The following is a 40,558-nucleotide window of genomic DNA, read 5'->3' as shown; positions in this document are numbered from 1 at the left end:
CACCGACGAGTGGCAAGCGTATGCCACATTGAAGCTACGCGGCGAACACGTGCTGATCCGCAAGGAGAAGGGCAAGCCGGTGGGGCGGGATCACATCAACGGCATCGAAGGGTTCTGGAGCTATGCCAAGAACTGGCTATATCCCTACCGTGGAGTACCCCAGACTTACTTCCATCTGTACTTGGCCGAAGTCTGCTACCGTTTCAACCACCGGGGTGAAGACCTCAAACCCCTGCTTTTAAGGCTTCTTCGGCAGATTTCCATCCAAGAATTGCGACGAATTTTGGTCCGGAAAGCTTAGGAATTACCCTTTAAAAAATGAACGAGGGTCAGAGCGCACTCAGTCTGGAAAGTCGACTCTGACCCCGTTCTCCACCTGCGTTCCATTTCGCGATTTCTTTCGCAAGCAACCACTCCGGCAGCTGCCTTCTTCTTCGAGAAGGAATGCAAGCCCCATGCAATGAGCAAACCTTTCTGTTTTGGTTTGCGATCCGGGGAACCCTGAATGAAAGAACCTGTCTACCGTCGCTCGCCGCAAAACGTTTCGACGGAACACGAAGGTTCGCTCGGGGTCATTGGATTGCATGAGGCAGTGTTGTGGAACGTAGTGGGCAGGTCCGACATCGACAGGAAGTGGATAGTGCCCGCGGTCTGGCCTTGCTCGACAGCGAAACGCGGGAAGCTTTGGGTCGCAGGCGCTGGCGGCAGCCGCCGCTGACGCGACCGGCGCTGGCGCTCACGCTGGCTTTTGTATGTGTACTGCACGCCTTGTTTGCGCTGGCGCTGTGGCACGAAATGCGGCCCAGGCCGCAGCATCGGGAAGAGGCGCATGGCGATGGCGATCGGGCGTTGGTTGTGCGTTTGATCGATCACCCCAGCAAGCCACGCGCCGCGCAGCCGACGGAGCCACCCGCGCCGCCCAAGACCTTGGCGCCGCCGCAAGTGGCGCCCGCGCCCATTAGCCCGGTGACGCACGAGAAGCCTCGTCGTGACGCCATGGCCGTGCAGGATCATGAAGCGACACCTGCGCCGTCGGTCCCTGTGGCCACGCCGTCCGCCACCAGTCTGTTCGCGAAAGATGGTTCGGTGCGCCTGGCGCCGACGACGGAGGCCACCCCGGCTACAGCAAGCGCCAAGGCCGAGCCGGACAAGCCGGCGGACGATCGTCAGATCATGCAGCACGACAGCAACCACATGCAGTACAAGGCCACGCGCTTTGAAAAATATTTCCCGCCACCGAACGAGACGGCTGGCGGCGCGCTGGGCCGCCATATAGGCGATGTGATCAAGCAGATGGCCAAAAGTGTCTGCGATCCCGACAAGAAAAGCACAGTAGCCAACCCGCTGTGCGCCGCGCCTCCGCCACCCGCTTCGCCCATGGATCGCGACGGGCGACTCAACCTGCCGCCGGCGCCCCTGGCCGATGATCCGAATGCGACCAAGGGGCCGCCACTTTCGAGCTGCATCGCCGAGTACAAGGCGGAAAAGCCGTTGTCTTCAGGCTGCCCGGCGAACACGCCGGACCTGGCCTTCAAGGCAGAGATGCGCGAATGCATCGATCTGTTCCGTGCGGGCAAGCGCCTCAAGACATGGTGCCCGCTCGATACGCCCAAGCGCGCGGCGGCGGAATCGTCGACGCCAGCGGCTTCACCGAGTGAGGCTTCACCCTAAGCGCTGCGATCAACACGAGGGCCAGCGTGCACCTTTCGAGAAGGTCGACGCTGACCCCGCTGTCTTTGCGGGCGAAGCCGGCTTGCGCTGACGTGAGAGTCCCGCGCTTGCGCGGCTTCTGATCGGCCGCGCGCTGGTCCGTTGTCAGAATCATGTCCAGCTTCTAGATTGGACACATGACGCTCAAACGCATGGACAACGTAGGCATCGTCGTCGAAGACCTCGACGCGATGATCGCTTTCTTTTGCGAGCTCGGCCTTGATCTCGAAGGGCGGGCCACGATCGAAGGCGAATGGGCCGGACGTGTCACGGGGCTGGGCGATCAGCGAGTCGAGATTGCGATGATGCGCACGCCGGACGGTCACAGCCGGCTCGAACTCTCCCGGTTTCTCACGCCGCCTGTCGTCGCGGATCACCGGAACGCGCCAGTAAACGCGCTGGGCTACCTGCGCGTCATGTTCGCCGTGGACGACATCGACGAGACCCTCGATCGGCTCCGCAAGCACGGCGCGCAACTTGTCGGCGAAGTGGTTCAGTACAGAGACGCGTATCGGCTCTGCTACATCCGCGGGCCCGAAGGGCTTTTGATTGGACTGGCCCAGGAACTCTGCTGACGGGCGTCACCTCAACGGGCTGCGCTTGTGTTGCTGGCGTGCTAGCTGCAGTACTCGGAGCGTTCAGCCTTCCCGGGATAGTCTCAGTTCGTTCTTGGCCAGGGTGCATGCCTTCCATGCCGTGATGTCGTGCCGCGTACCGCGCCGCGCAAGCCTGCTTCGGCCCCTCGGACTCCCCTTGCTGACATAGGTGCGGCGCCCACGGTAAGTGGCACTGCCTCGACAGCGATTCGCTTCGTCAAGACAAGGGCGCGGCGCGTTGCGATTGTGCGCCAGCGCGCGATGGCGAAGATTCGAGCGTGATATGCCAGCCGGCAAGACCTGCCCAGGCGGCATTGCAATGCGTTGTGTATGGAAGCAAAACCAGCGCGAAATGGCGTGTGACGATGCAAGCCAGCGGACAGCCTGGAAGGCGGCGGCGGGGATATGCTCCGAGTCGATGCAGTTGATGTGATGCGCTTTCACCGGACGATACGGCGCAGTCCCATTTAGGTGAGCTTGAAAGCGCGGAGCCAACATGCAAATGCAAGCAAGCCGCACCGAGGCGGATGCCTTGAGTGCACTCGACATGACGCCGGAGGAGCTGAAAGTCTACGAGAGCCTTCTCGAACGTCCAGGCTCGACGCCGGCGGAAGTCGTCGTCGCCAGCGGTATCCCGGTCGTGCAAGTGCGTCGTTTGCTTAGTGCACTGGAGAATCAAGGGCTAGTCACTCGATCGCCGGAACGCATTGCCAGGTACCACGCGGTGGCGCCGGAAGTGGCGTTTGGCGCGCTCGTCGCGCTTCGTCAAAGTGGCTTAAAAGCGGCACTCACTATGGCGGAGCGCTTGGCCAAAATACGGCCAACGAGCTGTGGTGACCGCGGTGATGAGCTGACGGTCGAGTTGATTACTGGTCGTGCTGCGTTGTTGCGCACCATCTGCCAGTTTTACGACATGGCGAAGCACGAAATCATGGAGTTTGACCGTCCGCCCTACCTCAATTCCTATGAGTCACACAGCGCAACGCACCTTTCCATGCAAGATCGCCATGTGCACTGCCGCACGATATGCGACACCTCAAAACTGGATTGGCCGGGCGGCGCTCAGCATATTCAGGACTGCCTTGCAGCCGGCGAAGAACAGAGGCTGTACGAGGGCGTGCCGATCAAGGCGGCGATTATCGACCGCCGAATGGCCTTGGTGCCATTGCACCTGAAAGCCCCCATCGATTCGGGATTGCTGCTGCGCCCCTCTTTATTGCTCGACACCCTGTGCGCGTACTTCGACATCGTGTGGGAACTCTCCGTACCTGTGGGCGCGGATGGTGATCTCGGCGCAACCGCCGGCAGATCGGACTCCGCCAATCTGGAGCAGCTTGCGGCGCTCCTCGCCAGCGGGTTGAAGGACCATGTGATCGCGAGCCGCCTTCAAATTTCGGAGCGCACCTTCGAGCGGCGCGTTGCCTTGCTGCAAAAGCGCCTCAAGGCAACAACGCGCTTCCAGGCGGGATGGAACGCCGCCTTGCGCATGAAAAAAAATTCGACGAAGCGCTAGTCTTCGTCGAAAAGGGGCTGTCTCGACCCTGAAGCGAAGTGTCCCCCTGCCGGCAATACCGTCAGGGGGAGCACTCAATCGTTCAATTACTTGAGAGAGTCGATCTTCTTCCAGGCTGCCAACAGGTTCGCGACATTGACCGAACCCAGGCCGTTCGCGAAGCTCCAGCCAGCTTGCGCGGGATACGTCGGTACGTAAGACGTCGTGCTGAGCGATGTGAGTCCGAGATTGGCGTTCGCGATCCCAAGAATGATCGGCTGGTTGTTTGCGTAGATGTAGCAGTTGGGCGTAGGCGGTTCGTTTCGAGGACTGCCAAGCACTGACAAGAGCTGCACGCAGTTCGTTGAGCTGCCGCCCACGGTGATGTTGTGAAACACGCAGCTTTCCGAGCCCTTCGTGCCGTTGTTGGAGTTGCACTTCTTGAGCGACGCGGGCTCCGCGCCAGTCGGCCCACCGTATTCATTGCTCGCCAGTTGATAGAGCGTGGGCGCTGCGTTGCCTTGGTTCATCGATCCACCGGCCTTCGCGATGCCTTCATCCAATAGCGCCTGGATGCCGGCAAACATGGGCGCAGAAAGCGAGGTACCCCCGGTCAGCGCGACCGGCGACGTGAAGCCGGGCGTGCACGGGGCGCTTCCAGCGCAGATGACAACCCAGGTGGAACCGCTGAACGATCCGCCAAACAGCGAGATATCAGGTATGTCGCGGGACTGATCCTTCGCTGCCCCGTGCACGATGCGCTGCCAGGCTGGTTTGCCGTTGATGACGGAAGGAGCGCCGCTGCTACCTTCGGACGACGCGGCTTGCCCACCACCAAAGGTCGCCAACTTGCTGCAAAGCGCCACCACAGGCAGGTGGAACACTTTCTCTGCCGCAAGCGTGTTGCCGCACGACTGGTTCCACGTGAGTTCCGGTACATACGACTTGGCCGTGCCATACACCGCATTGGGAGTGCTGTTGAAGTACGTGCTGGTTGTTCCGTCCAGCACGTCCGCGGTGTCGGTTCCGCCGACGGCGGTAACATCGGGTGATGTCGCAAGCGAGTTCGCATCGATGCCCCCGTCCACGGGGCCAAGCAGACCGATGATTAAACCGTTGTAGTCGGCATTGGAGCCGGAGTCGCCCGAGGAAATGAAGACCGATATGCCTTCGGCGTTGGCTTGCGCCCACATCGCATCGAGGGCGGTCTTCGAGGCGGTGTCGATAACGAGTTCGCCTAAGCCGTAACTCGCGCTGATGACGTTCGGCCGACCAGCGGCGCTCGGGTTGTTGATCAGGTTGTTTGCTGCCAGATAGACGCCGCCGAAGGCATTGGTTACGAGGTTATCCGAACAGGTCGCCACCCAGACATTGGCGCCAGGGGCCATCGCCGTGGCGTACTCGGCATCGAGTATGGTCTCGCCACTTTCGGTGTCTGCCGTCTCCCCGCCTGGATCGACGCAGTTGGTGGGGCCGGACGCGGGTTGCGGCTGGAATTGCGTGTAGGTGCCGCCATAGGAACCCAACCCGAACTGGCTCACGAAATTAGTCCAGTCGGACGGCAGCATGCCCAAATCTTCCACCACGGCGATCGTCATGCCCGCGCCAGTCAGCCCGGCGGTGTAGAGCGGAGAAGTGTTGTAAATCGTCTGCATATCGTAAGGAACCAGTCCGCGCACGCCTGGCCCGGCGGAAATGGCTTCGCGAATCGCCTGCTCGGCCTGCGCCTTCGTGTCCGACGCCGCAGGTTTGGGCAATTGGAATCGATGGGACGAAGGATCGTAGGTCGCCAATTGCGGCTTTTTGAGCAACGGCTTCGCATGGAAATCGTTGAGTCCCGCCACGCCCGTCACCACGCTGGTGAGCGCATCAGGCACGGAGATATCACTGCTGTTCGCCACGTGATTCTCGACCGTGCCGCTATTGGGCAGGCCGAGCTGGTAGCGGTTCATCTGCGTATGAAAGGCGCGCCGCACCGCGCCCGCCGTGCCGCTGAAGTCGATTTGCGTCTTGTTTGGGTACACCGAGTTGACCGTAAAACCCCGTGAAGTCAGCCACGACGCAACGGCAGCGATGTCGGCGTCCTTCACGCCGAAGTTTTCGCCGTACTCCTGGGGAGTAATCCACTGGTGGTATTTGCCCGACGATGGATCGTGCTGTGCGTCGATCAGCGATCGAAGCGCCGCTGCACGCGCAGCGCTTGGCTTGAGAATGAGCTGCATGTGCGGCATGGGTACGGAATCGTCCACCGCGCCCACCAGCTTCGCGTTCGCTAGCCGCTCCAGGTGGGTTTTGGCCAACGCGCTAACGGCATTGGCGTTGACGACCTTGGTGACGCGTGGTGCTTCTGCTGTATTGATCCCAACGAGGGCCGCACTGGACCCCGAAGCCAAAACTAGCGAAGGCAACACCGCGCAAGTCGCCGCCACTGCTGCGACGCTTAATGCGTAATGGATCTTCATCTGCTTTCTCCCCAGACAATCAAGGTTGAATCAACTCGGTCATTCCCCCTGATGTGCCGAACGACGGCGCGCATGTCGCGAGCCCGCCATATCGACGGCGGGAAAGTGATATCACGAAGGAGTGGCGGGGGATCGCCATGGCAGATATCTGCCAAATCTTGTCGGAAAGGCGACGTGTCGGATTCCGACAAGGGCTTTGGCGCGTGCGTGGTTGATACGACGTCGAAGCGAGATGACGTTGCCGAGAAGCGCCGAGAGCATGGTCCAGGCGAATTGAGCTTCGGCGTGACTGAGGTCTTGGCCGGATCCAGCTGCGTATGCGCCGTGGTTCCCACCATGGCGCGCGCTCGGCGCACTACCAGCTAGATCACGCGGAATTCTTGGCTATGCCGGCGCCCACGCGTGAGTCGAGGCTCGCGCGGCTTATGCTGCTACGCAAGAGTTCCCCAAGCCAGCCTATGGGGAAGGTGACTTGGCTGCTGTCGAATTCACCGAGGCGGCCGTCGTTGATGTGGGAGCGGCGATGGTTGAGCGTTTTGGCGCAAGGCCCCTCGCATGACCGCGAAGCGGACTGTTCCCTCATCCGAGAGCGACATGAGAGGCGGCAGATCCTGAGCGTGGCGCCTTGTCCAACTGCCGAAGGCGGAACCCGGCTCGCACGTCTTTTCTGCGCATTTGCATTTCCAATTCACGCCGCCACCCCGCGCGGTGGTTCATGTTGATCGATCAGGGCAACCCTTGCGAGAGAGGGGTGAATCGCATGACATCGGAAAAAACACACGTCCAGGTGACCGTTTCCAGGAATGGTCCGTATCTGGTGGTTGGCGATATCCCGCTCGCGAAACAGACCATTGTCGCTGATGGCGAGGGCGGCTCAGAGAACTGGAAGGAAGGGCCGCCGATCGATCACGCGCCGAGCTATGCGCTATGCCGGTGCGGCAAGTCACAGACGAAGCCATTCTGCGATGGCTCGCATAAGAAGAACGGCTTTGATGGCGCCGAGACGGCAAGTCGGCAGCCATACCTCGAGCAGGCTCAGGCGCTGAATGGCCCAGTTCACGCCCTGACGGACGTGGAGAACCTCTGCGCGTTTGCCCGGTTCTGCGATCCGAACGGGCAGGTCTGGAACCAGGTGGCCGAGACCGACGACCCACAGGTGCGGGCCGCGTTCATCCGCCAGGTCAACCGTTGCCCGTCCGGGCGACTGGTGGCCTGGGACAGGGCGACGGGGGAGCCGATCGAACACGAGTTGCCGGTTTCCATCGGCCTCATCGAAGACCCGGTGGAAGCATGCAGTGGCCCGCTGTGGTTGCGCGGAGGCATTCCCGTCATTTCCGCCGATGGCTTCAAGTACGAAGTGCGCAACCGGGTCACGCTCTGCCGATGCGGCCAGTCAAAGAACAAACCATTCTGCGATGGCGCCCATGCCGCGGTGCATTTCAGGGACGATTGAGCGGCTTCGGGACAGAGAGCGGGGCGCACTCGGCACGCGGATCGCCTGGCAGCAAGTGATGGGAATCTGGAATGACCGAAGACAGTGCAACTGAAGCGCTGAAGAAGCTGCTCGACGACGGGTGGGCTTATCACGACCAGGAAAGCGAGCGTCTTGCGCGTGAGCTCGAGGCGGCAAGCGCGAGCGTAGACTCCGGATCGGTCGTACCCTTCCTGCACCTCTCCGTCCATACGATCGGAGAGCATCTGGGCGATTGGGCGCGCGCCGTCAGGTTGGGCAAGCGTGTTCTCGATGGTCGAATCCCCACCGTAGAAACGGCCAAGGCATGGGGAAGGCTGCAGGTTGCCGCCGTTCTCGCCGGGGATCCTGTCGAGGCGGCGGAATTGGAGCTTGCGTACCTCCACGCTGCTGGCAGCGATTTCGGGGCGGCCTTGCTGGACATGCGTTTCATGTTGATCGGCGCACTGGTCAACACGCAGCGCGTCATCGAGGCGGCGCGTCTTTACCGTGGCGCTGTTGCGCTCATCGAGCAGGTTCCGTCGTGGGATGCCCTGGATCGGACGGCGGCTGCGATCAGCAACAACCTCGGGTGGGAACTCTACGAGACGAACTCGCGCTCGCCTGAAGCGGACGACCTGATGCGGCTGTGCGCGGACATCAGTCTCAAGTTCTGGCTCAGGTGCGGCAACTGGATTCATGAGGAGCGCGCGCTCTATTTTCGCGCGTTGGTCTCCCATGCCCTTGGCGATCCGACGTCAGCGTTGGCGGATGCAGACAAGGCCATCGCGGTGATCAACTCGCAAGGTCAGCGCCCACTCGACGCCGCGCTGCTCCACCTCGCGCGGGCATCGGCGCTGGCCGCGTTGGGAGATGGGAGCGGCAAGTCCCGAGCCATCGCCGATGCGGATGCGGATGCATCAAAACTGACTGCACCGGATCTGCTGGCTCAGTTTGCTGCTGAGAGGGCCAGGATCGTTGGGGCAGCTTGAAGCCCGTCGGCTCGGCCGGCGTGCCTCACATCCTGTCCATGGCGCGCCGTGGCACTTTTTGGAGGTCACCGTCGACCGGCATGGCCTGCCGCCTTTGGACTTGGCCATGCGGACGCTGGTAACCCGGTTGGCGATGGTCTGGCCGCAACCAACGAACCGGGCCTCCTGTGTATCCCAACGTATCCAGGCGCCCCTGGATACATGGCCATGCAATCCAGCGCCCGAATTTACACATGGAGGACACGTGGGGATGGTCTTCTATGCCCGCTTACCCAGCAGCCGGGAGTGGACCCATGTCGGACCAGATCGATCAGCGCAGGCGCAATTTCCTTGGTACGGCGGCCCTCGGCCTGGCGGCCAGTCAGATCGGATGGCTGTCCTTGGCCCACGCCCAGTCTGGCGGCGCCACGGATGCCGCGAAGGCGGCCGCGAAGCTGGGCAGGACGTCTTTTGCATCCATCAAGCACGTCAAGGCGGGCGTGTTGGACGTGGCCTATGCGGAGGACGGCCCGGCGCATGGCAAGCCGGTGCTGTTGCTGCACGGCTGGCCGTACGACATCTACAGCTTTGTCGACGTGGCGCCGATCCTGGCGGCCGCAGGATACCGGGTGATCATTCCTTATCTGCGTGGCTACGGCGACACGCATTTCCTCTCGGCGGATACGATGCGCAATGGCCAGCAGGCGGCGCTGGCGGTCGACGCCATTGCTCTGATGGACGCGCTGCACATCAAGCAGGCCGTGCTGGCTGGTTTCGACTGGGGCGCTCGGACCGCCAACATCATGGCGGCGCTGTGGCCGGAGCGGTGCAAGGCGCTGGTGTCGGTGAGTGGCTATCTGATCGGCAGCCAGGAACTCAACCGCGCGCCGCTGCCGCCCAAGGCGGAGCAGCAATGGTGGTACCTGTTCTACTTCGCCACTGAGCGTGGCGCTGCCGGCTACGCGAAGAACACGCATGACTTCGCCCGGCTCATCTGGGAAAGCGCTTCACCCAAGTGGGCGTTCGACGATGCCACCTTCAATCGTTCAGCGGCGGCGCTGGACAACCCCGATCAGGTGGCGGTGGCCATCCACAATTACCGTTGGCGCCTGGGGATGGCAGAGGGCGAGGCCAAGTACGACGAGCTGGAGAAGAAGCTCGCCACACTCCCGAGCATCGGCATCCCGACGATCACCATGGAAGGCGACGCCAACGGGGCCCCGCATCCGCAGCCCGCTGCCTATGCGAAGAAGTTCACCGGCAAGTACGAGCATCGCCTGATCACCGGCGGCATCGGCCACAACCTGCCGCAGGAGGCGCCGCAGGCGTTTGCTCAGGCGGTGATGGATGTGGATCGGTTCTGAGGGGTTGGCCAGTTTCGCGAGAGAGCGCGCAGGCGTTTCGGGCATTGTGAATGCAGTGAACTCCGGAAGGGGGCCTGGCTCGGAGGTGCTTCGCCGCGGTCGCGGGGTGGTGAAAGTCGCTGGACCCCAGCTTGACCAGCCCTTCGGCTGTTGAAGAGCACCTCGCTGGGGTGACGGCCACCGCGCAGGGTGCGGCAGAAGATGCTCGGGGACCCTTGTCCCCAGCCTGCGCGCGCTTTGCAATGTGCGCGTCTGGAGCGATGATTGCGTACTCATTCCGGGTAGTACGCCATGGCACACTCCGACGACGATTTCGACACCGAGCATGACCTGCACGACGATGACGACAGCGGGTTGGATGCCTCGGTCTGGCAGCTGCTGCTGTTGATCAATCCGGGTGACGACGAGGCGGCGTTTCAGCAGTTCGCGGCATATCGCGATGCGATTGGTGACACGCCGGAGGATGAGGTCGACGTAGCGCAGGTGATCGGTCAGGTGGCCGACTGGCGGTCGACCTTCCGCATCGAAGCCGACGACACGCGTGCGCTGGTGCAGGCAATTGATGAGCTCGCTTCGCGCTGGAGCCTGTCGATCGATTGGGACGGCGATCCGGATGACGACGACTTCCATACGGACGTCGATGCGGGTGATCTGCTCGCGACGGCCTACGATAACCTTGCACCTCACGGTTACACGCTGTGGGTGCGAGACACGGATGACGACAGTATCGCCGGCTGGATGACGCTGTCCCGCGACACTGAGGTCATGCGTGAGCTGGCGACAGAGCTTCATGTGCATCTGCGCCTCGGCAGCGAGCTGGGCTGAGTAGACGCGCGAGTCGACTAGCTATTTTTGAGATGGAGCGGGCGTGCCTGCGCCATGCCCGGCATCAGGTGCTATCCATGGCAGAGACCATGCATTTTCCCTACGAGTCCTTCCTCGATCTGCTGATGCAGTCTGTGGACAGGGAGCCCGCCGGCGCTGGCATCGTGGCCTCGCCACTGCTTGCCGGCGTGCTCTTCACGTCGGGCGAGCCGCGTGGTTGGACACCAGCCGCTGCTTCTCTTGTTCCACTACTGAAAGCCCGCCGGGCCACGTTGCAGGCCGCATTCGATACGACCCTGGCCGCCGACGAATTGCGCCGTTACCAGAAATTCGCCAAGCCGGGAAAGCCATCGGCCCATATCGTGCAGTTGCGGCAGAAGCAGGCCTCCGCGCGCCAGGCCACCAGCATCGCGCGGCAGTCGTTGATCAAGGCCGCAACCGCTTTCGTGCGCGATGCGGGCATCGATGCGCCCGAGCGTACGCCGATCGATGAGTTCATCATCGCGTGGATCGACGCTCACGTGCCTCGGGACGATCCCTAGGCATCGGTTCGATGCCAGCCCTGGAAAATATGTTCTTTAACATATTTTGCCGCTGTGTAAGCTCGGGCGGTGGTAGCGTCCATCGCACCGCAGGATGGGTTCAGGACAGGCCATCCTGCCTCCAACGAACATCCCCATTCTGGAGTGCATCATGAAGAGCTTCCTGGCGGTCTACATGGGTAGTGAGGCGTCTCGCAAGGCGTCCGGTTGGGATGCCTTGAGCGAGGCTGATAGGAAGGCCCGCGAAACATCAGGCATTGCCGCCTGGGGAAAGTGGGTGGCCGATCATCGCGATGCGATCGTCGAGATGGGTGCGCCGCTCGGCAAGACGCTGGCCGTGTCCAAGGGCGGCACGGAAGGCATCCGCAACCATCTGACAGGGTTTACCGTGGTGCGAGCCGCATCGCACGAGGCGGCCGCCAAGCTGTTCGAGGGGCACCCGCACTTCACCATCTTTCCGGGTGACTCGATCGAAATCATGGAGTGCCTGCCCATACCGGGCCAGTAGGCGAACCGGGCATGGGTGACCGGCGGTGGTGAGGCGAGCCTGACCACCACCGCCAGGCGGACGCCTCAATGCACCTTCAGCAGCGAAAGCGCCTGGTGTCTTGCCGAGGCCCGCAACGACCGACGCAGTGCGGGATCGTTGGTGGTGCGCGCGAGCACCATGCCGCCGACGCATAGCGAGACCATGGTCTGGGCGCGCCGATCGGCGTCGCGCACCCCGGTAAGCGCCGAGCGGTAGACGTGGCTCATGCCGCGTATCAGGTCGGTATAAGCCTGCTGCGGCGCCAGTCCGGCGCGCGCCACGTCCGATGGCAGCGCGTAGAGCGGGCAATGCATGTCGATGTTCTCCAGCACCTCGTCGCTCAGATAGAGGTCGATCAGCATGCGCGCCAGCCGCAGCGGGTCGTCGATGTCCTGGGCGGCGCTGGCAAAGGGGTTACAGGTGGTGAAGCTGGAGACGGCGGCGGCGTAGAGCTGATCCTTGCTCTCGAAGTGGTGATAGAACGCGCCGCGGGTCAGGCCGGCGTCGGCCATGATCTGATCGATGGTGACCTGTTCGAAACCGTGGCGATTGAACAGGCGGCGCGCGGCTTCGACGATGCGCGCACGCGTCTGGATCTTGTGTTCGGGACGGTACGACATGGCTGAATACCTCCGTCAGGCTGATATAGCACGGCCGGAAAATATGATCTTTAACATAATTCGAGTCGGCGTATGCTCGGTCTCCGGTCATGGAACACACACCGGAGGTAGGACATGAAGATCTACTGGATAAAGACGCAGGCGCCACGCCGCGTGCTGGCGCTGGTGAAATACCTTGGCATTGACGCCGACTGCATCGAGGTCGATGTCAAAAGGGGCGATCTCAGGACGCCCGAATACGCCGCGCTCAACCCCAACTGCAAGGCGCCGACCATGGTGGACGGCGATGTGGTGATCTGGGAGTCGTCGGCGATCAATGCCTATCTCTGCATCAAGCACGGTTCCGACATGTGGCCCGCGCACAACCCCGCCGAGCAGGTCGAGGTGATTCGTTGGCTGTCATGGAATGACAACCACTGGGCGCGTGCGGTGGGTCCGTTCTATTTCGAGCATGTGATCAAACCGATGTTCCAGCTCGGCGATCCCAATCGCGAGGCCTTGGCGGCCACGGCGCCCGAGCTGAAGAAGCTGGCGGCGGTGCTCGACGGACAACTGAAGGGGCGCGATTTCGTGGCTTGCGGCAGGCTCACCATTGCGGACTTCCAACTCGCCGCCATGGCCTGCGACTGGCGTCGTTCCGAGATGCCTCTGGAGGATTTCCCCAACGTGGTTCGCTGGCTGGATGGCCTGATGCGCATCCCGGCGTGGGCCGATCCATGGCCAGTGACCAAGCAGGAACAGCGCGCGACAGCGCTGGCCGGCTGATGGCGAGCTTGGGTTGCGGTTGGGAATGCCGGCCAACGGCCGGATGACAGGGGCGGGGCCGTGTCATTTGCGGTCTCGCCACACCACCTTCGTACTTGGGCATCGCGGAACGAAAGCGCGCCCGGCATCGGGCGCCATCCACGCGTTTCACATCCTTCCTCGTGATGGTCTCTTCACAGTTGGACGGCCAAATCGTCAAGACCGTCATTCTTCACATCTCCTTGATCGCTCACTCCGCGTACTGATGCGGCGACGTGTGGCTGGCGGCGGGCGTACACTACAGGCGTGTCCATGCTTGAGTTCGAGCATGTCGGTCACCGGGACGGCCCGGTGTCACGCGCGGTTGTCTGTCGTGAGTCCCGATGTGAAGTGATTGAAGCGTCTGCGAAGCCTCGCGGCGCGTCACAACGCCATGGAGATGATCATGCAAAAGCACTCCGTCGTTCCCCTGACCTGCCTGGCCGCGCTCGTGGTGGTAACGGCATCGGCAAGCGTCCTGGCGCAATCGCAGCACGATTGGTCGGCCGCGCCGCACTGGACCTACGCAGGAGCGACGGGGCCTGATCACTGGGGGGCTATGGACCCGCGCTTCACCGCGTGCGGGAAGGGCAAGGATCAGTCGCCCATCGATCTGGAATCGCGCGACGCCAAGTCCGGCAAGAACGGCGCCTTCCATATCGCCTATGAGAAAACCGATGTCGCGCTGGTGAACAACGGTCACACCATCCAGGCCAATGTGAAAGACCCGAACGATACGGTGACGCTCGATGGGGATACCTATCACCTGGCGCAGTTCCACTTTCATACACCGAGTGAGCACACCACCGATGGGCAGCGCTACAAGCTCGAGGCTCATTTCGTCAACGAGGATTCGAACAAGCGCGCGTTGGTAGTCGGCGTGCTGGTGCGTGAAGGCAAGCCCAATCCTGGCCTCGCTCCCGTATTCAGCCAGCTCCCCGCGTCGGAGGAGAGCGCTTCGAATCAACCGATATCGGTGGACTTGGCGTCCGTGTTGCCCAAGGATCACAGGGCTTTCGTCTACACCGGATCGCTGACCACGCCGCCGTGCACGGAAGGCGTTCACTGGGTCGTGCTGGAGCAGCCGATCGAAATGTCGCGCGAACAGATCGATTCGTTCGCCAGGATCTTCCACGCCAACAATCGACCGTTGCAAAAGGCCAACGGGCGGGAAATCGATGACGAGTCGGAGTAGGGCGGCGAGCGCCTGGGGAAGTCCGCGGGCGCGTGGTTCCGCCAGGACCCTCCGACGATGCGGATGAAAAAGGGGCGCTATGCGCCCCTTTCTTTTGGGTTCGACGAGTCGATGGCGCAGAGGCCCACCCGGCGCGGCTTACATGTTCTCGACCGGCAGCACGCGACGACGTGAGCGTTCCCGCAGCGAGCAGTCGCGCAAGGTGTCTGCCATTGCTTCAAGGCCTGGAATGCCATAGATCTGGACCTCGGGCATGTCCTGGTCGGAGGAGTGCATGCACAGCAGGCACTGGCCGAGCAGGCGCATGCCGAGCGGCTTTTGCAGGTCAAAGTGGTCAACCCGGAACAGCTCGAGGTTGTCCTGCGTCTTGGAAAGCAGGCCGCTCTCCATGCGGATGCGCTGGGTCGTGATGGTGTAGGTGACCGAGATACTGCGCATCCAGTACACGATCGCGGCGATGCCAAGGGTGAGCACTGTCCAGATGTACTGGCTGAACTGGTAGTACTTCACCGGATGACCCTGGAACAGCACCTTTTCCACCGTGGCTTCGCGGGCCTCCGCATACGCCTCCAGGTCCGTGCCGCAGAACCGACACTTCCTGGCGATGGCCATGATGGACTCGCCGCATACCGGACACGGCTTGCGCTCTTCTGCGATTTCGCTCATTGACCCCTCTCCAGGCATGGGACGGACGCCGTCCGGCAACGCGCCAAGTCTGCCCGATTTCCCCCGCCGCGGAACATCGACCAGGCGGCAGGGATGCGCTCCCACGGACAAGTCGCGGAGGCGTGCATGCTCAGCGAGTCCGTTCCCGATATCGACGGCGTGTGCATTCGTCATGGCTAACGAAAACCGACACTTGCGGGGCTGCGCCGGCGTGGCTACTCTGCGCGTCCCGTCAACCCAGCCCAAAGGAGGAAAAGAACAATGATTGTTGTGACTGCAGCCTCCGCCGGGTCGACGCGCGTCTGATCATCCTGCCAGCCTTCGCTGGCGCGCTTCACTTCTCTGCCTCGCACCCTGGCGTTTCACTCGGCCCCGCTCGGTGGCCGTCGTCTTTTCGATTGCAGGGTGTATCCATGTCTTACAGGACGTATTCGCTTCATCAGCTTGGCTGGCAGCCGGATTTTGCACAGGACCTGACATTGGCCGACTTCGAAGCGGGTTATCCCGCGCGCGTGGTCGCCACACGGGCTGATGATCTCGTGTTGCTTTGCTCGCGCGGTGCGCTCGTGTTTGAGTCGCCGGATTGCGTTGACGTGGCCGTCGGCGACTGGGTGATGGTCGAACACAAGGCGAATCGCGTGGTCGCCCGTTTGACTCGCCGGTCACTGTTGGCCTATGCGTCGGCGGGCGATGGTCATCAGCGTCTGGCAAGGGCGGCCAACCTTGATGCGCTCTTCATCGTGGCGGGCCCCGGCGATGGCGGCGAATTCGCGCCGCTCCGGAGGTACGTGACGCTGGCGCTGGAGGCAGGCGTCATGCCGGTGGTGTTGCGCACCGCGGGAGCGTCCACTGGCGAGTTGGCCAGCGAGCTTGCTGGCCTGCCGTTGACGCAGGTGGTGGACGCGGGAGATGTCGCGTCGGTCGCCCGGCTGTCACCGTGGATGGCGACGGGCCGGACCGTGGGTGTGATGGGCTGTCCCAATCCGGACCACGCCGCCCTGACGCCGGACTTGCTGGGCAGCGCTCTTGGGCTTGCACCGGCATGGCCGGGAGGCGATGTCGCGTCGACCCTTTCGGGCGGCCTGGCGCCGACGTCTGGTGGCGCCTGGGTCGTCGGCCTGCCGTCATTGCGTGCGCGCGGCCTGGCGGTGGTGGAGTCCGTGACGGCCTGAGGCGCCGCAGCGGTCGAGCGCCCCCAAGCCTTGGGCAGGACGGCGCCCTGGGCGCGATCCAGCTCAGCCCTTTGGAGGCAGCCCATGCGCTATCGTGAACGCGGTTTTCCCGCCGGGCCTACCCGCCGTTCACATGAGCACCACCCTGACCATTCGCGACATCCGCGCTGACGAGTTTCACGCCCTTGGCCAATTGATGGTCGACGTCTATTCGCGGCTGGAGGGCTTTCCCACGCCGCAGGAACAGCCTCGCTATTACGAGATGCTGGCGCACATCGGTGACTTCACGGAAAAGAAGGACGCCCGCGTGCTGGTGGCGCTGGACGGTGAGGGCGGATTGCTCGGTGGCGTGGTGTATTTCGGCGACATGTCGCAATACGGCTCCGGCGGTAGCGCGACGTCGGTCACCGATGCCTCGGGCATCCGCTTGCTGGGCGTCGCTCCGGCGGCGCGGGGCAAGGGCGTGGGCAGGTTGTTGACCGAAGCTTGCATCGACATCGCGCGGCAACAGCGGCACGCGCGCGTCGTCTTGCACACGACGGAGGCGATGCGCGTGGCCTGGGGCATGTATGAGCGACTGGGATTTCAGCGCTCGCTCGATCTGGATTTCATGCAGGGAGCGTTGCCGGTGTTCGGCTTCAGCCTCGCCTTGCGCGAGGCATGACTGGCCAGCCATGTCCTTCCATCCCACGGAGCCATCGACCATGACCCAGCGCGTCGCCACCTGCAGCTGCCGGCAACTGATGCTCCGTGCGACCGAGGAACCGCTGCGCGTTTCCATCTGCCACTGCCACGCCTGCCAGCGTCGCACCGGCAGCGCATTCGGCGTGCAGGCGCGCTTTCGCGAGGAGAGCGTGGTGATCCGAGGCGCCGCCACCGCGTACGTGCGCTCGGGCGACTCCGGCGGTCGCGCCACCTTCCACTTCTGCCCCGTATGCGGCACGACCGTGTACTACCAGCTGGAAGAAGCCAAGGGCCTGGTTGGCGTGCCAGTCGGCGCCTTCACCCGTCAGGACCTGCCGCCCCCGTCGATCTCGGTGTTCGAGGAATGCATGCAGGCGTGGGTGAGGTTGCCGGACGACATCGAACACGTGTACTGAGGTGCGATACACGCGCGACAGGGCGGGCTGGTTCACCCTGGAAGGGGCGCATCGGCCGCGCGGGTAGTGCGTCCGAGCTTGCCACCGACACCTCCCCGCCGCTCAGGGCGCACCCCTGGCGTCCACCCCGCGCCGTATGGCGCCGGAACTGACGGTGCCCTGAGTCGCCCGGCCGCGGTTCCGGGCAACCTTGCGCCAGCCATTCAACCCATGGGACGCTTGCGCGTTTAGAGGTCGACGCGTCACCGATGACGGCGGCTGAACGAGAGAACACATGCAGGCAAGAGAATGGGAGCGCTGGGCCAAGGTGCGTGAGCAAGGCAAGCTCCGCTTTGTCGTGCGCAGCGGCGTGGTTTTCTATGGCGTGCCGATGTTCATCATCATGACTTACCTGATCCCGCATCCGCGTTTGTCCACAGGACAATCAGCCTTGTTGTGGTTGTTCGCCGGCGCGCTCTACGGCATGGCCACGTGGGTGGTTCAGGAACGTCGTTTCCGCAAAGTTGCCCGCAGCGTCTCCTGAACGACCTTTCACGAAACGGCGCATCGTTCTTCATCTGCTCTTTCGGTCCGCTGGCGCAGTGTTGCCTGAGACCGCAATCGGCTCGATGTCCCGTTGCGGCAGGTCGGTGCGTGTAGGCGTCATAGATGGCTGTGGCATGCATGACGACCGGGAGGCTGTAGCAGATGCCCGCCTGACGTAGGGGGCGGGGCTTCCCGGCATGCAGGCACTCTTGCCATGCATGGCTTCGCGCGCACGCAAAGCCCATGTAAGGAGGCCACGCCATGGCACGCAAAACCACCTACGTCGTTCGTGCGCTCGCCGGTGCAATGGTTGTCGCGCTGTGCGGCTGCTCTGACTTCGTAAAGAAGACCGACTTTGACTCCGCCATTTCCGAGCTGCGAAGCAACGATCAGAAGCAGCAGCAGGAGATCGACGCGATCAGGCAGGAGATGCAGCAGAAGTTCGCGCAGTATGACGCCCAGATCACCGCGATGCAGGGTCGCATCAGCGTCAACACGATCGCCCACTTCGATACCGACAAGTCCAACATCCGCGAGGACGACAAGAAGAAGCTCGACGACTTCGCCAACATCATCAAGGCGCACCACACCGATGCCGTCATCACCACGGAAGGCTTTGCCGACCCGTCGGGCAGCGCGGCGCACAACAAACGCCTATCGCAGCGGCGCGCCGATGCGGTACGTGACTACCTGGTGCAGACCGGTGGGCTCCCCGCGGGCCAGGTGCGTGCGGTCGGCTACGGCGAGGTGAAGAACCGGCAAGTCGTGAAGGGCGCGCACGGTGACGAGGGGCAACCCAATCGTCGCGTGACAATAGTGACCGACTTCCTCGGCGCCGGCTCCATGAGTTCCAGCAGCGCGACCGGTACCACCAGCGGCTGATTCCCGAACGCTGCGTGCGGAAGGGACACCACGACAAAGGCCGCCAGATGGCGGCCTTTGCGTGTACGTGCTGCAGGAAGTGTGGTTACTTGCTGGCCTTGTAGGTCAGCTCGGCGTTGTAGCTGTCGATATGCGAGCTCGATTCCTGCATGGCGTCGTTGAACGACTTGCGCATGGCCTGGGCATCGGCCTTGCCGTAGACCCCTTCCACCATTGTCCACAGCGGCGTGTCCGGTTCCTTGCCAACTTCTGCCCACGACTTCGACGGCAGGACAATGACGAAGTCGGCAGCGCCCTCACCGGCATGGCGCACCTCGCCGATGGAATAGCTGTTCGGCCACTTGGCCTTGTCCGCAGCGGCGGCGATCTTCTTGGTGACGTCGACAAAGGCCTGGTGCGCGTCGTGGCCGGGCTTGAGCTTGAAGTAGATCACTTCGATGTACGGCGAGTTGAGGCTCGCGTCCTGGGGCATGTGGCTCAGGTCGGGGCGCGCCTCCATGAAGGCGCTCGTCTCACTCCTGAGATGCGGATTGACGCCCGTGCGGATCGCCTGGTCGCAGGCCTTGCCGGCGGCCTGCATCGCATCGAAGGCCTGCCACGGCATGGGATCGGAGGTGTAGGAGTACGCGTAGGTATCGCCCGTCTCGTGCGTCCACGCGGTCCATGAGTATTTGTAGCCGTGCTTTGCCAGGCACTGGTTGAAGCTCTTGATACCGGCCTCGTAGGCCGCCTGGTCCGCGGGCGCAACGACGTCGGTGTAGTCGCGGATAACGACGGTCGTCCTGGCGTCGGCGGCCATCGCGCCGGCGGCGCATGAAAGCGACGCCGCCAGTGCAAGCCACAGCATGGTGTTCTTCATGACATTCTCCCTGGGGACGCTGCCCCGCTTGGTGTTGTAGTGACCAGTTCATCTGCACCGTCGCCGACGTCCTGCGTCGGTCGGTACAGCAAAACAACCACGTGGAATCACTGCAAGGCGGGTGCGGCCGGACAGGGCCGCCCGTCGGGGAGGGGAAAGCGTCAGGTGGAACGATTGGATGGCGTGTGCGCCGGCAACCTGGCTGGCGGGCCGGGTCGCCGCAGCGATGCATTGATGCGTGCCGCCGGCAGCGCGCGGGAGCGAGGGGCAGGCTTGCCCCTGGAGAGCCGCGGTGGTGCAGGCGACGATTCGTGAGGCATGGAGACGTCCACAACGATGGATGACCAGTGGAATCAGATAACCGGTGTGGTCCATCCATGGGTGGCGCATCGAGAGTCATCTGCCTCGGCATAGCCGGGCGGCGGCGCCAATCTCGCCGTGTCGGCAGCAAACGGGAATACGCCAAACAGCATAGGCCAGCCCCTGCCATGACCAGCCGGGAGTGGCCGGCGGAGTTGCCCGCCGGCGCGGCTGCGCCTGAAACGCAAAAGCCGCCCCAGGGGGCGGCTTTTGCTTCGACTGAAGGGCCGGAACTCAGCGCTTCATCGAATTGAAGAACTCGTCGTTGGACTTGGTGTTCTTCATCTTGTCGAGCATGAACTCCATCGCGGCCAGCTCGTCCATCGGATGCAGCAGCTTGCGCAGGATCCAGATCTTGGAGAGCAGGTCCGGCTCGATCAGCAGATCCTCGCGGCGGGTGCCGGAGCGGTTGATGTCGATGGCCGGGTAGACGCGCTTCTCGGAGATGCGGCGGCTCAGGTGCACTTCCATGTTGCCGGTGCCCTTGAACTCTTCGTAGATCACCTCGTCCATCTTGCTGCCGGTGTCGGTCAGTGCGGTGGCGATGATGGTCAGGCTGCCGCCTTCTTCCACGTTACGGGCCGCGCCGAAGAAGCGCTTCGGGCGCTGCAGGGCGTTGGCGTCGACACCACCGGTCAGCACCTTGCCCGAGCTCGGCACCACGGTGTTGTAGGCGCGGGCGAGGCGGGTGATGGAGTCGAGCAGGATCACCACGTCCTTCTTGTGCTCGACCAGGCGCTTGGCGCGCTCGATCACCATCTCGGCGACCTGCACGTGGCGCACGGCGGGCTCATCGAAGGTCGAGGAGATCACTTCCGCACGCACGGTGCGGGCGATTTCCGTCACTTCTTCCGGGCGCTCATCGATCAGAAGCATGATCAGATGGACGTCCGGATGGTTGTACTGGATGGCCTGCGCGACGTTCTGCAGCATCATCGTCTTGCCGGACTTCGGCTGGGAGACGATGAGGCCACGCTGGCCGCGACCCACCGGCGCCACCAGGTCCAGGATGCGACCGGTGATGTCTTCGGTGGAGCCGTTGCCGCGCTCGAGCTTGAACGCCTTGCGCGGGAACAGCGGCGTCAGGTTCTCGAACAGCATCTTGTTCTTCGACGCCTCCGGCGGATCGCCGTTGATGTCGTCGACCTTCAGCATCGCGAAGTAACGCTCGCCTTCCTTCGGATGGCGCACGCGTCCGGTGATGTAGTCGCCGGTACGCAGGTTGAAGCGGCGGATCTGGCTGGGCGACACGTAGATGTCGTCCGGACCGGCCAGATAGGACTCGTCGGCCGAGCGCAGGAAGCCGAAGCCGTCCTGCAGGATTTCCAGCACGCCCTCGGCCCAGATGCCGCCGCCGGAGCGGGCGTGGGCCTTGAGGATGGAGAAGATCACGTCCTGCTTGCGGGCGCGAGCGACGCCTTCCTGGATGCCCAGCGACTCGGCGAATTCCAGCAGCTGGATCGCGTTCTTGCGCTTGAGCTCGGTCAGGTTGATCAGGCGGTCGTTGCTGCCGGCATCGGCGTAATCATCGTCCACCGGCAGACCGTTGTTGTTGCGCGGGTGCTGCTGGCCACCACCACCGCCACCACCACCTTGGCCACCCGGGCCACGCTGCTGGTTGCGCTCGTGGCGACGGCGACGACCGCGGCCCTCGCGGTCATTGCGATTGAAATTCGGGTTGTTGCCATTGCCGCCACCCTGCTGCTGGCCGCCCTCGCGGGCCTCCTGCGGCTGGCGCTGGCCACCGTCGCCCTGCGGGGCGGATTCGGCGGCGGGAGCAGGCGCAGGCGCGGCTTCGGCAGGCGGCGCCGCGCGTTCTACGCGCTCGACGCGTTCGACGCGTTCGATCGGCGGAAGCGGCGGCATGTCGAGCTGGGCCTGCTTCTCCGCCTTGGCTTCGGCGGCTGCAGCCGCGGCGGCGGCGGATTTACGGGGGGCGCGAGTACGAGTTTCGACCACAGGTTTGGTGTCGGCGCTCTTGGCGTCGGTGGATTCTTTGCTTTCGATATCAGACACGGGCAAACCTCTGCGGGGCGCCGTTGATGACAGGAGGGAAGGGTTGCGCTGCGCGGACGGCGCGGGGGACAGGACAGTCCCGGCGGACGCTTGAAATCTAGCACCGGGTCTGCGGCGCCGTAAAGCGCCGCAGCCCGCAAAATTCAGAAAACTTTAGATGGCCTTGTCGATCATCTGGGCCAACTGGCCCTTGCTGACCGCGCCGATCTGGGTGGCTTCGACCTTGCCGTTCTTGAAAACCATCAGGGTCGGGATGCCGCGCACACCGTAGTTGCGGGGCGTCTTCTGGTTGTGGTCGATGTTGATCTTGGCGATGCGCAGCTTGCCCTGATACTGCTGGGCCAGCTCGTCGAGGATGGGAGCGATCGCCTTGCACGGGCCGCACCACTCCGCCCAGAAATCCAGCAGGACAGGGGTATCGGACTTGAGCACTTCCTGCTCGAAGGCGTCATCGCTCACATGGGTAATCAGGTCGCTCACCGGGGTCTCCGAAGGTAGGCGGGATGGGGCTTTCACGACCGCGCGCCCAGCATCGGCTACACTGGGGCGCCCATGAAGCGCGGGGTCGTACCGGAAGGAAGGCTTGATGCCGTTGCGGCAGGCCTCCATTCCAGCGTAACTCGGGGCACGATTCAAGCGATTCAAGGGCGGCCACGGACGGTTCCGTTGACATAGGTGAAAGGGTTTTCCTTGAGGAACAGGGCGTTAACGCCCGCAGTCCTTTGACCTATGCCAGCGGAGCTGTCGAATACCGCCGCTCCCTCCGGCGCCAGCCACCGCAGCGTGTCGTGGGCCGGTGAGATCCCTCGGGATGTCACCCGCCGCCATGCACTCCGGTCGCGCCGATCCATCCACCTGTTCCTTGTAGCGTCTCACCAGCAAGGAGCCAGGCGGCCGCCCCGTGGCGCCGCCTGCCCATGGCTCACCATATAAGCAATGTCTCAGACCGTACTCACCGATACTTTCTTCACCAACTTCGATCTCCATCCGCTGCTCCAGAAGGGCCTCGACGAAGCCGGCTTCACGCGCTGCACGCCGATCCAGGCGCTGACCCTGCCGGTCGCGCTCACCGGCCGTGACGTGGCGGGCCAGGCCCAGACCGGCACCGGCAAGACCTGCGCCTTCCTGGTCGCGATGATGAACCGCCTGCTCACCACGCCCGCCGTGGCCGAGCGCAAGGACAGCGACCCGCGCGCCCTGGTGATCGCGCCGACCCGCGAGCTGGCTATCCAGATCGAGAAGGACGCCAAGGCGATCGGCCGCTACACCGGCCTGCGCACCGCGCTCATCTACGGCGGCGTCGACTACGACAAGCAGCGCCAGCAGCTCAAGGACGGCTGCGACATCATCATCGCCACCCCGGGCCGCCTGCTGGATTACTACAAGCAGCACGTGTTCGGCTTCGACGGCGTCGAAGTGATGGTGATCGACGAGGCGGACCGCATGTTCGACCTCGGCTTCATCAAGGACGTGCGCTTCATCTTCCGCCGCCTGCCGGCGCGCGAGCAGCGCCAGGTGCTGCTGTTCTCCGCCACGCTGAGTCACCGCGTGCTGGAGCTCGCCTACGAGCACATGCACAACGCCGAGAAGCTCGAGGTGGAGACGGAGAACGTCACCGCCGACCGCGTGCGACAGGTCGTCTACTTCCCGGCCAAGGAAGAGAAGATGCCGCTGCTGCTCAACCTGCTTGAGCGCACCACGCCCACGCGCAGCATCATCTTCGTCAACACCAAGGCCGCCGCCGAGCGCATCACCGATCGTCTCAAGCGCCAGGGCTACCGCGTCGGGGCGCTGTCCGGCGACGTGCCGCAGCTCAAGCGTCAGAAGCTGCTGCAGCGCTTCCAGGAAGGCCAGCTCGACATCCTGGTGTGCACCGACGTGGCCGCGCGCGGCCTGCACATCCCGGCGGTCAGCCACGTGTTCAACTACGACCTGCCGCAGGACGCCGAAGATTACGTGCACCGCATTGGCCGTACCGCGCGCCTGGGCGCCGAGGGCGACGCGATCAGCTTCGCGTGCGACCTGTACGCGATGAGCCTGCCGGACATCGAGAGCTACATCGGCCAGCGCATCCCGGTCGCCAACATCGAGGCGGACATGCTGGTGATGCCGAAGCCGCGCGAGCAGGACGCCCAGTTCATGGCCGACTCCGCTGCCGACAGCGCCGCCTTCGGCGACAAGGTCGAATCGCGCGAAAAGGACGGCGGGCCGCGCAAGCCACGTGAGCGCAGCCGTGGCGGTCGCGACGGCGATCGTCCGCGCAGCGACAAGCCGCGCGAGCCGCGCAAGCCCCGTGTCGAAGCGGTCGCGGAAGTTGCTGCGACGACCGAGGCCGCTGTGCCGGCGCCGTCGGTCGAGGCGACGGGTGAGTCCGCGGATGGCGTCGAGCGCAAGCGTCGCCGCCGCCGTGGCGGCCGCAACCGTCGTCGCGACGGCGAGGCGCCGGTGATGGATGCCGCCGCCACGAGCACTGGCGACGCCAATCGCGCGCCGCGCGGTGAGCGTCGTCCGCCGCGTGAGCGTGGCGCCGCCGAGAACGGCAACGGCCACACGCGTCCGTCGCGTCAGGTGGCGATCACCTCCGGCAAGGCGTCCGAGCACGTCGCGCCGCAGAAGGTGGGCTTCTTCCGCCGCCTGAGCAAGTTCTTTACCGGTCGCTGAGCGCAGCTGATTTTGTTCGTCATTCCGGCGAAAGCCGGAATCCAGTGTCTTCAAATGTGCAGAAGAGGCGCTGGATCCCGGCTTTCGCCGGGATGACGAGTAGAAAGGCACCTGCATGTGCTCGCCGCTGCGTCCTGAACCCGCGGCAGCAAACTCGCACAAAGCCCCTGACCTTCTCGCGAGCATCCCTTATCCTTGCGGCATCCGGGATTGGGGATGCGCGGTGATCCGCTTCGATCAAGTCAGCAAGCGCTATGAAGGTGGCCACGAGGCCTTGTCGCAGCTTTCCTTTGAAGTGGCGGCGGGCGAGATGGCTTTCGTCACCGGTCATTCGGGCGCGGGCAAGAGCACGCTGCTCAAGCTGCTCGGCCTGATCGAGCGCCAGTCGCACGGCGTCATCACGCTGGACGGGCAGAACCTCTCCAAGGTCGGCCGCGCGGGTATTCCCAAGCTGCGTCGCCGCCTCGGCATGGTGTTCCAGGACCATCGCCTGCTGATGGACCGCACGGTGGCTGCGAACGTCGAACTGCCGCTGATGATCGGCGGCATGGCTCCCGCAGAACGCAACAAGCGCGTACGCGCCGCCTTGGAAAAGGTCGGCCTGCTTGCCTATGAGCGCCAGCTGCCCGCCACCTTGTCCGCGGGTGAGCAGCAACGCGTCGGCATTGCCCGCGCCATCGTGGCCAAGCCGATGCTGCTGATTGCCGACGAGCCCACCGGCAACCTCGACCCGTCCCTGGCCGTCGAGATCATGGACCTGTTCGCCGAATTCCAGCAGGTGGGCACCACGGTGCTGATCGCCAGCCACGACCTGCCGCTGATCAAGAAGATGAAGAAGCGTGTGATCGTGCTGGATCACGGTCGCCTCGTCGCCGACGTGGCCGCCCAGGAGGTGCTATGAGCACGCAGCCGGAATTCCCGATGGAAAGCCCGCTGCTTTCCGACCAGACGCGCGGCGTCCGCTCGAAGCCGCGCCCGGTCGCGAGCTGGCGCGAGCACCATGGCTGGAGCGCCGGCTCCAGCCTGCGCCGACTGATGTCGCGCCCGGTCGGCACCTTGCTGACCGTGGCGGTGATGGCCATCGCGCTGGCGTTGCCGCTCACCTTCTACCTGCTGCTGGGCAACCTGCAGAAGATGGGCGATGCGCTGGGCCAGAACCAGACCATCAGCGTGTTCCTGCAGCCTGGGCAGGGCGGCTCCGCGGCCGACCTGATGGCCAGGAAGCTGCGCGACCACAGCGACGTGGCCTCGGTCACGGTGAAGACGCCCGCGCAGGGCATGGATGAGCTGGCCAAGATGCAGGGCTTCTCCGGCGCGCTGCATACGCTGGACAACAACCCGCTGCCCTTTGTGCTTGAGGTGCTGCCCACGCCCGGCGCGAGCGCTGACAGTGTCGACCGGCTGGTCGCCGACATGCGCGACATGCAGGGCGTCGATCAGGTGCAGGACAGCGGTACCTGGCGCCAGCGCCTGGAGGCGCTGCTGGGCGTAGGCAAACGCGCGGTGCTGGTGCTGGCGGTGCTGCTGGCGGTTGCGGTGCTGCTGGTCGTGGGCAATACGGTGCGCGTGGACATCGCCAGCCGCAGCGAGGAGATCGGCGTGCTGATGCTCGTGGGCGCCAGTCGCGCTTTCGTGCGTCGCCCCTATCTGTATGCCGGCATCTGGTACGGTCTGTTCGCTGGCGTGCTGGCGGCCGGTTTCGCGGTGGCGGTGGAGTTGGCCCTTGCCGACCCGGTCGCGCGCCTGGGCAAGGTCTACGCCGGCAAGCTGCAGGTGGACGTGCTGCCACCCTGGCTGCTGGCCGCCGTGCCGGTGGCGGCGGCGGTGCTGGGCTGGCTGGGCGCCCGCCTGGTCAGCGCCTGGCAATTGCGCAAGGCCGCCTGAACCGTGCGCGAGCGCACGGCCGAGCCGTGGGCGTAATGCGAGGGTGGCGGGGTCTGGCACAGGGCATCAGGGCGCAAGGATGGCGCGCCGACACATTGCCGACAGGGAGCGCCGGCCAACACGTGGAAGATAGGGGATGAGCGGAAGTTTCAGCAGTCGAGTGATGGGAAACGCGCCCAAGGTGCTGGTGGTCGACGGCTCCAAGGTGGTGCGCCAGCTGATCGCGCGCGTGCTGAAGGCCGAGCTGCCCGACTCCGACGTGGTCGGCGCCGGCAGCGGCGCGGAAGCGCGCGAGATGCTGGAAACCGGCGCCTTCGACTTCATCACCATTGCGCTGCGCCTGCCCGATATGGACGGCCTGGAGCTGGCCCGCCACGTGCGCGAGTCGGCCGCCCAGGCCTATGTTCCCATCGTCGTCGTCTCGGGCGACGTGGAGGGCCGGCTGCTCAGCCGCACGTTGGGTGAGCACGTCACCGACTATTTCGACAAGTCGCTGGGCTTCCAGGCGCTGGCGGAGTTCATTCGCGGCTATGCGCGTCCGGCCGACAGCGCGGCAGGCGAGGTGCTGTACGTGGAGGACAGCCGCGTGGTGGCGCTGGCGACCCGGCGCATCCTGGAGAAACACGGCCTGACCGTGCATCACGTGATCAGCGCCGAGGATGCGCTGGCGCTGCTCGAGACCGCCAAGGCGCAGGGCAGGGTGGGCGCCGACATCGTGCTCACCGACGTCAGCCTCAAGGGCGAGCTCACCGGTGGCGATCTGCTCGAGCGGGTCCGGCGTGATTACGGCTACGGCAAGGGCCGGCTGCCCGTGCTGGTGATGACGGGCGACGAGAACCCGGTCAACCAGGCGGCCCTGCTGCGCGCGGGCGCCAACGACCTGGTCGAAAAGCCCATCGAGGAAAAGCTCCTGATCACCAAGCTGTTGTTCCAGTTGCGCGTGTCGCAGCACCAGCGCGAACACGACGAAGCGGCATGACCGAGGATCGCGTTCGGCTCGAGCCGTCCTGGAAGGACCGTATCGGCGACTACCTGCAGCGCCCCGACATGCAGGCGCTCGGTGATTTCCTGCGCGCGGAGAAACAGGCCGGCAAGGTGATCTATCCGCCCGGCCCGGAGATCTTTGCCGCCTTCGACCACACGCCGTTCGACGCGGTGCGGGTGGTGATCCTGGGCCAGGACCCGTACCACGGGCCGAACCAGGCACACGGGCTGTGCTTCTCGGTGCGCCCGGGCATCCCGGCGCCGCCGTCGCTGCAGAACATCTTCAAGGAGATCCGCCGGGACCTGGACATCGCCCCGCCGGACCATGGCTGCCTCACCCCCTGGGCCGACCGGGGCGTGCTGCTGCTCAATGCGGTGCTGACGGTCGAGCAGGCGCAGGCGGCTTCCCACCAGGGCAAAGGCTGGGAGGGGTTCACCGATGCCGCCATCGACGCCCTCAACCGCGGGCGGGAAGGCCTGGTGTTCATGCTGTGGGGCTCTTACGCCCAGCGCAAAGGCCAGCTGATCGACGGCGACCGGCATTGCATTCTGCGGTCGGTGCACCCATCTCCTTTGTCGGCGCACCGGGGTTTCCTCGGTTGCGGGCACTTCTCGGCGGCGAACCGGTATCTGGAAAGCCGCGGAGTAGCCCCGATCGACTGGTCCCTGCCAGCTCGCGCCGAACTCGGCTGAACGGGCCTTTCACTCCCTCTGAACCGCCCGGCCGGCATAGTGGCGCCTCCCCTGGGATGCACCACTGGACGTGTGTCCCAAATTCCTGTACTATTCAGTTCATCAAAGGCGCCGGAACTCGCCGGGGCCTTTAGCACTCTCAACACCCGAGTGCTAAGCTGATCCCTCATTCAGGAGGTTCCACACATGTCTCAAGCTTTGGTGACCGCCAACCTGCCGGTGCCGAGTGTCGTCGGCAGTCTGGATGCCTATATCGCGGCGGTCCATCGGATTCCCGTGCTGAGCCAGGACGAAGAGCAGTCGCTGTCGCGCCGCTACAACGACGAGGCGGACCTGGAGTCGGCCCGCAAGCTGGTGATGTCCCACCTTCGTTTCGTGGTGCACGTGGCCCGTGGTTACAGCGGCTACGGCCTGCAGCTGTCCGACCTGATCCAGGAAGGCAACATCGGCCTGATGAAGGCGGTCAAGCGCTTCGACCCCGACCAGGGCGTGCGTCTGGTCAGCTTCGCGGTGCATTGGATCCGCGCCGAGATGCACGAGTTCATCCTGCGCAACTGGCGCATCGTGAAGGTCGCCACCACCAAGGCGCAGCGCAAGCTGTTCTTCAACCTGCGCAAGAGCAAGAAGCGCCTGGGTTGGATGAACGCCGAGGAAGTGCGCACGGTGGCCAAGGACCTGGGCGTGCCGGAAGCGACGGTGCGTGAGATGGAATCGCGCCTGTCCGGCCGTGACATTGGCTTCGAAGCCCCGGCGGATGCCGAGGAAGACGCCAAGCCGGCGCCGGAAGCGTTCCTGATCGACGAGGGCGCGGATCCGTACGAGAACGTGGCCGACGCCGACCAGGCCGACAACCAGCTGGACACCTTGTCGACCGCCCTGCAGAAGCTGGACGAGCGCTCGCGCGACATCATCCAGCGCCGCTGGCTGAACGAGGAAAAGGCCACCCTGCAGGACTTGGCCGACGAATATGGCGTCTCCGCCGAGCGCATCCGCCAGGTGGAGGCCAACGCCATGAAGAAGATGCGCAGCCTGTTCGCCGCGTAAGCATTCCGAACGGCGTAACATGCCAACGGCCCCGTTCGGGGCCGTTTGGTTTTGCGGGGTCATGGCCGACCCCGCGCCCGTTGGACAGGACATTCACTGTCACCCCGCCCATGCCCCGAGTACTGGTCATCGAGGACGACGAAACCACCGCGCGCGAGATCGTCGCGGAGTTGAGCGTGCACGGCATGACCGCCGACTGGGTGGGCGACGGCCGCGAAGGTCTGGAGCGCGCCCGCCAGGGCGACTACGAGCTGGTGACTCTGGACCGCATGCTGCCCGGCATGGACGGCATCGACGTGGTGGCGGAACTGCGCCGCTCCCAGGTGGACACGCCGGTGCTGATGATCAGCGCGCTCAGCGACGTGGACGAACGCGTCCGCGGCCTGCGCGCCGGCGGCGACGATTACCTGACCAAGCCCTTTGCGCCGGACGAAATGGCCGCACGCGCCGAGGTGCTGCTGCGCCGGCGTCAGCCGCAGGCCGCACAGCGCCTGCGCGTGGGCGACCTGGAGCTGGATCTGGTCAGTCACGTGGCTTATCGCAACGGCCAGCCGCTCACCCTGCAACCCACCGAATACCGCCTGCTCGAGTTCCTGATGCGCAACTCGGGGCAGGTCGTCACCCGCACGATGATCTTCGAGACCGTGTGGGGCTTTCATTTTGATCCGGGCACCAACGTGATCGACGTGCACATCGGCCGCCTGCGCCGCAAGATCGACGGCGCCGGCCAGCCGGCGCTGATCCACACGGTGCGCGGCACCGGTTACATGATGGCGGCCTCGCATGAGGCGGCGGTGACACCATGAGCACGCGACCCAACGCCTGGCATTCGGCTACCTCGCGACTGATCGTGATCTACGGCGCGCTGTTCGTGCTGTGGGGCTCGGTGCTGGTCGGGGTGATCCAGTGGGAGACCACCAACTATCTCAACCGCGTGATCGACCAGCTGCTGCTGCAGCGCATGCACTACATGGCGGTGACCGATCCGGAGCGCCTGGCCGCCACGGTCGACGCCGCCGCCGCGATCGATCCGCACGGCATCATGTCGGTGGGATTGTTCGACCACGACCACCGCCCGGTCGCCGGCAATATCGAGCACCTGCCTCAGTCGCTGCCGCAGGATGGCCAGGTCCATCCGCTCCAGCACGGCCTGCCGCGCCCCGATCGCGACGCCGAGCGCGTGCGCGCGCGCGGTCTCGCCACCACGCTGAGCAATGGCGACATCCTGGTGATCGCCAAGGACACCAGCACCATCGACGGCATCGGCGCGATCATCCGCCGCGCGCTGCTGTGGGGCGTGTCGCTCACCATCATTCCCGGCCTGCTCGGCGGCTTCCTGCTGCGGCGGGGGCCTGAGAAACGCATACGCGCGCTGCAGGACGCCACCGATCCGATCCGCCAGGGCGACCTGTCCAAACGCCTGCCGGTGAGCCGGCGCAGCGACGAGCTGGACCAGCTGGCCGGCATCGTGAACACCATGCTCGGCGAAATCGAGCGCCTGATGAACGAAGTGAAGGGCGTATGCGACAACATCGCGCACGACCTGCGCACGCCGCTCACGCGTCTGCGCGCGCGCCTGTATCGCACCCAGCAACAGCTGGAGGGCGCGCCGGAAGCGGCGCTGGTGGAGGCCTGCATGGTGGACATCGACGCGGTGCTGGCGCGTTTCCGCGCCCTGCTGCGCGTGTCGGAGCTGGAAGACCGCAATCGCGCCGCCTGCTTCGACGAGGTGGACGTGGGCCAGGTGCTGCGGCAGGTGCACGAGTTCTACGCACCGGTGGCCGAGGATCGCGGCCAGCCGTTCGAGCTCGATGTGCAGACGCTGACGCCGATTCGCGCCGACGCGCACCTGATGTTCGAGGCGCTGGCCAATCTGGTCGGCAACGCGATCAAGTTCACGCCGGCCGGCGGCAAGGTGAGCCTGCGCGCCAGCATGGACAAGCGCGGCCCGCGCGTGGACATCATCGACAGCGGTCCGGGCATTCCCGCCGACGAGCGCGAAGCGGTCACGCGCCGCTTCTATCGTGGCGACAACACACCGACCACCGCCGGATCCGGACTGGGCCTGAGCATCGTCAGCGCCATCGTGCGCCTGCACGGCTACGCGCTGGAGATCGGCGAAGCCGCCAGCGGCGCGCGTCTCACGCTGTACTGCTATGCGCTCGAGCCCAGCGAAAAGCCGGGCACCTGCCTGTCGCGCACCGTGCCGGAAGTCACGACCAGCGCCGCCTGAGCGCCCCTTCGGCGGGAACATGAAAATATCTTCATGCGCACGAGTGAGTCGTGCGCATGAAGCCCGTGCGAAAATTTGTCGCGACGCATCATTTCGCGCACGGAAATCCCCCGCATGCTTGGCATCGTCCGGATCGCGCTCACGCGGCCCTACACCTTCATCGTCTTCGCGTTGCTGATCTTCATCTTCGGCGTGATGGCGGCCCTGCGCACGCCCACCGACATCTTTCCGGAAATCAACATTCCGGTGATCGCGGTGTCGTGGCAGTTCACCGGCATGACGCCCGACCAGATGGCCGGACGCATGAATACGCCGTTCGAGCGCGTACTCACCACCACGGTGAACGACATCGAGCACATCGAGTCGGAATCGCTCAATGGCATGGGCATCACCAAGATCTTCTTCCAGCCGGGCGTGAACATCGCTGTCGCCAACGCACAGGTGACGGCGATCGCGCAGACGCTGCTCAAGCAGATGCCACCGGGCGCGACGCCGCCGCTGATCGTCAACTACAACGCCTCCACCGTGCCGATCGTGCAGCTCGCGTTGTCGGGCAAGGGCCTGAGCGAGCAGCAGCTGGGTGACATCGGCCTCAACCTGCTGCGCCCGCAGCTGGTGACGGTGCCTGGCGCGGCGATCCCCTATCCGTTCGGCGGCAAGACCCGCCAGGTGCAGCTCGACGTGGATCCGGCCGCGCTGCAGGCGCGCGGCCTGTCGGCGCAGGACGTGGCCAATGCGCTGGCTGCGCAACAGCAGATCAGCCCGATCGGAACGCAGAAGATCGGCAAGTTCGAATACGTGATGGAGCTCAACAACGCCGTCACGCACGTGCAGGAGCTTGAAGACCTGCCGATCAAGACGGCGAACGGCACCACCATCTACATCCGCGACGTGGCCCACGTGCGCGACGGCAACCCGCCGCAGACCAACATCGTGCACGTCGATGGCGTGCGCTCGACCCTGCTGTCGGTGCTGAAGAATGGCTCGACGTCGACGCTGGCCATCGTCGCCGGCGTGCGCGACAAGCTCGGCGAGATGAAGGACGCGCTGCCGGACAATCTCTCGGTGACGCCGATCGGCGACCAGTCGCTGTTCGTGCGCGCCTCGATCAACGGCGTGATCCGCGAAGGCATCATCGCCGCCGCGCTGACCAGTCTGATGATCCTGCTGTTCCTCGGCAGCTGGCGTTCCACCCTGATCATCACCACCTCGATCCCGCTGGCGGTGCTTGGCTCGGTGTTCACCCTGTCGGCGATGGGCCAGACGCTCAACATCATGACGCTGGGTGGCTTGGCGCTGGCGGTGGGCATCCTGGTGGACGAAGCCACGGTGACCATCGAGAACATCAACTGGCACCTGGAGCAGGGCAAGGACGTGATCACCGCGATCATCGACGGCTCGGCGCAGATCGTGGTGCCGGCTTTCGTGTCGCTGCTGTGCATCTGCATCGTGTTCGTGCCGATGTTCTTCCTGCCGGGCGTGGCTCGCTTCCTGTTCGTGCCGATGGCCGAGGCGGTGATCTTCGCGATGATCTTCTCGTTCATCCTGTCGCGCACGCTCGTGCTGACCATGGCCAAGTACCTGCTGCATCCGCATCCGGCGACGGTGGATGAGCACGGCCAGCACCTGCCGCTGCCGCCGCCGACGTCGGTGCTCGGCCGCTTCCAGCGTGGCTTCGTGGAGCGCTTCGAGAAGTTTCGCGCCGGCTACAGCGGCCTGCTTAACCTCGCGCTCCAGCATCGCAAGGTGTTCGTGCTGGGATTCCTCGGCTTCGTGCTGCTGTCGTTCCTGCTGCTGCCGGGCCTCGGTCGGAATTTCTTCCCGGACGTGGATGGCGGCCAGATCCTGGTGCATGCCCGTGCGCCGGTCGGCACCCGCGTGGAAGTGACGGCGGCGCAGTTCGCGGACATGGAGAAGGCGATACGCGAGGTGATTCCGCCGGACGAACTGGAGGCGATGGTCGACAACATCGGCACCTACGCCAGCTCGATCAACACCATCTACAACAACACCGGCGAAGTCGGCGAACAGGATGGCGACATCCAGATCTCGCTGAAGGAAGGCCACCGCCCGAGCGCCGAGTACGTGAAGCTCCTGCGCGAGAAGCTGCCGCGGCTGTTCCCGGGCACGGTGTTCTCGTTTCCGCCGGCGGACATCGTCAGCCAGATTCTCAACTTCGGTTCGCCGGCGCCGATCGATCTGCAGATCCGCGGCTTCCACCTCGACAAGAATTTCGAATACGGCAACCTGCTGCTCAACCGCATCCGCCAGATTCCCGGCGTGGTTGATGCACGCATCCAGCAGTCGCAGGCAGAGCCCTCGTTCCGCATCGACGTCGACCGCACGCGCGCGCAGCTGCTGGGGCTGACCGAGGGTGACGTGACCAGCAGCCTGGTCGCCGACCTGTCCGGTACCTCGCAGGTGGCGCCGACCTACTGGCTCAATCCCGACAACGGCGTGACCTACGCGATTTCCGCGCAGGTGCCGCAGTACCGGCTCGATTCGCTGTCGCAGCTGAGCAACCTGCCGATCACGGCCAAGGCCGGCGGCAACCCGCAGGTGCTCGGCGCGCTGGCCGATGTCTCGCGTGGCCACAGCAACATGGTGGTGAGCCAGTACAACATCCAGTCGATGGTGGAGATCTACGCCACCACGCAGGGCCGCGACCTCGGCGCGGTGGCGTCGGACATCCGGCAGATCCTCGCGGACACCGAGAAGGACAAGCCCAAGGGCGCCACCATCGCGCTGCTGGGCCAGGTGCAGACCATGCACGATGCCTATTCGGGCCTGCTGTTCGGCCTGCTCGGCTCGGGCGTGCTGGTGTACCTGCTGATCGTGGTGAACTTCCAGTCGTGGACCGATCCGTTCGTGATCATCACGGCGTTGCCAGCCGCGCTGGCCGGCATCGTGTGGATGTTGTTCGTCACCCACACCTCGCTGTCGGTGCCTGCGCTCACCGGCGCCATCATGTGCATGGGCGTGGCCACCGCCAACTCGGTGCTGGTGGTGAGCTTCTGCCGCGAGCGCCTGGCCTTCCACGGCGACGCGACGCTGGCTGCGCGCGAAGCGGGTTTCGTGCGCTTCCGACCGGTGCTGATGACCGCCCTGGCCATGATCATCGGCATGGTGCCGATGGCGCTGGGCCTGGGCGATGGCGGCGAGCAGAACGCGCCGCTGGGTCGCGCGGTCATCGGCGGCCTGCTGTTCGCCACCACCGCCACGCTGATCTTCGTTCCCGTGGTGTTTTCCATCGTGCATGCGCGGCGTGGCCGCGCTTCTGATTCGGCCGCTATTGCCGGAGAACCTGTCCATGTCTGAGCATCTCACTTCGCTTCCGGAATCGACGCCGTCGCCGCGTCGCCTGCGACTGGCCGCCGCGATCGGCGCCTCCGTGCTCGGCGCGATCGTGGTGATCGGCGTCACCACCCGCCTGACCGAGGCGCGCAGCCTGCGCCAATGGACCGACGAGCAGGCCATCCCCACCGTGGTGATCGCCGAGCCCGAAGGCGGCAACGGCAAGGCGCCGCTGGAACTGCCGGCGCAGATGGATGCGTTCACCAACGCGCCGATCTATGCGCGCACCAGTGGCTACCTGAAGTCCTGGAACAAGGACATCGGCGCCCAGGTGAAGGCCGGCGACCTGCTCGGCGAGATCGACACGCCTGATCTCGACCAGCAGCTGCTGCAGGCGCAGGCGGACCTCGCCAGCGCCAGGGCCAACGCCGCGTTGGCGGCCACCACCGCCAAGCGCTGGCAGGTGCTGCGCGCCACCGATCCCGATTCGGTGTCGCAGCAGTCGGTGGACCAGTACAACGGCGACCTGGCCGCCAAGCAGGCGCAGGCCAACGCGGCCCAGGCCAATCTCGATCGCCTGAAGGCGCTCAAGTCGTACGCGCGCATCGTGGCGCCGTTCGACGGTCGCGTGACCGCGCGCAACACCGACGTCGGCGCCCTGGTCACCGCGGACAGCGCCGGCGGCACCCCTCTGTTCCAGGTGTCGGACACCAGCAAGCTGCGCGTCTACGTGCGCGTGCCGCAGGTGTATGCGCCGTCGATCCATCGCGGCGACGAGGCCACGCTGAGCGTCCCCGAATACCCCGGCAAGAGCTTCACCGCCAAGGTGGAGGCGGACGCGCGCGCGATCTCGCCCACCTCGGGCACCACCCTGGTGCAGCTGCTGGTGGACAACCCGGACGGCAAGCTGCTGCCCAGCAGCTACGCCAGCATCAGCTTCAACATCGGCTCCACCGCGTTGGGCATGCGCGTGCCGGCCGAGGCGCTGATCTTCGACGACAAGGGTCTGCACGTGGCCACGCTGGACGCCGGCGACCACGTGAAGTTCAAGAGCGTGAGCATCCGTCGCGACTACGGCAAGACGGTGGAGCTCGGCTCGGGGCTGAGCAGCGATGACCGCGTGATCATCAATCCGCCCGACGGCCTGGCCGAGGGTGATGCGGTGCACATCGCCAAGAATCCGCAGCCGGCCAAGCCCCATGAAAAAGCCTGAGCGTCTCGTCTTCGCCATCGCGGCCGCGCTGAGCGTCGGCGCGTGTTCGCTGGCGCCTGCTTACAAGCAGCCCGAGGCGCCGGTCGCCGAGCACTACCAGTCGGCCGGTCCGTGGACCACCGCTGCGCCCGCCGACCAGTTGCCGCGCGAGGGCTGGTGGAAACTGTACGGCGATGCGCGCCTGAACGAGCTGGAAGACCAGCTCATCGCGCATAACGCCGATCTCGCCGCGGCGTTTGCGAGTTACGAGCAGTCGCGCGACTTCCTGGCGCAGGTGCGCGCGGATCTGTTCCCGCAGGTGTCCGCGGGCTTCGGCGCACAGCGCAATCGCCAGTCGTTGAACGCGCCGCTGCATGGCGCCACCTCGCCGGAGTACTACAACCAGTTTTCGGTGACGGGGCAGGCCACCTACGAGGTGGACCTGTGGGGCCGCGTGCATGACAACGTCGCAGCCGGCCGGGCGTCGATGCAGGCCTCGGCCGCCGATCTCGCCTCGGTGCGCCTGAGCCTGGAAGCGTCGCTGGCGGACAGTTACGTGCAGTTGGTCGGGGTGGATCGTCAGATCGACCTGCTGCAGAAGACCGTCGACGCCTACCAGCGCGCATTGCAGCTGACCAAGACGCTGCATGAGGGTGGCGCCGTATCCGGCCTCGATGTGGACCGCGCCCAGACGCAGCTGTCGGCTACGCGCTCGGAGCTGTCGCAGACCAAGGCGCAGCGTGACGTGTTGCTGCATGCGATCGCGGTGCTGGTTGGCCAACCCGCTTCGAGCTTTACGCTGGATCCGAAGACCGACCTGCCCAATCTGCCGGTGATCCCGGTGGGCCTGCCGTCCACCTTGCTGGAGCGTCGTCCCGACATCGCGGCGGCCGAGCGCCGCACGGCGGAAGCGAATGCGCAGATCGGCGTCGCCCGATCCGCGTTCTTCCCCTCGCTGACCCTGAGCGCCGGCGGTGGCTACGACAGTGGCAGCTGGGGCAATCTGCTGACGGCGCCCAGCGCGTTGTGGGCCTTGGGACCGAACCTGTTGATGAATGTGTTCGACGGCGGTCGTCGTCGCGCGCAAGTGGCGTCGGCGCACGCGGCGTTTGACGAGGCCAGCGCGAACTACCGCAGCGCGGTGCTCACCGCATTCCAGCAGGTGGAGGACAACCAGTCTTTGCTCAACAACTACGGCAACGCGCTGGTCGACCAGCAGGACGCCACGACGGCGGCGGATCGCACGCTGAAGTTGGCGCTGGCGCTCTACAAGCAGGGCGCCAACAGCTACCTGGATGTGGTCACCGCGCAGGTCGACTCGCTGAACGCGCACCTTGGCCTGCTGTCGCTGCAGGCGAACCAGCTGCGGGCGAGCGTGCAGCTGGTGCGCGCGCTGGGTGGTGGCTGGCAGGTGGATGACATCTCGACGCAGCATCTGGCGGAGGACGCGAAGGCGGTCGGGATGAAGTAGGGGTTCGCGATGTTCCGCGAATGAAGGATGGGGTCGCTTGTGCGGCCCCTTTTTTTGGATGGCTATTCGGGTTGATGCGGTTTTGTGGGCGCCGCCGTCGAAGGAGTGCAGCGAGTCATCCGAATGGCCTCACGCTTCGCGCCCGTCACCCCAGCGAAGGCTGGGGTCCAGTGACTTTGCTTTGGGCTCTGTTGGCGCGATTTCGCCAGCGTGCCGCCTACGCGGCGGGCGTTTCGATCACCTGCCGGCGCTCGAGTCACTTTTCTTTGCTGGCCCAAAGAAAAGTAACCCAAAGAAATGGCCTTAAAGGCTCGTAGCGATATGTGAGATCCAAGATTGGCCGACTGCGGCTAGCCGGATCGGTGACGTGCTACCTCAGGGACAGCGGCTACGCCGCAACGCGCCATGACGAAGAGGGGGCGCAGCGCTGCATGGCATACAAGCCTTGGCGACTGCGGCAAGCCGAACTCGACGCGTGCTACCTCGCGGACAGCGGCTACCCCGCGGGGCGTCGTCGTACTGAGGACTTAAAGCACAGTGTGGCTGATGCTCCACTCTACGCCGCCCTTGCTCCCTCTCCCCTTCGGGGAGAGGGTTGGGGCATTGCCACCTTCACGGTGGTGAGGGGCCAGTCTTGCGACGGCCCCCATTGCTCTCAGTGCTTAGGTTCTCAGAGCTTCGCCGTCAGCAACGCTTCCAGCTTGCGCTGGTCGACGGCGAATTTGCGGATGCCGTCGGCGAGCTTGTCGGTGGCCATCGGATCTTCGTTGTGGCCCCAGCGGAAGCCGGCTTCGGTGATCGGCGTCGGCTTGGCGTCGGTGGCGCCGGCATCGGTCAGCGCGCGCGGGAGCGGGGAGTTGTCGTGGTCGAGCTTTTCCAGCAGGTCCGGGCTGATGGTGAGGCGGTCGCAGCCCGCGAGCGCCTGGATCTGGCCGATGTTGCGGAAGCTGGCGCCCATCACGACGGTGTGGAAACCGTGCTGCTTGTACCAGCTGTAGATGCGGCGCACCGACTTCACGCCCGGATCTTCTTCCGGCGCGTAGGTCTTGGTCGCGGTGTTGGTCACGTACCAATCCATGATGCGGCCGACGAAGGGCGAGATCAGGAACACGCCGGCCTCGGCGCATGCCACGGCCTGCTCGAACGAGAACAGCAGGGTGAGGTTGCACTGGATGCCGCGCTTTTCCAGCAGCTCGGCGGCGCGAATGCCTTCCCAGGTGGAGGCCAGCTTGATCAGGATGCGGTCGCGCTTCACGCCCGCTTCCTCGTACAGCCCGACCAGGCGCTCAGCCTTGGCGATGGAGGCGTCCACGTCGAACGACAGGCGCGCATCGACTTCGGTGGACACTCGGCCCGGCACCAGTTCGACGATCTTGCGGCCGACGGCGACGGCGAGATGATCGCTGGCGTCGGCGAGCTGCTGCTCACGCGAATTGCTCTTGCCCTTCGCCCAGGCGATGGACTCTTCGATCAACGGCGCATACGCCGGATTCTCGACCGCCTTGAGCAGCAACGACGGGTTGGTGGTGGCGTCCACTGGCTTCCAGCGGGCGATGGCTTCGATGTCGCCGGTATCAGCGACGACGGTGGTGTACTGGCGCAGTTGTTCGAGTTGGGAAGACACAGCGGTATCCATCGGGGTGAACCTCTGATTTTCCATGCAATCGCGCGCAGGGCAAGGGTCGCTTCAGTTTGGACGCGACTTCGCGCTTAGCCGTCCATATGGCCGCCGCTCGAATCGGGCCAGTCTCGTACGTGCGGGAGAATGGCGTGGCCCGTCGCTCCGCGCGGATTATTCAGGTGGCGTGCCGCCCCGGATTCAGTAGAGATCGACCGGATCGACATCCACCGACCAGCGCACCCGCCGCGCCGAAGGCAGGCTCGACAGCATCCGGTACCAGGGCCGCAGGGCGGCGTGCAGCGCGCTGCGGCTGTCTGCCTCGACCAGCAGCTGGCCGCGATGGCGGCCAGCGCGCAGCGGCATCGGCGCGGGCATCGGACCGGCCAGCTGCAGGGGCGCGCCGGCCAGCGCCGCGGCGGCCTCGGCGAGGAAGGCGTCCACGGGTTCACGCTGCAGGGCGTCGGCGCGCAGCAGCACCTGATGGCCGTAGGGCGGCAGCTGCACGCTGCGGCGCTCCTCGAGCAGCGTGGCCGCGGCGGCGGCATAACCCTGCGCCAGCAACTGGCGCAGCAATGGGTGGTCGGGATGGTGGGTCTGCAGCAGCACGCGTCCCGGCTTGGCGGCGCGGCCGGCGCGGCCGGCCACCTGCACCACCAGTTGAGACAGGCGCTCGCTGGCGCGGAAATCCACGCTGTGCAGGCCTTCGTCCACGCCGACGATCGCGACCAGGGTGAGATTGGGCAGGTCGTGGCCCTTGGCCAGCATCTGCGTGCCGACGAGGATGGCCGGACGATCCTGGTGCAGGCCTTCCAGCAGTTGCTCGAAGGCGTCGCGACGGCGCGTGGTTTCGCGGTCGATGCGCAACACCGGCGCATCGGGGAAGTGCGCGGCCAGCGCTTCTTCAAGGCGCTCGGTGCCCTGTCCCTGGGGCTTGAGGTCCGGCGCGCCGCAGGCAGGGCAGGCGACCGGCACGCGTGCGCTGTGGTCACAGTGATGGCAGATCAGCTGGCGACGGCCCGCGTGCAGGGTCATCGGGTGTTCGCAGCGTGGGCATTCGGCATGCCAGCCGCAGCCGTGGCACAGCAGCACCGGCGCGTAGCCGCGGCGGTTGCGGAACACCAGCGCCTGTTCGCCGCGCGCCACGGTGTCGCCCACGGCGGCGAGCAGGGCGGGCGACAGGCCGTGCTCCAGCCGCTGCGCGCGCATGTCCACGATCTGCACCTGAGGCGGGCGGATCGCGCCCGGGCGCGCGCGCAGGTGCAGGGCGCGGTAGCGGCCGGCTTGCACATTGGCCAGCGACTCCAGCGAGGGCGTGGCCGAGCCGAGCACCACCGGCACGTTGAGCGCACGGGCGCGTAACAG

General features: G+C 65.0%; 36 protein-coding genes (1 of these 36 running past the window's edge). 28 read left to right on the top strand and 8 right to left on the bottom strand.

Features of this window, described 5'->3' with window-relative positions; all coding sequences use genetic code 11:
* The 4 genes from DVT68_RS07320 to DVT68_RS07305 all read left to right on the top strand — a co-directional run.
* A partial coding sequence (locus DVT68_RS07320) for a transposase (RefSeq protein WP_147281681.1) occupies positions 1-301 on the top strand: 301 nt, incomplete at its 5' end.
* Between the two features lie 332 nt (positions 302-633).
* A complete protein-coding gene (locus tag DVT68_RS07315) occupies positions 634-1,671 on the top strand; it encodes a hypothetical protein (protein WP_233523374.1) in 1,038 nt (345 codons plus the stop codon).
* Between the two features lie 176 nt (positions 1,672-1,847).
* Positions 1,848-2,285, top strand: a complete 438-nt coding sequence (locus DVT68_RS07310; protein WP_114824310.1) for a VOC family protein — start codon at positions 1,848-1,850, stop codon at positions 2,283-2,285.
* Positions 2,286-2,802: 517 nt separating this feature from the next.
* Entirely contained in the window at positions 2,803-3,819 is a 1,017-nt protein-coding gene (locus DVT68_RS07305; RefSeq protein WP_114824309.1) for a helix-turn-helix domain-containing protein, read from the top strand.
* An 86-nt stretch (positions 3,820-3,905) separates the two neighbouring features.
* Here the strand turns inward: DVT68_RS07305 and DVT68_RS07300 are convergent, their stop codons facing one another.
* Entirely contained in the window at positions 3,906-6,260 is a 2,355-nt protein-coding gene (locus DVT68_RS07300) for a S53 family peptidase (RefSeq protein WP_114824308.1), read from the bottom strand.
* Between the two features lie 715 nt (positions 6,261-6,975).
* Here DVT68_RS07300 and DVT68_RS07295 point away from each other — a divergent pair.
* The 6 genes from DVT68_RS07295 (at position 6,976) to DVT68_RS07270 (ending at position 11,920) form a co-directional block, all read left to right on the top strand.
* Positions 6,976-7,713, top strand: a complete 738-nt coding sequence (locus tag DVT68_RS07295) for a CDGSH iron-sulfur domain-containing protein (protein ID WP_233523373.1) — start codon at positions 6,976-6,978, stop codon at positions 7,711-7,713.
* A 71-nt stretch (positions 7,714-7,784) separates the two neighbouring features.
* Positions 7,785-8,702 carry a hypothetical protein gene (locus tag DVT68_RS07290; RefSeq protein ID WP_114824306.1) on the top strand — a complete coding sequence of 306 codons (918 nt, stop codon included), beginning with the start codon at positions 7,785-7,787 and terminating at the stop codon, positions 8,700-8,702.
* 293 nt (positions 8,703-8,995) lie between these two features.
* Positions 8,996-10,045: an alpha/beta fold hydrolase gene (locus DVT68_RS07285; RefSeq protein ID WP_114824305.1), complete on the top strand. Its 1,050-nt coding sequence runs from the start codon at positions 8,996-8,998 to the stop codon at positions 10,043-10,045.
* A gap of 291 nt (positions 10,046-10,336) precedes the next feature.
* Positions 10,337-10,870 (top strand): DUF6630 family protein, encoded by a 534-nt coding sequence (locus DVT68_RS07280; RefSeq protein WP_114824304.1) that lies wholly within the window; start codon positions 10,337-10,339, stop codon positions 10,868-10,870.
* A gap of 77 nt (positions 10,871-10,947) precedes the next feature.
* Positions 10,948-11,412, top strand: coding sequence for a hypothetical protein (locus tag DVT68_RS07275; RefSeq protein ID WP_114824446.1), 465 nt, complete (start codon positions 10,948-10,950; stop codon positions 11,410-11,412).
* A gap of 151 nt (positions 11,413-11,563) precedes the next feature.
* Complete coding sequence (locus DVT68_RS07270; protein ID WP_114824303.1) at positions 11,564-11,920, top strand: YciI family protein; 357 nt, start codon at positions 11,564-11,566, stop codon at positions 11,918-11,920.
* A gap of 65 nt (positions 11,921-11,985) precedes the next feature.
* Here DVT68_RS07270 and DVT68_RS07265 read toward each other — a convergent pair whose 3' ends face one another.
* Entirely contained in the window at positions 11,986-12,561 is a 576-nt protein-coding gene (locus DVT68_RS07265; protein WP_114824302.1) for a TetR/AcrR family transcriptional regulator, read from the bottom strand.
* A 114-nt stretch (positions 12,562-12,675) separates the two neighbouring features.
* Here DVT68_RS07265 and DVT68_RS07260 point away from each other — a divergent pair, with 114 nt between their 5' ends.
* Both DVT68_RS07260 and DVT68_RS07255 read left to right on the top strand, forming a co-directional pair.
* Positions 12,676-13,326, top strand: coding sequence for a glutathione S-transferase family protein (locus DVT68_RS07260; protein WP_114824301.1), 651 nt, complete (start codon positions 12,676-12,678; stop codon positions 13,324-13,326).
* Positions 13,327-13,738: 412 nt separating this feature from the next.
* Entirely contained in the window at positions 13,739-14,539 is an 801-nt protein-coding gene (locus DVT68_RS07255; RefSeq protein WP_114824300.1) for a carbonic anhydrase, read from the top strand.
* Between the two features lie 138 nt (positions 14,540-14,677).
* Here DVT68_RS07255 and DVT68_RS07250 read toward each other — a convergent pair whose 3' ends face one another.
* The gene (locus DVT68_RS07250; protein WP_158543463.1) at positions 14,678-15,205 is read right to left on the bottom strand and encodes a PH domain-containing protein; all 528 of its coding nucleotides are present in this window, start codon (positions 15,203-15,205) and stop codon (positions 14,678-14,680) included.
* A gap of 413 nt (positions 15,206-15,618) precedes the next feature.
* Here DVT68_RS07250 and DVT68_RS07245 point away from each other — a divergent pair, with 413 nt between their 5' ends.
* From DVT68_RS07245 to DVT68_RS07225, 5 genes are all read left to right on the top strand, one after another.
* Positions 15,619-16,377: a ribosome small subunit-dependent GTPase A gene (locus tag DVT68_RS07245; RefSeq protein ID WP_114824298.1), complete on the top strand. Its 759-nt coding sequence runs from the start codon at positions 15,619-15,621 to the stop codon at positions 16,375-16,377.
* A 133-nt stretch (positions 16,378-16,510) separates the two neighbouring features.
* On the top strand, positions 16,511-17,041 hold the full coding sequence (locus DVT68_RS07240) for a GNAT family N-acetyltransferase (RefSeq protein WP_114824297.1): 531 nt from the start codon (positions 16,511-16,513) through the stop codon (positions 17,039-17,041).
* A 40-nt stretch (positions 17,042-17,081) separates the two neighbouring features.
* Positions 17,082-17,477, top strand: coding sequence for a GFA family protein (locus DVT68_RS07235; protein WP_114824445.1), 396 nt, complete (start codon positions 17,082-17,084; stop codon positions 17,475-17,477).
* 274 nt (positions 17,478-17,751) lie between these two features.
* Positions 17,752-18,000 carry a hypothetical protein gene (locus DVT68_RS07230; protein ID WP_114824296.1) on the top strand — a complete coding sequence of 83 codons (249 nt, stop codon included), beginning with the start codon at positions 17,752-17,754 and terminating at the stop codon, positions 17,998-18,000.
* A gap of 263 nt (positions 18,001-18,263) precedes the next feature.
* Complete coding sequence (locus DVT68_RS07225; RefSeq protein WP_114824295.1) at positions 18,264-18,884, top strand: OmpA family protein; 621 nt, start codon at positions 18,264-18,266, stop codon at positions 18,882-18,884.
* A gap of 85 nt (positions 18,885-18,969) precedes the next feature.
* On the opposite strand, the gene DVT68_RS07220 is transcribed toward DVT68_RS07225, so the two are convergent.
* From DVT68_RS07220 to trxA, 3 genes are all read right to left on the bottom strand, one after another.
* Complete coding sequence (locus DVT68_RS07220; protein WP_114824294.1) at positions 18,970-19,743, bottom strand: hypothetical protein; 774 nt, start codon at positions 19,741-19,743, stop codon at positions 18,970-18,972.
* Between the two features lie 594 nt (positions 19,744-20,337).
* Complete coding sequence (gene rho / locus DVT68_RS07215) at positions 20,338-22,119, bottom strand: transcription termination factor Rho (protein ID WP_233523372.1); 1,782 nt, start codon at positions 22,117-22,119, stop codon at positions 20,338-20,340.
* Positions 22,120-22,272: 153 nt separating this feature from the next.
* Complete coding sequence (gene trxA / locus DVT68_RS07210) at positions 22,273-22,599, bottom strand: thioredoxin TrxA (protein ID WP_114824293.1); 327 nt, start codon at positions 22,597-22,599, stop codon at positions 22,273-22,275.
* A gap of 456 nt (positions 22,600-23,055) precedes the next feature.
* Between trxA and DVT68_RS07205 the strand changes: the two genes are divergently transcribed.
* The 11 genes from DVT68_RS07205 (at position 23,056) to DVT68_RS07155 (ending at position 37,575) form a co-directional block, all read left to right on the top strand.
* Positions 23,056-24,780 carry a DEAD/DEAH box helicase gene (locus tag DVT68_RS07205; RefSeq protein WP_114824292.1) on the top strand — a complete coding sequence of 575 codons (1,725 nt, stop codon included), beginning with the start codon at positions 23,056-23,058 and terminating at the stop codon, positions 24,778-24,780.
* A gap of 223 nt (positions 24,781-25,003) precedes the next feature.
* Positions 25,004-25,681, top strand: coding sequence for a cell division ATP-binding protein FtsE (gene ftsE / locus DVT68_RS07200; RefSeq protein WP_114824291.1), 678 nt, complete (start codon positions 25,004-25,006; stop codon positions 25,679-25,681).
* Positions 25,678-26,664: a permease-like cell division protein FtsX gene (gene ftsX / locus DVT68_RS07195; protein ID WP_114824290.1), complete on the top strand. Its 987-nt coding sequence runs from the start codon at positions 25,678-25,680 to the stop codon at positions 26,662-26,664. The genes ftsE and ftsX overlap by 4 nt, the downstream gene beginning before the upstream one ends.
* 136 nt (positions 26,665-26,800) lie before the next feature.
* Positions 26,801-27,643: a response regulator gene (locus DVT68_RS07190; protein ID WP_114824289.1), complete on the top strand. Its 843-nt coding sequence runs from the start codon at positions 26,801-26,803 to the stop codon at positions 27,641-27,643.
* Complete coding sequence (gene ung, locus DVT68_RS07185; protein WP_114824288.1) at positions 27,640-28,341, top strand: uracil-DNA glycosylase; 702 nt, start codon at positions 27,640-27,642, stop codon at positions 28,339-28,341. The genes DVT68_RS07190 and ung overlap by 4 nt, the downstream gene beginning before the upstream one ends.
* A 186-nt stretch (positions 28,342-28,527) precedes the next feature.
* The gene (gene rpoH / locus DVT68_RS07180; protein WP_114824287.1) at positions 28,528-29,385 is read left to right on the top strand and encodes an RNA polymerase sigma factor RpoH; all 858 of its coding nucleotides are present in this window, start codon (positions 28,528-28,530) and stop codon (positions 29,383-29,385) included.
* A 110-nt stretch (positions 29,386-29,495) separates the two neighbouring features.
* A complete protein-coding gene (locus tag DVT68_RS07175) occupies positions 29,496-30,191 on the top strand; it encodes a response regulator transcription factor (protein ID WP_114824286.1) in 696 nt (231 codons plus the stop codon).
* On the top strand, positions 30,188-31,618 hold the full coding sequence (locus tag DVT68_RS07170; protein ID WP_114824285.1) for a sensor histidine kinase: 1,431 nt from the start codon (positions 30,188-30,190) through the stop codon (positions 31,616-31,618). Before DVT68_RS07175 ends, DVT68_RS07170 begins: the two co-directional genes overlap by 4 nt.
* A gap of 114 nt (positions 31,619-31,732) precedes the next feature.
* Positions 31,733-34,936 carry an efflux RND transporter permease subunit gene (locus tag DVT68_RS07165; protein WP_114824284.1) on the top strand — a complete coding sequence of 1,068 codons (3,204 nt, stop codon included), beginning with the start codon at positions 31,733-31,735 and terminating at the stop codon, positions 34,934-34,936.
* The gene (locus tag DVT68_RS07160) at positions 34,929-36,125 is read left to right on the top strand and encodes an efflux RND transporter periplasmic adaptor subunit (RefSeq protein WP_114824443.1); all 1,197 of its coding nucleotides are present in this window, start codon (positions 34,929-34,931) and stop codon (positions 36,123-36,125) included. The genes DVT68_RS07165 and DVT68_RS07160 overlap by 8 nt, the downstream gene beginning before the upstream one ends.
* Positions 36,112-37,575, top strand: coding sequence for an efflux transporter outer membrane subunit (locus tag DVT68_RS07155; protein WP_114824283.1), 1,464 nt, complete (start codon positions 36,112-36,114; stop codon positions 37,573-37,575). The genes DVT68_RS07160 and DVT68_RS07155 overlap by 14 nt, the downstream gene beginning before the upstream one ends.
* A gap of 670 nt (positions 37,576-38,245) precedes the next feature.
* Here the strand turns inward: DVT68_RS07155 and tal are convergent.
* Both tal and DVT68_RS07145 read right to left on the bottom strand, forming a co-directional pair.
* Positions 38,246-39,211: a transaldolase gene (tal, locus tag DVT68_RS07150; protein ID WP_343126348.1), complete on the bottom strand. Its 966-nt coding sequence runs from the start codon at positions 39,209-39,211 to the stop codon at positions 38,246-38,248.
* Between the two features lie 183 nt (positions 39,212-39,394).
* Positions 39,395-40,558 carry the 3' portion of a primosomal protein N' gene (locus tag DVT68_RS07145; RefSeq protein WP_114824282.1) on the bottom strand. The gene runs 1,005 nt beyond the window's last position, so only the last 1,164 of its 2,169 coding nucleotides appear in the window; the start codon falls outside the window, past its right edge — the gene reads right to left on this strand; the stop codon is at positions 39,395-39,397.

Origin of the sequence: Dyella solisilvae (assembly GCF_003351225.1) — a bacterium.
Taxonomy (GTDB): Bacteria; Pseudomonadota; Gammaproteobacteria; order Xanthomonadales; family Rhodanobacteraceae; genus Dyella; species Dyella solisilvae.
The sequence above is the reverse complement of the archived record's forward strand: the minus strand, read 5'-3'. Positions and strand labels throughout refer to the sequence as shown.

Coding starts and splice junctions, on each gene's coding strand:
- DVT68_RS07310 (WP_114824310.1), top strand. CDS start 1,848: ATGACGCTCAAACGCATGGACAACGTAGGCATCGTCGTCGAAGACCTC.
- DVT68_RS07305 (WP_114824309.1), top strand. CDS start 2,803: ATGCAAATGCAAGCAAGCCGCACCGAGGCGGATGCCTTGAGTGCACTC.
- DVT68_RS07300 (WP_114824308.1), bottom strand. CDS start 6,260: ATGAAGATCCATTACGCATTAAGCGTCGCAGCAGTGGCGGCGACTTGC.
- DVT68_RS07295 (WP_233523373.1), top strand. CDS start 6,976: ATGTTGATCGATCAGGGCAACCCTTGCGAGAGAGGGGTGAATCGCATG.
- DVT68_RS07290 (WP_114824306.1), top strand. CDS start 7,785: ATGACCGAAGACAGTGCAACTGAAGCGCTGAAGAAGCTGCTCGACGAC.
- DVT68_RS07285 (WP_114824305.1), top strand. CDS start 8,996: ATGTCGGACCAGATCGATCAGCGCAGGCGCAATTTCCTTGGTACGGCG.
- DVT68_RS07280 (WP_114824304.1), top strand. CDS start 10,337: ATGGCACACTCCGACGACGATTTCGACACCGAGCATGACCTGCACGAC.
- DVT68_RS07275 (WP_114824446.1), top strand. CDS start 10,948: ATGGCAGAGACCATGCATTTTCCCTACGAGTCCTTCCTCGATCTGCTG.
- DVT68_RS07270 (WP_114824303.1), top strand. CDS start 11,564: ATGAAGAGCTTCCTGGCGGTCTACATGGGTAGTGAGGCGTCTCGCAAG.
- DVT68_RS07265 (WP_114824302.1), bottom strand. CDS start 12,561: ATGTCGTACCGTCCCGAACACAAGATCCAGACGCGTGCGCGCATCGTC.
- DVT68_RS07260 (WP_114824301.1), top strand. CDS start 12,676: ATGAAGATCTACTGGATAAAGACGCAGGCGCCACGCCGCGTGCTGGCG.
- DVT68_RS07255 (WP_114824300.1), top strand. CDS start 13,739: ATGGAGATGATCATGCAAAAGCACTCCGTCGTTCCCCTGACCTGCCTG.
- DVT68_RS07250 (WP_158543463.1), bottom strand. CDS start 15,205: ATGAGCGAAATCGCAGAAGAGCGCAAGCCGTGTCCGGTATGCGGCGAG.
- DVT68_RS07245 (WP_114824298.1), top strand. CDS start 15,619: ATGTCTTACAGGACGTATTCGCTTCATCAGCTTGGCTGGCAGCCGGAT.
- DVT68_RS07240 (WP_114824297.1), top strand. CDS start 16,511: ATGAGCACCACCCTGACCATTCGCGACATCCGCGCTGACGAGTTTCAC.
- DVT68_RS07235 (WP_114824445.1), top strand. CDS start 17,082: ATGACCCAGCGCGTCGCCACCTGCAGCTGCCGGCAACTGATGCTCCGT.
- DVT68_RS07230 (WP_114824296.1), top strand. CDS start 17,752: ATGCAGGCAAGAGAATGGGAGCGCTGGGCCAAGGTGCGTGAGCAAGGC.
- DVT68_RS07225 (WP_114824295.1), top strand. CDS start 18,264: ATGGCACGCAAAACCACCTACGTCGTTCGTGCGCTCGCCGGTGCAATG.
- DVT68_RS07220 (WP_114824294.1), bottom strand. CDS start 19,743: ATGAAGAACACCATGCTGTGGCTTGCACTGGCGGCGTCGCTTTCATGC.
- DVT68_RS07205 (WP_114824292.1), top strand. CDS start 23,056: ATGTCTCAGACCGTACTCACCGATACTTTCTTCACCAACTTCGATCTC.
- ftsX (WP_114824290.1), top strand. CDS start 25,678: ATGAGCACGCAGCCGGAATTCCCGATGGAAAGCCCGCTGCTTTCCGAC.
- DVT68_RS07190 (WP_114824289.1), top strand. CDS start 26,801: ATGAGCGGAAGTTTCAGCAGTCGAGTGATGGGAAACGCGCCCAAGGTG.
- ung (WP_114824288.1), top strand. CDS start 27,640: ATGACCGAGGATCGCGTTCGGCTCGAGCCGTCCTGGAAGGACCGTATC.
- rpoH (WP_114824287.1), top strand. CDS start 28,528: ATGTCTCAAGCTTTGGTGACCGCCAACCTGCCGGTGCCGAGTGTCGTC.
- DVT68_RS07175 (WP_114824286.1), top strand. CDS start 29,496: ATGCCCCGAGTACTGGTCATCGAGGACGACGAAACCACCGCGCGCGAG.
- DVT68_RS07170 (WP_114824285.1), top strand. CDS start 30,188: ATGAGCACGCGACCCAACGCCTGGCATTCGGCTACCTCGCGACTGATC.
- DVT68_RS07165 (WP_114824284.1), top strand. CDS start 31,733: ATGCTTGGCATCGTCCGGATCGCGCTCACGCGGCCCTACACCTTCATC.
- DVT68_RS07160 (WP_114824443.1), top strand. CDS start 34,929: ATGTCTGAGCATCTCACTTCGCTTCCGGAATCGACGCCGTCGCCGCGT.
- DVT68_RS07155 (WP_114824283.1), top strand. CDS start 36,112: ATGAAAAAGCCTGAGCGTCTCGTCTTCGCCATCGCGGCCGCGCTGAGC.
- tal (WP_343126348.1), bottom strand. CDS start 39,211: ATGGATACCGCTGTGTCTTCCCAACTCGAACAACTGCGCCAGTACACC.